The following is a 56,855-nucleotide window of genomic DNA, read 5'->3' on the forward strand; positions in this document are numbered from 1 at the left end:
CGTCACCGACAAGTACAAGCTGGTTATCGTGGTGGAATCGGTGGCCGACGCCTGGCGGCTGGCTACGGCGGTACCGGAGATCACCAGCATCAATCTCGGCGGGATTAAGGCCAAAGAGGGCAGCCGCCAGCCCGTTTCTCAGCCGGCGCGCCACTATTTCTGGCACGCCGGTTGCTCTTATCACGGTGTGGAACCGCTTGATGAGGTCAGGATGAAACGTCACTACATTTTTGCCAGCCACGGCTCGTTTGCCGCCGGGATCCGTCAGTCCGTCGAATTAATTCTGGGCGCGCAGCCGCATCTGCACGCGCTGTGCGCCTACGTAGAAGAAAACGAGGATTTGACCCAACAGGTGGACAGCCTGATGGCGTCGTTTACGCCGCAGGATGAGCTGATTGTCATTACCGATATTTTCGCCGGCAGCGTGAACAACGAGTTTGTTCGCTATCTGCACCGGCCCGATTTTCATCTGCTGGCCGGGTTAAACCTGCCGCTGGTGATTGAAATGCTGATCGCGCCGCCCGACGAGCCGGTGATTCAGCTGATCAACGAGGCGCTGACCAACGCCCGCGAGGGAATGCAGTACTGCAATCAGACCATCAGCAGCGCCAGCTGCGCGGACAAAGATTTCTGAGCGAGGAGGATAACAATGATAAAGCTCTTACGTGTCGATCATCGACTGCTGCACGGCCAGGTGGCCTTTTCCTGGACCCAGTACATTGGCGCGGACTGCATTCTGATCGCCAATGACAGCGTCCCTGACGATGAATTACGCAAAACCACCATCAAGCTTGCCAAGCCTCCGGCGGTCAAGCTGGTGATTAAAAACATCAACGACGCCATCGAGGCAATCAAAAGCGGCGTCACCGACAAGTACAAGCTGTTTATCGTGGTGGAATCGGTGGCCGACGCCTGGCGGCTGGCTACGGCGGTACCGGAGATCACCAGCATCAATCTCGGCGGGATTAAGGCCAAAGAGGGCAGCCGCAATATCTCGAAGGCGATTAACGTGCTGCCGGATGAGATCGCCCAGCTGGAGGAGCTGGTGCAGGCAGGCAAAGAGATCGAAATCCGCCAGGTGCCGGGCGATCGTAAACAGCTGTTCAGTGAAGCGCTGTAGCGCGGGGAGCGATAATGACTGAAGCATTGTTGCTGGGGCTGGTGGCGTTTATCGCCCAGTCTGAATATGCGTTGGGCACCTCGCTGCTCTCCAGGCCGATTGTCACCGGCCTGTTGACCGGCCTGGTGCTGGGCGATGTGCAAACCGGCGTGATTATGGGCGCGACGCTGGAGCTGGCCTTTATCGGCTCCTTCTCGGTCGGCGCCTCGATTCCGCCCGATGTGGTGACCGGCGGTATTCTCGGCGTCGCCTTCGCTATCACCTCCGGCGCGGGAACCGAAACGGCGCTGCTGCTCGGCCTGCCGATCGCCACGCTGACGCTGGTGTTAAAGAATGTTTATCTGGGGCTGTTTATTCCCACGCTCAGCCATAAGGCGGATGTGTACGCGGAGCAGGGCAATACCGGCGGCATTGAACGGATGCACCTGTTGGCCGGGTTTGGCCTGTCGCTGATGCTGGCGACTATTGTCACCGTCTCCTTCCTGGTGGGCAGCGGCGCGGTAAAAAGCCTGCTCGACGCCATCCCGGAATTTATTAAACACGGCCTGAGCGTGGCGACCGGCATGATCCCGGCGCTCGGCTTCGCGATGCTGGCGCGGCTGCTGATTAACAAGAAGGTCGCGCCTTACTTTTTCCTCGGCTTTGTGCTGATGGCCTATCTCAAGGTACCGGTTACCGGCATTGCCATTCTTGGCGCGATTGTCGCCGTGGTGATGGTCAATATGACGCAACAGCCCGTCCAGCGCGCCTCCGCGGCGCAGGGAGTGAATGATGACGAAGATTTCTGATAGCGAGCCGCAGGCGACGCCACAGATTACGCCGCGCGATCTGCGCCGTGTCTTCTGGCGCTCTTTCCAGATGGAGTTTTCCTGGAACTATGAGCGGCAAATGAACCTGGCCTTTGTCTACGCCATGATGCCGGTGCTGAAAAAGCTCTACACGCGCCATGAGGACCTGGTCAGCGCCCTGAAGCGACATCTGGTGTTCTTTAATACCACGCCGCATATCGTCACGCTGATCCTCGGCATTACCGCCGCCATGGAGGAGAAAAACCGCAGCGGCGGCGGCATGGACAGCGCCTCCATCGATAACGTGAAGGCGTCGCTGATGGGGCCGCTGGCGGGTCTGGGCGACTCCTTTTTCTGGGGAACGCTGCGGCTGATCGCCACCGGTATCGGCACCAGCCTGGCACTGAAGGGCAACATTCTTGGGCCGATCCTGTTCGTGCTGATTTTTAACGTGCCGCACATTCTGGTGCGCTGGCTCTTTACCCGCTGGGGATACGTGCTGGGTACCGGCGTGCTTCAGCGCATCCAGAAAAGCGGCATGATGGAGAGCGTTACCTACGGCGCCTCGATAATCGGCCTGATGGTGGTGGGCGCGATGACCGCCTCAATGATCGACATCACCATTCCCATTACCTTCGGCGCGGGCGAGGCGAAAACGCAGGTTCAGGACATTATCAACGACATCATGCCCTGCCTGCTGCCGCTGCTGAGCTTCGGCATTGTCTACTGGCTGCTGGGTAAAAAGGTACAGCCGCTGGCGATTATTGGCGGGATGGCGGTGGTCGGCATCCTGGGTTCATGGATTGGTCTGTTCTGAGGAGAACGCGATGTCAGTCACGATGATGAACTGTATCGAACGCGAACCGGAGGCGCTGGCGCGCATTCTGGATGAGTATCCGCACACGCTGGCGCCGCTGCGTGAACGGCTGGCGCAGGGGCCGGTGCGACGGCTGCTGATTCTGGCGACCGGCTCGTCGATGAACGCCGCCCAGTGTGCTGCCTTCGCCTTTAGTCAGTGGGCGCAGGTGCAGATTGAGATTAAAGAGCCTTATCCCTTTACCCATTACGAACGCGTTGACGAGGCAACCGACTGGATCATCGCCCTGTCGCAGAGCGGCAAAAGCCACTCCACACTGGCGGCGCAGCTCAAAGCGCAGGCGGCAGGCAAAAAGGTCTGTTGCATGACCTCCGATGCCAGCAGCCCGCTGGCACGCGAGGCGGACGCGGTGCTGGATATTAACTGCGGCATTGAGCCGGTCGGCTTCGTCACGCTGGGCTTTAGCGCCACGGTGCTGAACCTGCTGCTGGTGGCGCTGACCATCGGCGAGGCGCAGGGCACGCTGGATGCGGCGACGCGCGACAGTATGCTGCAGTCGCTGCGCCAGTTAACGGAGCAATTACCGGAAGTGATACGCCGCACCGATGCGTTTATTACGCGTCACCAGGCGGTGCTGGCCGCCGCGCCGCGCTACGTCGCCATTGGCTACGGCGCGCTGGCGGGCGTGGCGAAGGAGTTTGAAACCAAATTTACCGAGACGGTGCGCCGCCCGTCGAGCGGCTTCGAGCTGGAAGCCTATATGCACGGGCCTTATCTGGAGGCGAACGGCGAGCATCTGCTGCTGTTTATTGAAGATGCGCCGCATCCACGTCTTGCCGCACTGCGCGACTATATGCGTCCGCACGTTAAAGCTGCTTTTACGCTGAGCGCGCAGGGCGAAAGCAGTGACAACCAGCTGGGACTGAATTTTCCGCTGGATCATTTACTGGCGCCGCTGCTGTTAATCGTGCCGGTGCAAATCATGGCTTATCGGGTCGCCGCGCTCAAAGGCATTAATTTAAGCGTGCGCATATTCGACGATTTCGACCAAGTATTAAAAAGCAAAATTTAATCGCTCAGGAGAAAAAATATGTTGGGTTTTAACCAGGACGAGTACCTGACCAGTGCGCGTGAGATCATCGCTGCGCGCAAAATCGCAGAACAGGTAGCGGAAAATATCCATCAGGCAGGTTACAGCAATCTATTTTTCGCCTCGGTAGGCGGCTCGCTGGCGCCGATGATGGCAATAAATGAATTTGCGAAAGAATGTACCGCATTACCGGTTTATACCGAACAGGCGGCAGAATTAATTAATAAAGGAAATAAAAAATTAAATAAAGATTCGGTGGTCATTACGCTCTCGAAATCGGGCGATACCAAAGAATCGGTAGCCATTGCCGAATGGTGTAAAGCGCAGGGGATTCGCGTGGTCGCCATTACCAAAAATGCGGATTCGCCGCTGGCCAGCAACGCCAGCTGGCATATTCCGATGCGCCACAAAAACGGCGTCGAATATGAATATATGCTGCTTTACTGGCTGTTCTTCCGGCTGGTGGCGCTGAACGGCGAATTTGATGCGTATGAGCGTTTCGCGAATCAGCTGGAGCTGTTGCCGGAAAACCTGCTGCAGGCCAAGCGCGACTTCAACGATCGCGCCGATGAGATTGCCCGCCAGTATCACAGCAGCGATTATATGATGTGGATCGGCGGCGCGGAGATGTGGGGCGAAGTTTACCTGTTCTCAATGTGTATTCTCGAAGAGATGCAGTGGAAGCGCACCAAGTCAGTCAGTTCGGCGGAGTTTTTCCACGGTACGCTGGAGCTGCTGGAAAAAGAGGTGCCGTTGTTCCTGGTGAAAGGCGAAGGGAAATGCCGGGCGCTGGACGACCGCGTGGAAGCGTTCGCCCGTAAGATCAGCGATCATGTGGTGGTGATCGATCCGCGCGACTACCGACTGAACGGCATCGACGACGCTTTCCGCTGGATTATGGCGCCGTGCGTTGCCTCCACGCTGATGGTGGATCGGCTGGCGGCGCACTTCGAAAAATATACCGGCCACGATTTGAATATTCGCCGCTACTACCGGCAGTTTGATTATTAATGCCCGCTGTCCTCTCTCCCACGGGAGAGGACGGCGCTTTGCTTAACTTCACGCAATGAAAGGTGCATAATAAATGCATCTTTTTTGCAGCGTGAGGTGACCATGTCTGACAGTAATAAAGCGGGACATACTTTTCTGGCCAGCCTGGGGAAAACCCGACTGCGCCCCGGCGGTACGGAAGCAACCGAATGGCTGTTTGCGCAGGCCGGGCTGAATGAACAGAGCCAGGTACTGGAAATCGCCTGCAATATGGGCACCACGGCCATTGAAATGGTTTCCCGTTTCGGCTGTCGGGTTCACGCCGTTGATATGGATAAACAGGCGCTGAGCAAGGCGCGGGAAAATGTCGCTGCCGCCGGTTTATCCGACCGTATCCAGCTTAGCGAAGCAAATGCTAACCATCTTCCTTTCCCTGATAACAGCTTTGATGTAGTGATTAATGAAGCGATGCTTACCATGTACGCCGATAAGGCGAAGCAGCGGCTGGCGCACGAATATTATCGCGTGCTGAAGCCCGGCGGCTGCTTATTAACGCACGATATTATGCTGACGCGCGGCGAGCTGGCGGCGAGCGCGGATTCACAGCTGCAACAGGTGGTGAAATCGAACGTCAGTCCGATGAGCAAAGAGAACTGGCAGGCGATGTTTTATGAGGTGGGGTTTAGCCAGGTGCAAACCCACAACGGCGATATGTCGCTGATGTCGCCGCGCGGCATGATTAAAGATGAAGGGTTACTGCGCACGCTAAAAATCGCCTTTAACGGATTAAAAAATCGTGAAAATCGTCAGCGCTTTTTGAGTATGTTTCGTTATTTCCGCGCTCAGCGTCATTATATGAATTATATTGCCTGTTGTTCATGGAAGGCATAATACGCTATTCACGTAAGACGTAATAAAAAGCGGGCGCTAATCTCGCCCGCAGAAATAAATATCATGATTTTCTGTAAATAATACGCGGCGAAAATGTTCACCCATTACGCCGCCATTATTCTGTCGCTGACAGGGAGTGTTATTTACTGTTTTACGCCGCTGTTTATTTTCCGTGCCAGGTGGCATTGTTTATTGCCTGGACCGCTGTTTAATAATGCGTTTTAAAAGTTATGCCGCGTGAAAATTAAAGCTGGCAATCAGCGCGCTGAATTGCGTTTTGTCCGCCTCGGTTATTTCACTGTGTTTCGTCTGGGTAAAAACCAGAATATGAGACGGCTTCAGTTCAAATATCGCCTGCTGCTGGCAAATGCGTTGGCCGTCACGCTGATAAGAGGAGACGATACGCTCTCCGGCAATTAATCCCGCACCCAGCGAGATACTGCCGCGCTCCGGCGTCTGCCAGCCAGGCAGATGTTTCTCCATAATCGCCAGGTGGCTGTTGATGTAATCGCTCAGCGTAACGCCCTGCAGAAGCCGATCGCGTCCGATGGTATAGGCGGGCGCAGCAGGATCGGTCGATCTTAAAACATTGACCGTGTGATCGAAAAAACCGGCGGGCAGTTCAATACTGCCTTCAGTGAACAGGCAACGAGAGAGTGATTGGGTCATTTTTGCAGTTCCTTTTGCTTATAAAAACGGCATCTTCGCATATGACGGCAGCAATGACTACCCGCCCGGCAGCATCCCATTTGTGAATGAACGCCGGTATATGTCGGCTTTTTGGCTAAATAATCGCCAGCGGAATGTGGATGACAACAAAGTTCACAATAAAAGTGGCGACTGTTGGCGCAACCAGGGTTAATTTGTTTTCACTAATAATAAGCGCCTGCGACAGCAAGGCAGGGAAATCAGGAGACACTATGCGTAATACCACGAAGATTCTATTTTCAGGTGCGCTAATCAGCGCGCTGGCATTCACTTCTGTCGCCCGTGCGGAAGGGGAGCAGGCGGCTCCGGCTGATAGCGCGCCGCAAACCCAGCAGAACCCGGCGCAGGGCGTGCCGCAAACGCCTGCTCAGCAGGATCCGAATCAGGTACAAACGCAGGGCACGCCAGAAGCAGCGGTGCCGCAGGATCCGACGCAAACCCGCCCGCAAAGCGCGCAGGATCAACCGGCGCCAACCGCCGCCGCGCCGGACGCCGCACCGCAGCCGAAAGAACCTTACGAGGTGACCGAGTTCTTCAGCGATGCGCAGCGTTACACCATCGGCTCTCAGGTGCCGGAAAAGTATCGCGCCAAAGCCTATGAAATTACTGAATGGCAGAAACGCCATCTGCCCGCGCCGGATGCAGGCAGCCACTGGACCTATATGGGTGGTAACTACGTGCTGATTTCAAATGCGGACGGCAAAATTATCAAAGCCAGGTCGGGCGATATCTTCTTCCATTGATCGTCAGCGACTGTGCCGCAGCGCATGCTGCTCAGGCTGTAAAAAAGCGCGGGCCGCCTCTCTTTCAGGCGGCCCGCGCTTATGTTACGCCTGATTAAAACGTTCGGCGCGGAAGGTGGCGAACATGGGATGCGGCTCGCCGCTGATGATTTCGTCCGCCAGCAGTTCACCGGCGATCAGCGCCAGCGTTGCGCCGGAATGGGTGAAGGCCACAAAGCAACCCGGCACTTTTTTAAGTCCGCCGAAAACCGGATTGCCGTCGCCCGGAATCGGCTTCAGGCCAATCTTCCAGCCGCTGGCGCGCAGCGCAGGCCGCCCGGCAATCAGTTTACTGGCTTCATCCAATAGCTCCTGCACCACCGGTTCCGGGATGCGATATTCTCCCTCCGCGCTGCGGGAAATATGTTCCTCATACCAGTCATGATCCACCGCCAGCGTACCGCCTGGATTCGGACGTACGGCAGCGCGCGGCGTATTCATAACCGCTTCAATAGGAGTATCGATGGGATCGGTGGTGACCAGCATCGAAACCGGCGAGCCGTTGGGAATGGTGACGCCCAGCGGTGCCACCACGTCCGGCGTTTGCGGCCCGCAGGCGACCAGCACCGCGTCCGCCGCCAGCTCGCCGGCACGCGCGGTGACAACGCCGCAGGCGCGCCCGCTGCCGTCGGTTTTTACCGTTGCCTTGCCCGCATGTTCAATCAATTTGCCGCCAAGCTGATGGAACTCCTCCATAAGCCAGCCGATCAGGTGTGGCAGGCTAACCCAGCCTTCACCGGCGTTAAAAATGGCGCTGTCCGCCATCGCCTGCGGCGCAATATTCGGTGTAAATTCGGCGACATTATTCGGCCCGATCAGCGCGGAATCGTAGCCGTGCGCGCTTTCATAGGCGTGGCGCGCCTGGGTGCCGCGATCGTCATCCGCCGCCCAGTAGAGACCGCCGTCAAAGCGCAGCCAGGGCAGATCGGGATGTTGCGCAAACAGTGTGCGATAGCGATCGATTCCCGCCATACGCAGCGCATGATATTCCAGGGCGCGTTCGCCAGCGGAGTTGAGCCAGGAGAGAGAACGCCCCGATGCGCCAGAGCCGAGCGCGGCTTCGGTAATCAGCACCACCTGTGCGCCCTTGCGCAGCAGATGTACCGCGCTGGAGACGCCAATCGCGCCGCCGCCGATAACGGCAACCCGTTTTTCATTGTTTTCCAGTGACATAAATTTGTTCCTTGTACAGGTAAATAGTGGTTGTCCGTCTCAGGCGTTGCGGACGGCGTAACGGGTATGGAGATCTTCAATCAGACGCAGGGACGCCAGCGACTCAGCGGCATCCACCGGCAGCGGGCCGCCTTCCAGCAGCGCGTTCGCCAGCAGGCGATAAAAGGCGGGATAATCGCCGCGCTCGGTTTCAATCACCCGATCTTGCGTATCCTGCGTCAGCGTGCCCCAGTGGCTGGCTTCTTCCACGCCAAAGGCGAGATCGAGCGGCGTCATACCGGCGGCCAGCGACGGTTCCTGATTATCCAGTCCCCATTTGGTAAAGCCCGCCTGGCTACCCAGCAAGTGAAAACGCGGGCCCTGACGGGCGGCGAGGCCGTTCATCCACAGGCGCGTGCGCACGCCATTAACGTGCAGCAATGAAACAAAGCTGTCCTCATCCGCCGCGGAAAGCGCAGGTTGCGTATGGCGCGCCAGCTCGGCGTAGCTGTCGGCAACCGGCCCGAACAGCTGCAACGCCTGATCGATAAGGTGGCTGCCGAGATCGAGCAGCAGGCCGCCGCCGTCGGCAATGGCGGCGCGATCGCGCCAGTTGCCGAAGCCCTGTGGCCGCCACCATTCAAAACGCGATTCAAAGCTGCGAATATCACCCAGCGCGCCCTGACGCAGCAGCTTTTTCACCGTCAGAAAATCGCCGTCCCAGCGGCGGTTTTGAAATACCGTCAGCAGCGTGCCCGCCTGCCGCGCGGCGGCGATCAGCGCTTCGCCGTCGCGGCTGTGCGGAACAAAAGGTTTATCAATCACCAGATGCAGCCCGCGCGCAATCGCCGCCTCCGCCTGGACGCGATGTCCCTGCGGCGGCGTGCCCAGCACCAGCAAATCCAGTCCGATCTCTCCGGCGTCGATCAGCGCCAGCAGCTGCGGCAAACTTTCCACCAGACGCGCCTGCGGATAGCGCTGGCGGGCCAGCACCTGGCGTTCGGCATCGCCGGTGACAATCGCCGTCAGCGCAAAGTGCGGATCGGCGGCGATCAGCGGCGCATGAAAGATCTGCCCGGAAACGCCGAATCCCACCACCGCGGTACGAATTTTCCCCTTCATTAACGGCATCACAGCACCTCCGATAAAAAGCGGCGCAGGCGCGCCGACTGCGGGCGCTCGAAAATTGCTTCCGGCGTGCCGGTTTCTACAATTTCGCCCTCATCCATAAACACCACCTGATCGGCGACCTTGCGCGCAAACCCCATCTCATGCGTCACCACCACCATGGTCATGCCGCGCTGGCAGAGATCCGCCATCAGATTAAGCACGCCTTTCACCAGTTCAGGATCGAGCGCCGACGTCGCTTCGTCGAACAGCATCACTTCCGGGTCCATCGCCAGCGCGCGGGCAATGGCGACGCGCTGCTGCTGGCCACCGGAGAGATCGCGCGGACGATGATCGGCGCGCTGGGTTAATCCCACCTCATCCAGCCGCCGACGGGCGATCTCCAGTGCCTGTTGCTTCGGCAGTTTTTTGATTTTCCACGGTGCCAGCGCCACGTTTTGCAGCGCGCTGTGATCGGGAAACAGATTGAAATGCTGGAACACCATGCCGATGCGCAACCGCAGCGCATCCGGCTTATCCTTCAGCACCGAGCGGCCGGACAGCAGCACGTCGCCCGCTTTCGGCTCATGCAGCCGGTTAATGCCGCGCAGCAGTGTCGATTTCCCGGAGCCGGACGGCCCGATAATACAGGTGGTGGTGCCTGCCGGAATGTGCAGCGAGACATTGCGCAGCACTTCTATATCGCCGTAGGCCAGCGACAGATTGCGTAGTTCCAGACTGGAACCGTGAAACGCCGCGTCCTGTGGCTGTTCTGTGGCTAACGCATTATTCAGCATACTGTTGCTCCCGATGGGCAGAAAGAGGGGCGGGGCGGCCGCTGGCGGACGCGCTGTGCTGTTGCACTTCATCAACTTCTTTCAGGCCGCTCTGCGGCGCGCTGGCGCGGCGACGACCGTTGCGATAGCGTTCGTCGATCACGTTAACCAGATGCGTCATCGGCACGGTGATCACCAGATAGAACATGCCTGCCAGCATTAACGGCGACAGGTTGCCGGTCAGTACGGCGGCATCCTGCCCGACGCGGAACAGCTCGCGTTGGCCGACCATCAGGCCCAGCAGATAGACCAGCGAGGAGTCCTTAATAATCGAAATAAACTGGTTAACCACCGCAGGCAGCACCCGGCGGATACCCTGCGGGATCACAATCAGCGTCATGGCGCGCGCATAGCTCATACCAAGCGCGCGGCACGCTTCCAGCTGGCCTTTTTCCACGCTCTGAATGCCGGAGCGGAAAATTTCGCCCATGTAAGCGCTGGCGATCAGGCTGAGGGCGAAGATACCGAGCGGATAGGGCGTCGGGCCAAACAGCTGATAGCTGAAGCGCGCCAGACCCTGACCGATAAGCAGAATGGTCAGAATTGACGGCAGGCCGCGAAACAGATCGGTATAAATGCGAGCCGGCAGGCGCAGCCAGCGCGCCGGTGAAATCGCCATCAGCGCCAGAATCAGGCCGAAGGTGGTGCCCAGTACCGTAGCGGCGAGGGAGATAATTAATGTGTTAATTAAACCGGTTCCCAGCAGCTGAGGAAAAACGGCCATCATTGACGGGAAATCGAAGAAGGTGCGCGACAGAATCTCGAACAGGTTCATAGTAAGCACTCGCTTTTTTCAGGGGCCGGGACAACAGCTCCCCGGCCCGGTGGATCGGGCTGTTCTCTGCGTTGGGGTATTACTGCGCGTTGGGCAGGTACTGTTTCGGCATCGGGGAACCGGGGAACCACTTCTCATAGAGGCGTTTCCAGGTGCCGTCCTGCATGGCGTCTTTGATGGCTTTATCCAGCGCCGCTTTCAACGCTGGATTCTGTTTGGCGATGGCGAAGCCGGCGGGCGCATCGAACGAGGGAATGTCTGCCGCGTGAATCAGCTTAAAGCGTTCGGCGTAGCTTTTGGCCGCCTCGAAATCGAGGAAAACCGCATCCAGCGTGCCGTTATTCAGGGAGGAGATAGCAGCATTGTTATCCGGGAAACGCACCAGATCGGTCTGCGGGAAATGCTTCACCGCATAGCTTTCCTGCAGCGTGCCCTGCACCACGCCCAGGCGGCGTTTTGCCAGCGCGGCGACATCTTTGATGCTGGTATCGCTGCGGGTCAGCACTGTCAGATAGCCCGCCAGGTAACCGGTAGAAAAATCGACGGTTTTGGCGCGTTCCGGCGTAATGCCGATTGCCGCGACGCCCGCGTCATACTGACCGTTAGCCACCGCAGGCAAAATGCCGGAGAAATCCTGGCCGATAAAATCGACCTGCCTGACGCCCAGGCGATGAGCGACATCAGTAAAGAACTCAATATCAAAGCCGGTAAAATTGCCTGCGGCATCGGTAAAGGTGTAGGGTTTCGCATCGCCTAGGCTGGCGACGCGCATATGGCCAGGTTCAATCAGGCCATAAGGATTGTTATCTGCCGCGACAGCATGGGTAGAGAGCGTGACGATGGAAGCCGAGGCGATAAGCGCAACGGCCATTCTGAACAGGATGTTGTGCGATTTCATAAGCAGTCCGTTTTTGTTGTCTAAACATCAACGACTATTGAAACCGGGGGCGTTTAATTAGTATGAGTCCGGTCTCAATGCAGGTGCTGATTAGGGCGCTATCTCACTTGTGAGACCGGTCTCAAATCAGTTACAGTGATATTAAGCACAGCCTTTCGGAGCCGTCAATGATTGATCCTTCAACCTGTGATTCGAATTAATTATGACAAGTAAAACCAGGCGAATGAAAGCACCGACCGCCGCCGATGTGGCGCGCGAAGCGAAGGTTTCTAAAGCGCAGGCGGCCAGGGCGCTGGGCGGTTACGGATCGGTCAGTGACGAGGTTATGACGCGGGTGCTGGCGGCAGCGGAAAGGCTGGGCTATCGGCCAAACGAGCTGGCGCGCAGCATGAATACTGGCCGCTCCAATACGCTGGGCGTAATCGTCGGCGATATTGAAAACCCGCATTTCGGGCTGGCGCTGCGCGGCATCTCTGATGTAGCGCGCCAGGCGGGCTATCACGTTATTCTCAGCAACAGCGATGAAAAGGTCGATATTGAGCGCGAAGCGGTGCGCGTGATGCTGGAAAAGCGCGTGGACGGCATTATCGTTGCGCCCAGCAGCTCCGCCGCCAGCGACAATGCGCACTTAACGCAGGTGCTGACGGAAGGGCGGGCGCTGACGCTGTTTGACCGGGCAGTTTACGAACTGGATGTGGAGGTTATCGGCGTCGATTTTACCCGTGCGGCGCAGCAGGCGACGCAGGAGCTACTGGAGGCTGGGCATCGCCGTATCGCTTACGTCACCAGCATGAACGCCGCCCAACCTTATCGTCGTTCAGAAGATATGGGGCTGACGCCGGTCGCCCAGCGTATTGCCGGTATGGAGCGCGCCTTTAGTGCGGCGGGCGTGCCCTTTGTGCCGGCGTTGATTAAGCCCAATGCGCTGGATGATGCAGCAGTAGCACGTATTGTGGCGGAACTGTTTGCTGCCACGCCGCCGACGGCCGTTATCGCTTCAGATAGCCTGATCGCGCAGGCGCTGCTGCGTGAGTTTCTCCAGCGTGGCCTGCGTATCCCGCAGGATCTGTCGTTTGTGATGTATGATAATTTTCCCTGGACAGAAATCGTTTCGCCGCCGCTGTCGGTGATAGCTCAGCCGGTTTATGAAATGGGCTGTGAGGCGGCCCGACGTATTATCGCCCAGATCCGCGGCGAAGATCCCGGCCCGATGCCGGTGTTTGAAACGCGCTATATTCGTCGGGCATCGACCGGGCTGCCGTCAACCCGACGGCTTAACTGAGATCAGGATGCGCTGAAGCTGGCATCGCTTGCTAAGACAGGCTAAACAGCTAATAGCTGAAGTGCGCAGGCTCCGGTCATTCAACGATAAATAAAAGGAGCGTTTATACGCTCCCTTTTGCTGTTGCCCCGATCATTCTTTCACTGGCACCACCTTTATTTCGACCAGTCCAATGCCCAGCTTGCGCGGATCCTGGCCGATGATGTTGCCTTCGTTCGACAACTGCGGCTCCGGCGGCGCGATGGTGAGCTGATGACTGCCTTCAGGGTTGGTGAAATGCAGCGTCACGCTGCTGACTTCATGACCCAGCGTCAGCATCTGCTGCTGCGAACCTACGCGCACCGGTATCGGGCGCTGAGCGTTCGGGCCGAAAGCTTTCGCACGGATTATCAGATCAAAACGCGGCGGCAGCGGCTGGGCGTAATCGATAGTCACTTCCGGCGCAAGATTGGCGTTGCTCCAGCGGCCCCAGGCTTCCGGGCGCGAAATGCCGCTAAACTGCTTCACCGCCAGCGGCGCGCCCGGCACGTCAAACTTAAAGCTGTCGGCCTGGTAGCGAATATCGTGATCGGCGATTTTCAGTGCGGCGACATTTTGCTGCCAGCGCTGCTCATCCAGCGGCTGTTGCGTAATGTTGACCTCGCTTTCCCAGTTCGCCTTATCGATCAGCTGAACCTGCGGCTGGGCGCCCAGCTGCCCTTGCGCCACGCACAGGTCGGTGGAGATCGCCAGCGACGGCTGCCATAAACGCGCCATCTTAAAGCAGCGATCGACCCAGACAAACTTATCTTCTGCCGCAAAATCGGCCAGCTGATAGCGCAGCGGCGCGGCATATTCGCCTTCCGGCAGCGGCTCGACTTTATCTTTACCTATTTTCAGCAGCAGCGGCAGGCTGAAATGCGCGCCGGAGAAGCTGATGCTGTTTTTCTGCTTATCGACGCTAAAGCGTTCGATCGACTTTGGAAAGCCCCACAGCTGAATGACGTCCGGCTTCCACTCCAGCACCTTTTTCTTCATATCGAACTGCTCCGACAGCGAGCGATCCGACAACGAACTACGACCCAGGCCTATCGCCTTATCGCCGCCCAGCAGATCCAGCACTGTCGCGCCGTTGTCCAGCGAGCTGCGCTTCATGGTCAGCAGCTGCGGCTGTGCGCTGTCGCCGCGAATAATCATAAACAGGTTGTCGCGCTGACGGGCGTTAAGGTATTTCCAGGCGGTATTGTTCATCGCCAGATGATCGGAAGAGACCACGATCAGCGTATTTTTGGCGTAAGGCGAGGCCAGAATGCGTGAAATCAGCTGCGCCACATGCTCCTGGCTACAGGCGACGGCGCTGAACGACTGGTTAGGTTTGCCTTCGTAGCTGTAGCTTTTATGGGTACAGCTACGGGAGATAAAGCCGTCGGGATGATGGGTATCTACCGTCAGCGTGAACAGGGCAAACGGCTGCGGCTGCTGCGAAAGCTGTTCAAACTTCTGCCAGACCTCATCCATCACCGTATCGTCATAGAAACCCCAGTTGTTGCGATAGGCGGGATCGGTCACCTGATCTTTCAGCTCCTGCAGGCCGTAGAGATGATCGATGCCGTGCGACTTCAGGAAGGTATCTTTGCCGGCAAAGCGCAGATCGGCGCCCTGCATAAAATATGTCTGATAGCCGGAATTTTTCAGGATATCGCCGAGGCAGATATTCTGCGGAAAGAAGCTGGAGAGCGAGGCTGACGCGTTGCCTTCGAAAGGTGCAAACAGCGGAATGCCGCACTGCGAAGCCACCATTCCGGCGATGGTATATTCGGTACCGGGCAGCTGCTCGGTTTGGGCAAAATCAAGCGCCTGCTGCTGCTTCAGGCGGCTCAGCTCCGGCGCCAGACCGGGAAAAGCCTGCTCGTCAAAATAGGTGCGCTCCAGACTTTCGCCATAGATATAGACCAGGTTCAGCGTCGGTTTAGCAATCTGCTTCTGCGGAACGTGATACCAGCGCGCAAAATCGGAATCGCCAGCGGCGGTTTGCGAAACGAGCAGATCGGTCACCTGCTGAAACGCGGGCGTGGTTTTAATCGAAGCGAGCGCCAGTAGCAGCGCCAGCAGGCTGTAGCCGAAATGGTGCGGCCGGTCGCCGCGTCGGCGCAGCAGCCAGGAGAGCAGGCAGAAGACTAAAAACAGCGCCAGCACCAGGCCGATGCCGGGCAGCACATATTTACTGACGCCGGCACCGGTCAGGCTGTTGGTCAGCGTATAAATCACCGCATCGTTAATCCCTTCGCCGGTAAAGTAGTTACTGGCGTAGAGCGTGGCGTTAAGGATGATAAACAGACCAAGAACCAACAGCAGTGAAAGATACCAAAAGGTGTTTCGCCCGGCTTTGTAAGCATAAATAACGATCGATGCAACAAATAAAATGACTGAAAAAAGTTCAGACAACGGAATTTCCTCATGCGAACGCCGACGACGATAAGGCCGTCGTCAGGCTCGTTTTCTTTATCAGGGGGAAGCAGAATTTTTTCAATCTATCCTGACTGTCATATCCCTGCAATACGGCATATCAAAACTGCGGCGTGGCGCGAAGAAATTCAGACCATAAGCGCGCGACAGGTTAACAACCTTCAGGCGCTGGGCGCGACATCGTGCCAGAGATCGTCCATCGCCAGCTCCAGCTTTTTAAACAGCTGATAGCGTCTGGTGTGGAAAGCGTGGCGCGCTTCGTTCGGCAGCAGTACGCCGGGATTAAGCTGTACCGCCTGGGCTACGCCCGCCGCCAGGTTCGGCCACAGTCCGACGCCGACGCCCGCGCAGATGGCCGCGCCCAGCGCGCCGGTCTCCGCACAGGTGGCGACGCGGATGGGAATGCCCAGCACATCGGCAAACATTTGCGGCCAGACTGAACTACGCGCCGCGCCGCCGGAAAGTGTCGCCTGCGTGAAAGGAATGCCAGCGGCGCGCAGGCGATCGATATGGGCGTGGTGGGCAAAAGTCACGCCTTCGAACAGCGCAAACAGCATATCGGCGCGGGTGTGCCAGCCGCCCAGCCCGTAAAAGCCCGCTTTGGCCGGGCCCGCCTTGCGGCCGGAATAGAGATAGGGATGATAAAGCGGCAGCTGCATATCCGGCTGCACCTGCGCCACCAAATCGCTGCTGCGTACCGCGCCCTGGCCGCCGCGCCCGTCGTCAAATTCGCGGATAAACCAGTCAAGATTGGCGGCGGACGTGGCGCTGGCTTCAATTGCCATAAAGCGGTCGCGCTCGATAATCGAATTCATAAAGACCGGACGCCGATATTCCGGTTTATCTACTACCACCTGATTGATGCTCCAGGTACCCGCTACGACAGACGCTTCGCCGCAGTTCACAACGCCGGAGCCCACGGCGCTGGCAACCACGTCAAAAATCCCTGCCACGACCGGAATGCCGACCGGCAGCCCGGTCAGACTGGCGGCCTGCGGTGTAACCTGGCCTACGACCGCACAGGATTCATGCAGCGGCGGCAACAGCGGCAGGGCATCTTCCAGGCCATACAGCACCATCAGCGCCGCGCTGTAGTGGCGCTGCGCATAGTCGATCAGTCCGGCACCGGCGGCGTCGGAGTAATCGGCGGCGATTGATCCGCAGAGAAAGTGATTAATCACATCTTTGGCGCACAGCACATGGCCGATGCGGGCGTAGCGCGCCGCGTCGTGCTGTTTCAGCCAGCGCAGCAGCACCGGCGTGGCCGCAGGCCAGGGTTTTTGCAGTGAACGCTGCCAGATAAGATCGGCATTACCACGCTGTTCCAGCTCGCTGACCAGCGCGGCGGCGCGCATATCGATCGACTGGATGCCCAGCAGCGGCTGCTGCGTTTTATCCAGCGCGTAGAGTCCGTTACCGTGCCCGGCGGCACCTACGGCGATAACCCGCCGCGCCGCATCGCCCGCCTGTTGCAGACAATCGCGCACCGCCTGCTGTACGCCATGCCAGACGTCAGTGATTGGCCGTTCAGCATAGCCAGGCTGCGGCTGACGGGTTTCTCCGGCGCAGCTCGCCACCGACAGCACCTGGCCGTCGCAGTCAAACAGCACCGCTTTAATCATGGTATTGCCGGCATCGATGCCGAGTAAGCAATGGCTCATCAATGACCTCGCATTCAGGGACGGCAGGCGGTCAGGGTCGCTTGCCGTCTGGCGATCCGATGGCGCACTGCTTAAGCGCCGGTATGGCGTCAGGCCTGGTGGTAAATTTCCAGCGCCTCCGCGCCGCTGACGCCCTGATGAATAATCGCCATCAGCGCCTTTACCACGCGCGATGGGTTATCGTGTTGATAAACGTTGCGGCCATACACCATGCCTGATGCGCCCTGGGCCATCAGCGCCACGCTTTTTTCCAGCACGCCGCGCAGTTCGCCTTTACCGCCGCCGCGCACCAGCGTCGGGCAGCGCGCCGCTTCCACTACGCGATGAAAATCTTCGACGTTTTCGGTGGGATCGGCCTTGATAATATCCGCGCCCAGTTCGCGCGCCAGCCGCACCAGCGGCACGATTTGCCGGACATCGCCCAGCGAGCCGTAGGCTGGCCCCTGGCCCGCCGCCGCCATGACCAGCGGTTCAATCATCAGCGGCATGGCGTATTTATCGCAGGCGTGACGCAGGCGGCCGATATTTTCCACGCACTGGCGAAAGATGCCCGGCTCGTCAGGGATTTGATAGAGGTTGACCACTACCGCTGCGGCATCCATTTGCAGCGCTGCCAGAATCGGCTCCTCCGGGTTATGCAGCACCGCCCACATTTCCCGATGGCGCGCGGCGTTATAGGCGTTGCCGACATCGGTACGCAGCACCAGCGCCGGTTTCGGCGCGGCCGCCTGCTGTAACAGATCGGCCTGGCCGTAATTGACCTGAATGGCATCAGGCTGGGCGGCAATTAAATTGCGCATAACGCTTTGGATATCTTCCAGCCCGACGAGGAAATCGGGTTCGTTGGCGATGCCGTGATCGATAGCGACATCCAGACATTTTCCCTGTTTAAACAGGCGATTCAGGCGCACTTTATCGCTGACCGACATGCTTTTCTCCTGCGGGTTGAGTATGGGAGGCCAGGCGTAGCCCGGAAACGCCGTGCAGACGCGCCAGGCGCGCCAGCGTCATTTCCAGCTGCTGCTGGCGGTGCGCATCGCTCCACTGCATCTCCTGCGCCATCAGATGGGCGATCTCCGCCATCAGCGGCGGCGTCAGCTGGCCGGAAATGCCCAGCGCGGTGCGGCGCAGCAGCAGATCTTCCAGCATCACCACCTGTTCTTCGTGGATCAGCCAGCACAGCTCGGTATCGCTGTAGTCGGCATGATGCTGAAGCGGCTGCTCATCCCTTTCGTTAATCAGGCGCAACAGTGGCTCGGCGCGCGTGCCGTAGCGATCCACCAGTAGCGCCACACGCCTTTCCGTTAGCCGATATTTCTCGCTTAATTCCCGGATCCAGACGGGCAGACGCTCCTGACAGGGGAAGTTGCGCCCGCCGCCAATCGCCATATCCACGGTGCTGCGCAGCCGTTTTTCGCCCAGCAGCTTCAGCACGCGATCCGCTGCCTGTTCGCCAAAGCGGCGGAAGGTCGTCCATTTGCCGCCGACCAGGTTCAGCACGGAAAAGTCGCGGGTGGCATCGGGTGGGAAGTAAACCAGCGAGTGGTTGCGCGTAATGCGCCCGCTCACTTCGGTATCGCTGGCGGGCAGCGGACGCACGCCGGAAAAGGTGTACAGCACATCATCGTCGCTAACGTTAATATGCGGGAAAATAAAGTGCAGCGATTCCAGAATGTAGCGCTGCTCTTCCGCGCTACAGGCGATATTCTCTGGATCGTCCACGCGAATATCGGTGGAGCCCACCAGCACTTTGCCGTACCAGGGGAACATGATGCAGACGCGGCCATCCTGGTTTTCGTAATAAACCATCTCATCGCGCAGCTCCGCCAGCAGCGCCGGGCTGTCAATGATCAGGTGCGATCCTTTGGTACCGCCGATCAGTTTCGGCGGATCGGCGGGCAGCGGCTGCTGATTGAGGCGATCGATCCAGGCGCCGGTGGCGTTGACGATCACGTGCGGCTCAAGGGTGAAAAGCGCGTCGGTCAGGTTATCGCGCAGCGTGACCCGTTCGCCGTCGCTCTCCACCAGGCTGACATAATTCAGCGCCAGCGCGTCACGGTTGCTGTTTTCCGTATCCAGCACCAGCTCAACGCCCAACCGCTCCGGTGCTTTAATCCAGGCATCATAATAGGTGGCACTGTATTTCACCCAGACGGCAAAGCCGGGCCAGCGCGCACGCGTTTCGGCCGTGTTGTTCAGACGGTGGCGCGGCATTTTGCCCTGCTGGCGCGTATAGAAATCGTAGAGCGACAGGCCGGTTTTGATCAACAATGCGCCGCGCCGCGTCGGCTTTTCGCCGAGGCGTAAAAAGCGTTTACTGGCGTTCACCAGGCCGCCGCCCCAGCTATCGATGGGCACCGTGGTGCGCAGCGGCGAAACGTAATGGGGCGCGTTCTTCAACAGCCGGTCGCGCTCTTGCACCGACTCCCTGACCAGATCGAACTCGCCGGTTTCCAGATAGCGCAGGCCGCCGTGGATCATGCGCGATAGCGCGCCGCTCGCCGCCTGGCACCAGTCATCTTTCTCTACCAGCACCACCGGAATGCCCTGCAGCGCCAGTTCCCGAAAGGTGCTGATCCCGTTAATCCCGCCGCCGACAATCAGCACCGGCGCACGATTACGCTGACGCAGCGCCGCAAGCTTCTCTTCCCGGCTACGCTTTACCACCACTTCCTGTTTCCGCATGCTTTTCTCCTCTGCCCGCCGCGATATGGGCGGGCTCAGCGTTAACTGCTTGCTCCTGCAATTATTTTCGCCGTAAGAGAAGAGGGCAAAGAAAGCGCGGCTTAAAATGCGTAACTGTGAGCCGGATCGAGAATATGCGCGAAACCGTTTTCCGTTACAGCTCTCCGGTCAGATACTGCGCCACGCCGTTGGCGAAGCTCCAGTCGCCTTTTTCATTGGTGATAAAGCTGATCATCAGATCGCTGCCGCGTACGCCAGCGCTGCTCTCCAGTTCGCGCGCCAGCTCAGCCATAAAATGCTGCTTCTGCTCGCTGCTGCGCGGGCTGGTATAGACGCGCACCATCACCAGATTATCGCTGCGCGTCAGGCCGAGGCCGGTATCTTCAAACACCATCTGGTATCTTTTATTCTCTCGAACAATCTGATAACGGTCGCGTTCCGGCACGCGAAAAGCGGTCAATACTGCGCGGTGCGCCGCATCCAGCAGGGTTTTCAGTTCACGTTCCGAACGGCCTTCAATCAGATCAAATTGCAGTAAGGGCATCTTTTTCTCCAGCATCAGGGGGGTGATCGCTATCCTGACCTGTTGGTTAACAAAGAAAAAGCGCTATAGTTGAACGCATTGTTTACTATTTTGAACAATCCTCATGAAGATAAAAACCGATGCGCTCTGGCTGCATCTGCACTGGCTGACGGTGCTGGCGGAGCAGGGCAATTTCACGCGTGCGGCGGAGCGGCTCGACGTGAGCAAAGCAGCGATGAGCCAGAAGATTAAAGAGCTGGAGACGCTGGCGGGCGTACCGCTGGTGCAGCGCACCACGCGCAGCGTGCGCTTAACCGAGGCCGGGGAAAAACTGGTAAGCGAGTTGCGCGCCCCTTTTGCCGAAATCGAACAGAGCTTTTACGCCGTGCGCGACAGCAGCGGGCCGTTGCGCGGCCTGGTGCGGATCACCGCGCCGGTCGCCTTCGCCCGCCAACAGCTTCAGCCGCATATTGGTGATTTTCTGCGGTTGCATCCCCAGGTGCGTATTCAGCTTGAGGTAACCGACCGGCTGGTTTCGCTCGCCAGCGAAGGGTTCGATCTGGCGATCCGCCACAGCAATGCGCTGCCGGAAACCCATGTCGCGCAGCTGTTATGTGAAACGCGACCGCTGCTGGTGGCCTCGCCCGGCTGGCTGGCGCAGCACGGCGAGCCGCAACATCCAAACGAACTCAGCCAGCACAGCTGTCTTTACTATCCGCGCGGCACCGAGTCGCCGCGCTGGCGCTTCAGCGATCCGGCGCAGCCGCAGCAGGAAACGGTGGTGAACGTCAGCGGCCCCTTCGCCACCAATAACAGCGAATCGATTCGCGATGCGGCGCTGGATGGTTTAGGCATTGCGATGTTGCCTGATTTCAGCGCGCGTCAGGCGCTGGGGGAAGGGCGTTTGCGTCAGCTGTTGCCGCAGTGGCGCATTCAGGGCGCTTTCGCCAGTCATATCTGGATTGTGCGTCCGTGGGCCGCACGTGTGCCGCGCGCGGTCACTGAACTTAGCCAGTGGCTGCGTCAGCGTTTTCAGGTGGAGGCGCCGCGCTGAATCTGTACTTTTGTTAAAGTTTTGTCCGCCTGTTGCCGATGAGTGCTGATGGATTCCCTGCAAAAAATAATCAGACCTTCAACACTCAGGACAAGGCTTGTCATATGACCACCCAACCCTTCGTTACGCAACAGGCTTATCAGCTGGATGATGACACCACGCTGATGACCACCACCGATGCGCAAAGTTACATTACCTACGCTAATCAGGATTTTGTTGACGTCAGCGGCTACGAACGCAGCGAGATCCACGGTCAGCCGCATAATCTGGTGCGTCATCCCGATATGCCTAAAGCGGCTTTCGCCGATATGTGGGCCACGCTGAAAAAGGGCCAGCCCTGGACCGGGCTGGTGAAAAATCGCCGCAAGAATGGCGATCACTATTGGGTGCGGGCGAATGTGGTGCCGGTGATCCGTAACGGAGAAATTACCGGTCATATGTCGGTGCGCATTAAGCCGGACGCGCGCGAAGTGGCGGCGGCGGAAGCGCTTTATCAGCAGATGCGTAACGGAAAACGGCGCGGCTGGCGGCTGCATCAGGGATTGCTGGTGCGTAGCGGCTGGCTAAGCCCGCTTTCGGTACTGAAAACAGTGCCGCTGCGCTGGCGTATCCGCAGCGGCGTCGGTGCCTGCTGGTTAACCGTAGTATTAAGCGCGCTGGCGGTCGGCGTGCAGGGCGGCGCGCTGGCGGCTTTTGCCGGGCTTTCGCTGCTGATGGCGCTGCTGAACTGCGGCTGGCTGGAGTGGCAGATCTCCCGACCGCTGGAAAAGGTCTGTAAGCAGGCGCTGGATGTCGCAACCGGTGCATCTCAGAAAGTCGATCATCTCGATCGCGTAGATGAAATCGGCATGACGTTGCGGGCGGTCGGCCAGCTTGGGCTGATGTTCCGCTGGTTGGTCAATGATGTGCGCGATCAGGTGATGAGCGTGCATCAGGCCAGCGATGAACTGGCGCAGGGCAATGAAAAAATTGCCAGCCATACCGAGCAGACGGCGGCCAGCGTGCAGCAAACCGCCGCCACCATGAATCAGATGACCACTACGGTTAACAGCAACGCGGAAAGTACCGGCCAGGCGAATAATTATGCCATTACCGCCAGTAAAACTGCCGTTCACGGCGGTGAGGTGATGCAGCATGTGGTCGGTACTATGGATGAGATTGCCGCCAGTTCAAAACAAATCGCGTCAATTACCGGCCTGATTGACAGCATCGCTTTCCAGACCAATATTCTGGCGCTGAACGCAGCGGTTGAAGCGGCGCGCGCCGGTGAGCAGGGCAAAGGCTTTGCGGTAGTGGCGGGCGAGGTGCGCAACCTGGCGAAACGCAGCGCCAGCGCCGCCAGCGAAATCCGCCATCTGATTGAAGCCAGCGTGCTGAAAGTGGAGTCCGGCAGCGGGCAGGTTCATCAGGCGGGCCAAACGATTACGGATATTGTGGAAAAGGTGCAGAACGTTACAGAGCTGCTGCAGCAAATCAGCATCGCCACACGCGAACAGGGTACCGGGCTGAGCGAAGTCGGTAAGGCGGTTGAAGAGCTGGATCGCATTACCCATCACAACGCTTCGCTGGTGGAAGAGGGCGCGCAAGCGTCGGCACGTATGAAAAACCAGGCGCGGCGGCTGGTTGAGGCGGTGGATGTGTTCCGCTAAGCCAACGGCGGTACGGGGACGCCGGTAGAAGGCCGCTGTTCAGCAGCCTCGCAATGCGCGGCTTGTGCAGTGGATTCCGGCTTCGTCTTCAGAAGCTGTCCAGCAGGAAGCCCAGCGCCGCGTTGATACAGGACGCTGGTCACTTCTCCGTATCCAGCCTGGAAATTTCATAGTTGAGCGTTTCGCTCAGCGTGGCTGAAAGGTGAATGCCTGCTGCTTTAGCTTGCGGTAAGAGCATGGGTTCCAGTGTGACGCTAACCGTTTTTTTTGGCGATTACCTGAAGCTGGCATAAGAACGCCTGAAATGACACCTGTAATAAGCAGGTGTCAAATATGCAAGAATCGCAACTTAATCGCTATATCTCTATTTCCGGCTGGCTAAATGTCGTTACAAGCGGGGCGTCTGTCACCGTTGCGTTAATAAGTTTTACAAAACTTTTCCTGTCATCAGACTGTCATCGCGCCGAGCCACGCTGGCGATGGCAAGGTTCTCTTATTACAGGAAAAATGATGCGCATTAAACTCACCTTACTTAGCGCTGTGCCGTTCTCTGGCGCCGCAGTCGCCGCCAGCGCCGAACGCATTACCGCTATTGTCGATACCACCACGCCCGCCAGCGACAGCGCGGCTTTTGTACAGCTGGAAGAGAAAAGCCTGCACGATTTACGTCAGGCTATTCAGGGTTCACAGCCAGCGCTGACGCGCGACATACTGGAGAAGGCCAGGCAGGGCGCGCCGCTGGCTGATAATGCCTGGCTGAAATCCAGCGGTTACGATTTTGCCGTTAAACAGCAGCAGCAGGCGGGCATAGCGCTGCTGGAATCCTTTAATTCGCTGCCCGCTGCGGTAAAAGCCGACAGCCTCGCGGTCGTCACGCAGATTAACCGTGACGCTACCCTTGGTGAACGTCATCAGGCGTTGGCCGATGCGGAAGGGATTAACTATCTCTATTTTCTCAGCGATGCGCTGGGGCCGAAGCTGGGTCAGGCTTTTCTGACCGCCTATAACAAAGGCGAACTGGCAAAGGCGGCCGCGCTGATTAAGGCGACGGAAATCAGTACTTCCGCCGCAAAAGCCTATTTCCACTATCCGCGGCCCTTTTTGCAGAGCGGCAACGCGATCCATCTGGTGCCGGATCATGTTGTGGTAAAAGATGACAAACCTTACAGTGCCAGCGGCGGCGCTTTCCCCAGCGGCCATACCAATACTGGCTATACCGATGCGCTACTGCTGGCGGAGATGCTGCCGGAACGCTTTGTGCCGTTGGTCGATCGTGGCGCGCGCTACGGCTATTCACGGGTAATACTGGGCGTTCACTATCCGCTGGATGTGATGGGATCGCGCATGGTTGCCGAACGTAACGTCGCGCATTTTATGAACGATCCAGCGTGGCGCAAGCTGTTCGAAGAGGCAAAAACCGAACTGCGAGCCGCGCTGGCACGTGAATGCGGCACTGATTTATCGGCATGCGCACAAAATCCGGCGCAGGACGACAGCTATCGCGATCCCGCCATGAAGGATTTTTATCGTTTCACCATGACTTATGGTCTGCCGCAGGCGACGCCGCACCGCACAGCCTTAAAGGTACCCGACGGCGCTGAAGTGTTGCTGGAGCCGGTGCTGCCGCAGCTGAGCGCCGCGCAGCGTCGGGCGTTAATGCAGAAAACCGCCCTGGCGGACGGCTATCCGCTGTCCGGCGGCGAAGGCGAACAGAATTTCTGGCAGCGTCTGAATCTGCACGATGCGGTTACTGCCGCGTATCGCACGGCAAATTAAGGGAAAGCGTCGGGCTGGATAGTGAAAGCAGGCTGGCGTTCGGCCAGCCTGTTACAGAAGCGTAGCTCAGGATGACTCAACAGACTGGCAGAACGCCAGGACAGAAACCGGGCCAGCCCGTTGGTGCGGGCTGACACAATATTAATCCGCTACCGCACGCTGCGCCTTCTGCCAGCGCCAGATATCCAGCAGTAAAAACAGCAGCAGGCTGATGCCCATCAGCGGCAGGCTAAAGCCCAGCACTACCAGCACCACCGCCAGCAGGAAGCGCAGGCTCAGGCTCATGCGTTGCCAGGCCCAAATCAGCGTATCCGCCGGATGATGGCGTGGCTGAGCGGGGCGACGCAGCCACCAAAGACGATAGCCCAGCACAATCAGCACGCAGAGCGCCAGGCCGAAAAAAGCCAGCACCAGCTGATTCGCCACGCCAAACAGAATGCCCATATGCGCATCCACGCCCCAGCGTGTGAGCTTAGCCAGCAGACCAAACTGCGCAAACTCCACTTTATCCGTCACGCGGTACGTATGCGGATCCACCGCCACGCTATCCACCTGAGTCGGCCAGCGGCGATCGATTTCACCGACGATCCAAGCTTTATCCGCCTGGTAAGAAGGACGAATCTCCAGCTTTGCCGCATCGATCCCGCTGGCGCGGGCCGCCGCCAGCACGCCGTCAAACTGCGCGGGAGAGAGCGGCGCGTCCGGCGCATGGTGCATCATATGACCGCGATGCTCGGCATGTTCGTCCATCATCATCGGCGGCATACTGCCATCGAGCTGAGTATTAACCGCAGGCGTCAGCCAGCCGTAATGCGTACGCAACGCATTGATGTTATCGCCCGCCCAGCGCGACCAGGTGAGGCCGGTGGTGGAGAAAAACAGCAGACCAGCCAGCAATGCCAGCCCAAGCAGACTATGCCAGGTGCGCATTTTCAGCATGCGCTGCGTGCGCGAGGCGCGATTGGCGCTGCGACGCGGCCTGCGCTGTACCGCCCACAGCAGCAGCCCGCCCAGCGCTGCCACCCACAGCCAGCTGGCGGCCAGCTCGCTGTAATTGCGGCCAATATCGCCCAGCAGCAGGCTGCGATGAAGATAATCGAGCGTGGTGCGTAGCGGCAAAATACCGCTGGTGCCATAGACCGTTAAATCGCCGCGTACCGCCAGCGTTTTCGGATCGATAAACACGGCGCGCGTTTCCGACGGCGCGCTGTCGGCGAAGCGAAACATCACGCGCGTGGTGTCGGTAGTACCTGGCGCGGGGCGCACCGCGGCAATTTGCGCATCGCTACCGACATACTCCAGCGCCGCTTCAATCTGACGCGATAAGGGTTCCGACGGGCCGGGCGCATGGGTGGTGAGCTGTTGCGCGTAGAGCCCGTTTTCAAGCTGCGGCGTCAGCACATAGAGCGTGCCGGTGAGTGCTGCGACAAAAATAAAGGGGCCGATAAACAGGCCGATGGTGAAGTGCAAACGACGCATAAGCTGCAGAAAGGCCTGAGCGCTTTGCGTTTTTTCAACCTGTGCCGATGCCGTCGGCACGATTTTTTCCGACATCATGATTCCTTGGCCCGCGAGAGGCTGTAAAGAGAACGTTGGGTTAAGCAGGGTAAAGCGCGTTAACCGGCGGTCCGCGCGGACGGAACCAGATGGGGATCCAGCAGGCAATCAGCGCTGGAAGCTCGAAGGGAACGGCAGGCATCGCGGCCTGTAGCAGCGTCCAGAGCCGTGGAAGCTGAATGGAATCCAGCGACAGATGAATAAGCAGTACGCAGTAGCCACAGGCACTGTCATCCATCAGCGACATATGGTGATGTTTTAAATGCGAGCTGTGCGGGAAAGGAGGCGACCGAGCGGCGTCGGCGAATTTCGTATCGGCGTTCGTAGCAGCAGGTTGTGGATGTGCGACCGCGGCACGCTGATGCGCGGAGGAGTCTGCAACGAAATGATGATGATTGCCCGCTGTGTGTGCAGAGGGTTCTGCGACAAAGTGGTGATGTTTACCCGTTGCGTGCGTGGAAGATGCTGCAATGACAGGCCGATGCTCACCTGCTGCGTGCTTATGACCAGCGGAAGCGGCGGTGAGAAGCGGATCGCCTGTTGCACAGGCGGAAGGTTCTGCAGCCATGGGCATCATCATGGCGGGTGAATAGCCATGCCGGGCCATCAGCGATTTAGAAATCACCGGCGCGATAAACAGTAGCAATATAGCCAGCAGCGCCAGCCATGCCGGAAAGCGGCTGCGGGCTACGGCAATATGAATCAGCGACACAGAAAGCCCTGTAAAAAATTAACGGTGTAATTGTACGCGAAGCGCAGGAGCAGAAATAACTTTTTTACAGAAAAGAAACCTTAGCGCGCAGCAGCTAACAAGGCGCAAGGGTTGGCGTAGCGCACCTGCAGGAGAGCGGCGCTCGGCTTAGCGTGGAAAAGCATGTTGAAAGCTAAAGCAATGGTGTCGTGCAGGCGTGTGTATTGAAGAGTGCAGCAACGGCCTGCGTTGTCGTAAGCATTTACTGAAGCAACGATTTGCTGCTGGGATGGGTATTTTACTGAAGCAACGGCCTGCTGCTGGCATAAGTATTTTATAACGTCACGGCTTGTTGCTGCACGTGCGTTAAAATAGTACAGCTAACAACATACTGCCGCCAGACGTCTTAAGGCCTGGCGGCAATCTTTTTACTGGCAGACGTCAACCCATTCGGCGTCGGTTAACTCCGCCATTCTCTGCGGCGAAATGCGCACCGCGCTATGGATGGCGCCCGCTGCCGGCAGCACTTCCGTAAAACGCTTTAACGAAATATCGCAGTAAACGGTCAACGGCTGCTCCAGACCAAACGGGCAAACGCCGCCGGGCGGATGGCCGGTCCAGTTCAGTACCTCATCCGTGGTTAACATACGCGCCTTGGCGCCCAGCGTCGCTTTCAGCTTCCGGTTGTCGAGGCGCAGATCGCCGCCGGTGACAATCAGGATGACCCGATCCCTGACCTTGAGCGACAGCGTTTTAGCGATCTGTCCTGGCGCAACGCCGTGCGCTCTGGCGGCGAGATCAACGGTTGCCGTACTCTCATTTAATTCAATGATGGGGATTTCAGGGGCACGCTCGGCAAAATATTGCCGTACAGACTCCAGGCTCATGTTGCTCTGCTCTTTACAATAAAACGGGGGGATAAAGCTGCCACAACCGACGGGATCTGTAAACGGTACGCGGCGCGAAAGCGCCGCCTGGAAGGTCAGACCGGCTTTAACGTACAGTCGCCGCAGCGCTCTACGGCAGGCAGGCGATAACGCTGGCAGCAGCTGCGGCGCTGCATCGCGCCATCACGGGGGATCACCGTGCGGTAAAGGGGATTATCGCTGCCGTCGAGCAGATGACGGGAGAAAAACAGGCTTTGTTCCAGCGTCAGCAGCGTGGCTTCGTCCACCCAGCTTTTCATTTCGCCTAAAAACCAGTGCATCAGGTAGCCGGTGTTATTCCAGATCAGTTTGGCATTAATATCGCCATGCTGTTCAATGCCCTGTACCGCCGGGATCAGATGACGCTGAATCAGGCGATCGATACGCTGTTGCGCGTTCAGATAGCGGGCATCTTCATCTTCATGAACGTCAATCCAGAATTTTGCCGGACGACCGCTTTCGTGGAACTGCAGATGGAAGTACTCCAGCGAGCAGTCCAGCGCCCGTTTTTCCATCACCAGCGCCAGCATCATCGGCGGCACGATCAGACCGAAATACCACTGCGCCCACAGTGATTGCAGCGGTTTCTCCTCACGTGGCATCTCGGCGTGATGACGATAAATCTCGTCGCCATAGCGCGCCAGCAGGCGATTGAAATGGACGCTCTGCGACCATTCGGCCTGAACAAGCGTATCGGACGGGGCCGTTTCGCCAAGCGTCAAAAACTCAAGAAACCATGCGCGGTGTTCGCTGAACAGGCTATGCAACGCCGTGCCAAGCGCGCTATCGCTCTGCATAAAAATGACTGGAGACGAACCGTACTCATAAGCCTGACGCGTAACAATGGCCATAGGGCTTCCTGTGTAATCGACTGCCGAAATGGTGATAAGAAAACAAATGATAATCGTTCTTGATTGTATCCAGGAAGGAATAAGGTAGCAAGCGGGGAGGTTAAGAGGTTTCCTGTTCGGCACGTAAAAGCAAATAACCTGATAAAGAATCAGGTTATTTGCTGAAGACAGCGTATTTATCTGTATTATAAAAAATTGACGCGAGATAAAACGTTATTAAAACGATACGGGCTTTCTTATTTTTCTGATGAGTTATTTTAAAATCCTGACCATAAAAACGTAAAACCATTTGAGCGGGTTAAATTTGAATTAAGTTTGATGATTAACGCGGCTGAATATTTTTAATAAATGAGTACTACATCAAATTAATTCTGAAGGAGCGGATAACAGATTGGCTTCGCAAAGTGCATCCCAGGAAAGAATGGTATTTCTTCCGCGATTTTTTGCCACATATAACGCCCGATCGGCATTGGCCACCGCCTGTTCAAAATCTTCTTCAATTATTGGCGCAATGCCTGCGCTAATGGTGACATGCGTCGAGACCCGATGATTAAAGCGATGGGGAATTTCCAGATCCAGCACATGCTGACGAATGCGTTCCGCCAGCTTCATAGCGATAGAGGCGTTAACGTTAGTCATCAGCACTAAAAACTCTTCGCCGCCGTAACGGGTAACCACATCGCGCGAACGCACAGCGTCACGGATCGCTGCCGAGACGCGCGCCAGCGCCTGATCGCCCATCGCATGGCCGTAGTTGTCGTTATAGGCTTTGAAATTATCAATATCCAGCAGCATCACAAAATGGCTGCCGGCGTGGTTTTCCAGAATGTTTTCCAGCCGGTTTTTCAGGCCGCGCCGGTTATAAAGGCCAGTAAGCGGATCGATCATACTCAGGTCGCTCCAGGTCTGCTTCTCCTCGTAGAGCTGAAACAGCAGTCGGCGGATAAAGTGGTCGCTGCGGCGCTGCATCAGGCTCTGCAGCGTAAAGCCTAACAGCGGCAGCATAATGGTGAACAGCAGCGTCAGCGGATGCTGGCCGCGATCGAGCATCATCACCGTTAGCGAAGGCGGCGTAATGTGCAGGCAGAACGCCAGAAGATGCTCGTTCAGGGAGACGGCGCTAATAAAGAACACGGCCATCAGGCTGACCAGCAGAAAGCTGCCGTCAAAATAAAACACCAGCGCATTTTTATGCAAAATCAGCCAGGACCATAAGCCGCCCATAATTAAAGCCGTAAGGGAGAGTATCGGCAATTTCTTTTTGGGCTTGAGTATACAGACGGATAATAAGAATAAACTGATCAACACGATTAATGTCGCCGGAAGCGAGAAAGATAAATTTTCTCCTTTATTTATCGGTAACATAAAAAAAAGCGATGTTGCCATGTTTAAAAAAAGAAAAAGCATTAATGACAAACGATATTTGCTGTGCAGCAATTTTTCATAAGTTTGTAATTTCATTTTTATACACTCGGGACGGCCCTGAAATATCAAAGCGCCATTGCCAGAGTAAAAATAATTTACTATGGAAATGATGTTGAGCAGTTATTATTGGTTTCGGAATTAAGATTTATCCTGGCAATCTACCACTTTATAACTGGTCTGTCATCTTCGTGTATAAACTTTCGGCAAAGGAAGAGTGCAAAATGATAAAACTTACCATATGATACTGCGAATCATTATCATTTGCTGGTGGCGGATATGTTGATGGCAATTATGGCAGCCTGCGGGCTGTGGGGAATAAGCTAGGTGATGGGCGAACGGATACAGAGCGCATGGAGTGTTCTGCTGCCCGGCGCGCTGATGCCGGTCGTTGCTTCTATGGATCTGTCGTTTAGTCAGTGGCGCTGGTTGCTGCTGGCGGCGCTGCTGTTAACGCTGGTTATGCTGTTCCACCATCAGCTGCGCCGCTTTCTCTTGCTGCCTTCCTGCGTGGCGCTGGCAGGGGCGCTGGCGGCGCTCTCGGTCAAGGCGGGCGGATTTTAAGTGGATGGCATTACATCAGGTCATCGCAAAAAACAGGTATCCAGCAAAACAGCTATATGCGCGATCGAAACCGGCTGAGATTAGCGTGGAAAAATAAACAGAAGTGCGCAATAGCGAACAGGCGAACCGGAAAACATAAAGAGGATTCAGATAGCGTGAATGCGGAACAGAAGAGATGTAAACCGGACAGCAGGAAAAGCAGGAGATGACAATATTGGTGCGAAGAGAGGGACTTGAACCCTCACGTCCGTTAAGACACTAACACCTGAAGCTAGCGCGTCTACCAATTCCGCCACCTTCGCATAACATTGTCTTCATATCACCGCATTGGTGCGAAGAGAGGGACTTGAACCCTCACGTCCGTTAAGACACTAACACCTGAAGCTAGCGCGTCTACCAATTCCGCCACCTTCGCGCAGATACTGTGCGATATGAATTTTTGTGGTCTTTGGTGCGAAGAGAGGGACTTGAACCCTCACGTCCGTTAAGACACTAACACCTGAAGCTAGCGCGTCTACCAATTCCGCCACCTTCGCGTTCCAACAATGCTCTGCAGCACTGTAACCACGGAGGCGGATTTTGGAGATTTTTACCGGGGACGTCAACAGATATTTCTCTGCTCTGTTGCGATCGCTGTAAAAAACAGCAACGCCCCCGGAAAAGGCCGATTAATTGCTGCGGCCGGACTTCAGCGCACGCGCTTCGCGACCCCAAACGGCACGATAAACTTTGAAACGGCCGGTTTGCGCCAGCACTTCATGCTGACCGAAGGTCTCGTCCAGTACCTGTGGGTAGGGCAGGAAGGCGTTAGCCACCAGGCGCAGCTCGCCGCCGCTGTTCAGGTGCTGGGTTGCACCGCGAATCAGCTGGCGCGCCGCGTCAAGGCTGGTCTGCATCCCTTCATGGAACGGCGGGTTAGAGATGATCATGTCAAAGCGGCCGGTTACGTCGGAATAGACGTTGCTGGCAAACACGTCGCCTTCAATCTCATTGGCGGCCAGCGTCGCTTTACTGGCGGCCAGCGCGGCGGCATCGACATCGGCCAGCCACAGACGCACTTTCGGCGAATGACGCGCCAGCAGCGTCGCCAGTACGCCCGCGCCACAGCCAATATCCAATACCTTGCCTTTGGTATGCGGCGTAAAGGTCGAAAGCAGCAGGGCGCTGCCGCCGTCCAGACCGTCACGGCTGAAAACGCCCGGCAGCGTTTTAATCGTGCAGTCATCCAGCTGATATTCATCCCAGAAACTGTCCGCATCGAACGCCGGCTGTTGCGTCAGGCGGCCATGATAAAGGCCGCAGCGACGCGCGCTGTCGATCTTATCCAGCGTCGTCCAGTCGGCCAGCATGCCTTCGGCGCTGCGCACGCCGCTGCGGTTTTCGCCGATGACGAAAATATCGCTGCCCACCGGCAGCAGCGACAGCAGATTTTGCAGCTGGAACTGCGCTTCCGGCTTGTTTTTCGGCCAGTAATAGATCAGGGTATCGCACTCTGCTATCGCGTCCGCCGTCGCGACCAGGCCAAACGTCGCGCGATCGCCCATGCTGCGGCTTAATGATTGCCAGTGATGATAATATTGCGTATGAACGCGGCTCAGCTGGGTTTCCAGTTGGGCGGGCAGGTCATCCTGCAAATCGCCGGCAAACAGCACGCGGCGCGCTTGCCATTCATCACTGTGGCGCAGGATCACTTCACTCGCCGGGGTAAAAGCAGACATCAGATAGCTCCTCAGAAATCAGAGCGCAGAGTATAGTGGTTTGTTGGCGCATGTTCGATGGGTTTGCTAGCATAGCGGCGCATTATAAGGGCGTAACGGGAATTTCTATGTCATCCAGACGTGACTGGCTACTACAGCAAATGGGCATTACGCAGTATAAGCTGCGGCGTCCGCGCGCCTTACAGGGCGAAATTGCCATTACGCTGCCGCCGGATACGCGCCTGCTGATTGTGGCGGATATTCCTCCCTCTACTGATGATCCTTTAATTAGCGACGTGCTGCGCGCGTTGGCGATAACGCCGCAACAGGTGGTCAGCGTGACGCCGGATCAGCTGGCGATGTTACCGCCCGATCGCGCCTGCGCCAGCTGGCGGCTGGGAACCGAGGCGCCGGTCGCCCAGCAGGGCCCAAAACTTTCCACGCCGCCGCTTGAGGCGCTCTATTTTGACGCCGGGGCGAAGCGCGCGCTCTGGCAACAGATTTGTGAATATGACCTCGATCTCTTTACTCACCCCGCATGATCTTCCGCAGGCGTTGGCCATTGAGCAACGCAGCCATGCCTTCCCCTGGTCGGAAGCGACTTTTGCCAGCAATCAGGGCGAACGCTACCTTAACTATCGGCTGGATGTGGATAACCGGATGGCCGCTTTCGCGATTACCCAATGGGTGCTGGATGAAGCCACGCTATTTAATATTGCGGTCGATCCGGCGTATCAGCGTCAGGGGCTGGGCAAAACGCTGCTGAATCACCTGATTGCCGAGCTTCAGCAACGCGATATTTTCACCCTGTGGCTGGAGGTTCGCGCCTCCAACCATGCGGCGATCGCGCTTTATGAACAGACCGGTTTTAATGAAGTTTCGGTGCGCCGAAACTATTATCCGGCAACGCACGGCAGGGAAGACGCGCTGATTATGGCGCTCAGCCTGTAAGGGCCGCTTCCCGGCGTTTTCCTGACGTGCCGTAACAGGAGAGAACGATGCTACAAAACTGGGACTGGATCCTTTTTGATGCTGACGACACGCTGTTTCACTTTGATGCGTTTGCAGGTTTGCAACGGCTGTTTAAAGACTACAACGTGGATTTCACCACTGATGATTACCATGAATATCAGTCGGTGAATAAACCGCTGTGGGTGGAGTATCAAAACGGGGCGATAACCGCGCTTCAGCTCCAGCATCAGCGCTTTAACGGCTGGGCGGAGAAGCTGAACGTGACGCCGGACGCGCTGAACAGCGGTTTTCTGAGCGCGATGGCGGAAGTCTGCGTTCCGCTGGAAGGCGCGGTTAACCTGATTAACGCGCTGAAAGGCAAGGTGAAAATGGGCATTATCACCAACGGCTTTACGGCGCTGCAGCAGGAGCGTTTACAGCGTACCGGCTTCCGCGATGATTTCGATCTGCTGGTGATTTCTGAGCAGGTTGGTCATGCCAAACCGCATCCGGCGATTTTTAACTATGCGCTGGAGAAAATGGGCAACCCGTCACGCGAGCGCGTGCTGATGGTCGGCGACAATCCCGACTCCGATATCCTGGGCGGCATCAACGCGGGCTTAAAAACCTGCTGGCTCAACGCAGATGGCCGGGAAAAACCGGCGGCGATCACCCCGGACTGGCAGGTCAGTTCGCTGCATGAGCTGCAATCCATTCTGTTTGCTTAAGTTTTAAAACCTCTCTTTTTTAGTCTGAAATTCTACCGAGGCGGCTTAACAGCCGCCTTTTTTACTGCCGTTTTTCTTTAATGCGAAATTTAGCTCTATTGGCTGCGGCTGGAACCGGTTCTGAAACGCCGAAAAAGCCAAAATCAGTCCCAGATCAGAAAAAAATTTTGCTGCCAGATTGGTTGTTATTTAAGCAAAAACGCTTTTTTTTGCGAGCTGAGTACAGTTTCTCTGATATTTTGCAGGAATCTTCCTATAGTAAATATTAAGAATATTCAGAATTTGTCTTACCTGCATTAAATAAACTTTACTAATGTTTAACCCTTTGCTACGCGCACGTTGAATTATCGCAAAGAGTCTGTAAACTTGCGCCAAACAGGACCGCATAAACTTAAAAAACACCGTCTCCGGGGCTTGCTTTGCAGCCACGTGCGGTAGCAATGGCAAAGTCCAATCTCAGCTTAAGGCTGAATTTTAAACACTTTTCTTTAATCTGATGCAGGCCGCCGGGGTTAGCGCGCGTAATCGCACGTGGGCAACCTTTAGCAATAGCCGCCAGAACTTTTCACCAGAGAATACCAGGAACGCAATCAGGGAGGAGCCAGAATGGTTGAGGAATATTCATTGAATCCTCATCGCCAGGATACAGCGGCTGCATTTCCGGTAACTCGTCTTTATGTAATGTTGCGCAAGTTAAACATTTGCTGCGATATAACCCGAACACATCGCCTGAATAATTTGTAAATTAAGCTTTTAGTCCGCCGGGCTGCTTTTGCGCTTTTGCTGTGCTTTTGACTGGCACGGCCGGTGATAGCTATGCCTTTAGCCCGCGGATGACGCAACGCGTCGGCTGAACCTGTTTTATTAATTACTTGAGATAACTTCATGAGGATCATGGTGAACATTCGAATCGCATTAGGTCTGCTTTTTGTATTAGTCGTTGCGGGTTGTAAGTCACCGCCGCCGGTCACTGACGACACTCTGGTGTCCAGTACCGTTGACGGCGTCACACTAACCTATCGCCATGCTATTACACCGCCGAAAACCTTCACGCCCGTTAACGAAGAATATCGCGCGCTTTATAACGCTTCGGTGATGAGCCGTCCCGACTTTGGCGGCAAGCTGGTGCGTCAGCTGGAAAACGGCCAGCCCTATACCGTGCTGGGCAGCGTGGAAAATAACTGGTTCGCCATTGCGGAAAAAGATCAGGATCAGCTGATCGGTTATGTGCCGCTGCGCGCGGTGGTGAAAAGCGAACTCTATGACGAAACCATTAAAGCCGATCAGCGTCGTAAGCGCGTGCGCGCCGCCCCAACGAAGAAAAAAACCTGTGTTGCGGTCGATGGCGACAGCAAAGCGTGTCAGAACAGCAACAGCGGCACCTGGATTATTGACTAATACGTTCTAATGGCGAAACCCATTATGAAACAACGCTCTTTTTTGCGCCTGAGTATTCAGGCGCTTTTCCTGACGGCGCTTACCTTGCTGGCAGGCTGTATGTCATCACACAGCGATCCCTCCCGTTACCGTCTGTTATTTCAGGCGCACCCACAGATCAATAACGCGGCACCGCTGAAGTTCAGGGTGCTGTTATTGAAATCGGATGCCGACTTTATGTCTGCGGATTTTTATTCGCTGCAAAACAGCGCGCAAACCGTACTGGGTAGCAACCTGCTCAATAGCGAACAGTTCTTCCTGATGCCAGGCCAGCTAACCAAAACGCTTGCCGGACAGCGCACGCCCGAAGCCCGCTATATCGGCATTATGGCGGAGTATCAGTCGCTTAATGGTAAAAAATGGCGTCTCTCGCTGCCGCTGCCAGGCGCAGATGAAGAGGAGCTGAGCGGCGGCTGGCACAGGGAATCGGATACGTGGCAGATCGGCATCGTTGCCGATAACGGCGGCGTACGCATCGCGAGCAAAGCAGAGTCAATGCCTGAATAACGGAAAGCCATTATGAACAAAGCAGAAAAGGTGGTTTGGAGCGAAGGCATGTTCCTGCGCCCGCATCACTTTCAGCAGTCGGAAAGCTACCTGCAAAGCAACCTGCGCGACTGGGGCGCCGTTCAGCGCCCTTACCTGTGGGGATTTACCGATCTGGAGTTTGACGAGGCGATGCTGCGTCAGGGCAAAATCGCCCTGAGCGCCGCCAGCGGTCTGCTGCCGGACGGTACGCCTTTCTCCTTTCTTGATGCGCGCCAGGCGCCCGCGCCGCTGGAGATTGCCGATAGCCAAAGTAACGTCAAGGTCGTGCTGGCGCTGCCTGCGCGCCGGGACGGACGTGAAGAGGTGATCTTTAGCGAGGCCGCTGATTCGCTGGCGCGCTATCTGAGCTTCGAACGCGAAGTGGATGATTACAATGCCGTGGCCGTCGGCCCGGCGGCGGTGCAGTTTGGCAAACTGCGGCTGCGGCTGATGCTGGAAAGCGAGCTGACCGCCGAGTGGACCGCTATCGGCGTGGCGCGCGTGATTGAAAAGCGCAACGACAGGCAGCTGCGTCTCGATGCGAGCTATATCCCGCCGATGCTCAATGCAATTAACCATCCACAACTCTTTGATTACCTGAATGATATGCACGGTCTGCTGGCGCAGCGCAGCCAGCAGATCGGTCAGCGTTTACAGCAGCCGGGCCGCTTTAACAGCGCAGAAATGCTCGATTTCACGCTGTTGACGCTGATTAACCAGCAGCTGGGGCTGGTCTCGCACCTAAAAAATCTGCCGTTACTGCATCCTGAAGCGCTGTTTGCGCACTGGCTGGCGTTCGCCTGCCAGCTCGCCAGCTGGACACCGCAGCGCTCGCCGGACGCCGCGCTGCCGATCTATGACCACGACGATATTGCCCGCAGCTTTAGCAAACTGATGCTGATGCTGCGCCAGGGGCTGTCGCAGGTGATGGAGGAGAGCGCGATTCAGCTACCGCTGACCGAACGTTCTCACGGCCTGAACGTGGCGACGGTGCCGGAAGCATCGATGGTGCGTGAATTTGGCTTTGTACTCGCGGTACGCGCCAATGTGCCGGGCGAGGCGCTGCAAACCCACTTCCCGGCCCAGATGAAAATTGCGCCGGTTACGAAAATTCGCGATCTGGTGCAGCTTCAGTTGCCGGGCATGATGCTACGCGCGATGCCAACCGCGCCGCCGCAGATCCCCTGGCACGCGGGCTACAGCTATTTCGAACTGGAGAAAGGCGGAGAGCTATGGAAAGAGATGGAAAGATCGGGCGCGTTTGCGCTTCATCTGGCCGGTGAATTTCCCGGTCTTGATATGGAGTTCTGGGCTATTCGCAGCCAGTCCGTCTGAAACGTTAGAATGAGCGCTCACCATGCAGGAACGACAATTCACCGGCAGCGATGCCGCTTTTTCCGGCGCGGGCAGCAATAATCCGCTGGTCGCCGCCGCGAACCCTTTGCTTAATGCGATTCCCCAGATCCGTCACTCCGTGACGCATGACGATCCGGCTGGGCTGCGTCAGCGGCTTATCGATCAGGTGCGGCATTTTGAAAAGAACAGCCAGCGTGCGGGCCTGCCTTATGAGGTGATTGTCGGCGCACGCTACTGTCTCTGTACCGCGCTGGATGAGGCGGCGGCGCTGACGCCGTGGGGAAGCCGTGGTGTCTGGCCCGGCAGCGGCCTGCTGGTGACCTTTCATAACGAAACCTGGGGCGGCGAGAAATTTTTCCAGCTGCTGGCGAAGCTGTCGCAAAACCCGCGCGAGCATATTCTGCTGCTGGAGCTGATTAACTATTGCCTGCTGCTGGGATTCGAAGGGCGCTATCGCGTACTGGACAATGGCCGCTCGCAGCTGGAAACCATTAAGCAGCGCCTGCTGCAGATGATTCGCGGCGTGCGCGGCGGCTATCCGTTGCCGCTGTCGCCGCACCCGGAAGATCAGCCGGTTATCCGCAAAATGTGGCGTCCGATGGTGCCGCTGTGGGCCTGCGCGGCGCTGGCCGGTTTTATCGCCTGTCTGCTCTACATCATTCTTAACTGGCGGCTGGGCGACGTAACCAGTCCGGTGCTGGCCTCGATTTATCAAACACCGTTGCCGGAAGTGACCATTCACAATCCCGCGCTGCGCGCGCCTGCGGTGCTGAACCTGCGCGCTTTCCTGCGACCGGAAATAGAGCAGGGGCTGGTGGCGGTGCGCGATGAAGCGGATCAAAGCGTCGTCACGCTGAAAGGCGACGGCCTGTTTGCATCAGCCTCCACCGACGTGCGCGGCCGCTATGAAGCGGTCATCGATCGCATCGCTCAGGCGATGGATAACGTCAGCGGAAAAATTCTGGTTATCGGCTACAGCGACAACGTGCCGATCCGCAGCGCCCGCTTCGCTTCTAACTATGAGCTATCGCTGGCGCGCGCACGGTCGGTTCAGGAGAGGCTGCAACAACATCTGTCGCAACCTGAACGCGCGAAGGCGGAAGGCCGCGGCGAAAATAATCCGCTGGTACCGAACACCACCGCTGAAAACCGCGCCCGCAACCGCCGGGTGGAAATCATACTGTTAGTTTCGCCGGAGAATACGCGGGCGGAGCTGAATGGACTACAGCAAGGGAACTAACGGATGCTGAACATACTGTTTTCCATTATCACCAGCCGCCTGATGTGGGGATTCGTCGGCATCACCGCGCTCTCTTTTATTATCTGGGTGATTGGCCCGGTTTTTTCTATCGTTGATTCGCGCCCGCTGGAATCCGAGCAGAACCGCCTGATCAGCATCGGCCTGCTCTATCTGGTCTGGGGGCTGAGCAATCTGGTGCCGCGTCTCTATAACGGCTGGATTAACCGCAAGCTGATGGGCAGCCTGAGCAGCGAATCTGCGGCGGACGGCAGCGATCGCAAACGGCTGACCAACGAAGAACAGGTGCTGGCCGAACGTTTTGATGAGGCGTCGCAGTTGTTAAAGAAAGCGCATTTCAATCGCGCAGGGCGGCGTAATCCTTTCTGGGCGCAGCGCTTCAGCCGCCAGTATCTTTATCAGCTGCCGTGGTATGTGATTATCGGCGCGCCGGGCGCAGGCAAAACCACCGCGCTGGTTAACTCCGGCCTGCAATTTCCGCTGGCGGATCGCTTCGGCAAAACCGCGTTGCGCGGTATCGGCGGCACCCGCAACTGCGACTGGTGGTTTACCAACGAAGCGGTGCTGCTGGATACCGCCGGACGCTATACCACGCAGGAAAGCCAGCAGGCGCAGGACGCCAGCGAATGGCAGAAATTTGTCGATCTGCTGCGTAAATATCGTGGCCGCCAGCCGATCAACGGCGTCATCGTCACCGTCAGCGTTTCCGATTTGCTGACGCAGTCGGCGGAAGCGGCCCAGCAGCAGGCGATCAACCTGCGTCAACGTCTGATGGAGCTGCATGAACAGCTCGGCATCCGTTTTCCGGTCTATGTGCTGGTGACCAAGGCGGATCTGCTTAAAGGCTTTCGCGCTTACTTCGCGCAACTGGATAAGACCCAGCGCGAGCAGATTTGGGGCTTTACCTTTCCGTGGGAGCGGGCAAAGCTGGCCGATTTCGACTTAGCCAGCGCCTTTACGCAGGAGTATGCGCTGCTGCAACAGCGGCTGGATGCTGGCCTGGCGGATACGCTGATTATGGAAAGCGACGCGCAGGCGCGGGCGGAAAGTTACCTGTTCCCGCAGGAATTTGCCGCGCTGCGTCCGCTGCTGGCGGACTACCTCAACACCGTTTTCGCCCGTTCTAACTTCGAAACCCAGTTCTCGCCGCGCGGCATCTATTTCGCCAGCGGCACCCAGGAAGGGCTGCCGTTTGACCGCGTAATGGGTGAGCTGAGCCGCGCGCTGCATCTGCCGCAGGCGGGCGAGCAGGGCCACAGCGGCGCCTGGAACAGCGTCGATAAAGACGCGCCGATCCCGGCGGCGAAAGGGCAAAGCTTCTTTCTGAAGGATCTGCTGACCAATGTCATCTTCCAGGAAGCGGGACTGGCGGGCAGCAACCGCTGGTGGGAGCTGCGCAACCGTGCCGCGCTCTGGTCAGGTTATGCCGCGCTGCTGGCGCTGCTGGCCATCGTATCGGCGCTGTGGCTGACCAGCTACGGTAACAACAAAAGCTATTTGCGCGACGTGCAGGCGAAAGTGCCGAACGTCGAGGCGCAGAGTAAAAAACTGCAGGCCAGTGGCGAAAGCGATCTTTTTGCGCTGCTGCCGTTTCTGGATAGCGTGCTGGCGCTGCCGGAAAGCAAAGCATTTGACCTGAACGATCCGCCGGTCACGCGCCGTATGGGACTCTATCGCGGTGAGGAGGTCAGCGACGCCAGCCAGACGCTTTATCAAAAGTCGCTGAAACAGCTGCTGTTGCCGCAGGTCGCTCAGCTGATTACCCGCTGGCTGCGCAACGATAACGGCAGCGATGCGGACTACAGCTACGAAGCGCTGAAAGCCTATCAGATGCTCTATCAGCCGCAGCACTACGACGGCAAATTTCTCCATGCATGGGTGATGCTCAACGTGCGCCGCAACCTGCCGCAGAATATCGCCCGCTCGCAGATTAGCCAGCTGGATCGCCATCTGGCGCAGCTGCTGGAAACGCAGATTCAGGCGTCGCCCTATGCGCGGGATGATGCGCTGGTAAAGCGCGAGCAGGCGCTGATTAATCAGATGCCGCTGTCTGGCCGCGTTTATGGCCGCCTCAGACGCCTGCTGGAACAGGATGAAAATCTGCCCTCGGTTTCGCTTGTTGACCTGGGCGGCCCGCAGAGTGAGTTAGTGTTTACTCGCAAAAGTGGTAAACCACTGAGCGACACCATTTCCGGCCTCTATACGCCGGATGGCTACTGGAACGCCTTCAGTAAAAATATCGAGCCGGTAACGGCGACGCTGCATCAGGATGACGTTTGGGTTCTCGGCGGCGCGGCGGCGGATGAAGATAAGGCGCAAACTGATAACGCGGTGCGCCAGCTCTACGTTAATGACTTTATCCGTCAGTGGGATGCGCTGTTGAGCGATATTCAGCTGAATAACAACGCCGATCTGTCGCAGCGCATCAACAGCGCGCGCCTGCTTTCCGGCAACAGTTCGCCTTTGCGTAAGCTGGTTATCAACCTCAGCCATTATCTGATGCTGGAACGCCTGCCAGCGGAGAAAGATCCGCAGCAAAGAGAGCAGGGCAACAGCGCAACCCGCACGCTGGAAGCGCTGTTCCGCTCGCGCCAGCCTGCGCAGACGGCGGCGGCGCAACAGCAAACGCCGGAGCAGCGCGTTACCGAGCATTACGCACCGGTTCTGGAGCTGGCGCAGCCGCTGGAGCAGGGCGGCAAAACCATTATGTTTGATGATTTTCTCAGGCAGATTGATGAGCTGTATCGCTATCTGACGGCAGTACAGGATGCGGCCAACAGCGGTATGCCGCCGCCGCCGGGCGAGGCGATCGGGCGGCTGCAGGCCAGCGCCGGAAGGTTGCCGGGCTCGCTGCAAAATATGTTTACCAACCGCGGTAGGCGCCAGCAGCGATGCCCAGCGGCGTGATATGGAGAACGTGCGTAAGCGCATTAACGTTGAAGTGGGCAGCTTCTGTCGTCAGGCGATTGCCGGTCGCTATCCGCTAACGCGTTCGGCGCGCAGCGAGGTGACGCCGGATGACCTGGCGCGCATGTTTGCGCCCGGTACCGGCTTAATGGATAGCTTCTTCCGCGATAACCTGGCGACCAAAGTGGATACCACCCATTCGGGCTGGCGCTTTATGCCGGGCATCGATGGCAAAAGTTTGCCGGGCGGCGAAGGGCTGCTGCGTCCGTTCCAGCAGGCACAAAGCATTCGCGACGCCTTCTTCGCCAACGGCGCAACCACGCCGTCGTTCCGCGTCACCATCCGCACGGTGCGCATGGATAACGATATTCTTAACCTGACGTTGGATGTGGATGGGCAGCTGCTGCGTTACAGCCACGGCCCGCAGGCGGTACAGCTGATGAGCTGGCCGGGCAGCGGCGGCACGCGCCAGGTGCGTATGCAACTGGGGCTGGTGGATGGCACCACCTCCACCCTGGTCACCAACGGTGCCTGGGCGCTGAACCGCTTTTTCGATCGCGCACAGCTGACGGCAGGCGGCAACAGCCTCAGCCGTCAGGCCACCTTCAATGTCGATGGTCATCGCGTCACGCTGGAATTTACGCCGAACAGTATTCGGAACCCGTTCCAGCTTCCCGGTTTCGCATGCCCATAACCGCAAGGAAATGATAATGAGCCACTATCCTGCGATTGGCTGGTACGGCAAATTGCCCAGCGCCGGTGACTTCTTACAGCGTCGTTTTCCCGAAGCGTTAACGCGCCAGTGGACGCACTGGTTTCAGGTTGGGCTGCTGAACTGGCAGAAGAATGAAGAACAGCGCGCGGGCGAGCCGCAACGGTTCGCAAAAGCGCCGGTCTGGAACTTTGTTGTACCGCCGATGCTCGGCAGCCAGCTGGTACAGATGGGCTGCCTGCTGCCCGCGCGCGACAGCGTGGGCCGCCAGTATCCGATTTGCGCCCAGTTCAGCTTCACGCCTGCCGAATGGTCAACGGGCCGCCTGGCGATGGCGGGCGAATGGTATCAGCAACTGGGGCGCACGCTATTGCATGCGGTGCAGAACGGGTTTTCCGCCGAGCAGCTTGACCAGGCGCTGCTGGCGATCCCGGCGCCGCAGGCGCCTGGCGCGGTATCGCGCTCCGATATTCTGGATGTGATCGGCTATGGCGACGACACCAGCAACCTGAGCTGGCAGCAGGTTGCCGACTGTTTCGATCCGCAGCGCTATACCAGCTTCTGGTGGACCAACCAGGCGGACGGCTATCCGCTTTATACCCATCTGCACAGCGGCAACTTTACCGGCCAGCTTTTTTCGCTGCTGTTCGATCCGGCTGGCGGCGCGAGGCCGGGCCGACATGGGCTTTATCCGCCGATGTTTGAATAATCTTCGAGGTGAGAATAGCGATGAATATCGATGCGTTACTGGCGCCGGTCAGCGGTGAAAAACCGTGCGGGGAAAACCTGGAGTATGACGCCGATTATATGGCGATGAGCCAGGCGAGCGAAGGAAAGGCGGAGCAGCAGTTTGGCGATACCATTATTCCCGCCGAACCTGCTGACTGGAACAAAGTGGAGAAGCTGGCGACCAGCCTGCTCGGCCGCACCAAAGACCTGCGCGTGATGTTAGCACTTACTCACGCCTGGACGCAGATGAAAGGGCTGCCGGGCTACGCCAGCGGCCTTAAGCTGATTCAGCAGGCATTGCTGCTCTACTGGGAACCGCTCTGGCCGCAGCTGGAAGAAGATGGCGAACGCGATCCCTTTTACCGCATTAACGCGCTGGCGGCGCTGGGCGATAAATCCGCGCTGACCGCCGCGCTGCGTCAGGCTCCGCTGCTGCGCACTGCCGCCGATCAGATCTCGCTGCGTGATGCCTGTGCGCTGCTGGACGGCAGCAAAACCGAAGTTGCCGACTATCCCGGTGGCCGTCCGCGTCTGAATGATGAACTGGCACGCGCAGATCAACCCGGCGTTGAAGCGGTTTTGCAGATAAGTGAGCGTTTGCAAACTATCCGCGAAACCCTGGTCGAGCATCTGGGCGAAAGTGGTGTGCCGGAGATGGTACAGCTGCAAAAAACGATCAATCTGGTGGCGCAAGCTTGCCAGGCAACCGACTTAAGCGCGCTGGTGCCGGAGAGTCAGCATGCCGCTTCATCTGGCGACGAAGCACCGACGCCCGCCACACCGGCGCGTACGCATACCGACTGGCGCAACAGCGAAATTACCTCGCGCGCTGAGGCGCAACTGATGCTGGAGAAGGTGAAAAACTATTTTTCCCGTTACGAACCCAGCCATCCGGCGCCGTTGATGATTGACCGCGTCCAGCGCGTTATCGAACTCGATTTTATGGAAATCATTCGCGACCTGGCGCCCGATGGCGTCCATCAGCTGGAAAACATTTTTGGCCGCCGCGACTAAGCCGCGTCCCTTTCTACGGCAGCGTGCCCGCTGCTGACTTTACCGCGCATATCCGATGGAGAACATCATGGCACCGACAAAATCCAGTGGGCAGAAATTTATCGCCCGTAACCGCGCACCGCGCGTACAGATTGAATACGATGTGGAAATTTATGGCGCAGAACGCAAAATTCAGCTGCCGTTTGTGATGGGCGTCATGGCCGATCTGGTGGGCAAACCAGTCGCTCCGCAGCCGGGCGTCGACGAGCGTAAATTCCTTGAAATCGATATTGATAACTTCGACGAGCGCATGAAAGCGCTGAAGCCGCGCGTCGCTTTCCAGGCGGAAAATACGCTGACCGGCGAAGGCCGTCTGAATGTCGATCTGACTTTTGAAAGCATGGACGATTTCTCGCCGGATGCGGTCGCGCGCAAGGTGGAGCCGCTCAACAAGCTGCTGGAGGCGCGTACTCAACTAGCTAACCTGCTGACCTATATGGATGGCAAAAATGGTGCGGAAGCATTGATCGGCAAAATCCTGCAGGATCCGACGCTGCTGAAATCGCTGGGCCATCTGCCGAAATCTGAAGAAACCGCCAAAGGTGATGAGGAATAACCATGAGCAATCCATCACAGCAACCGTTACAACAGGGACAGCAGGCCTGGGATCAGGATGAGTTCAGCGCGCTGTTGAATAAAGAGTTTCGTCCAAAGAGCGACCAGGCGCGCGCGGCGGTAGAAAGCGCAGTCAAAACGCTGGCGCAACAGGCGCTGGAAAACAGCGTAACCGTCTCTGACGACGCTTATCGCACCATCCAGGCACTGATTGCCGAGATTGATGAGAAGCTGTCGCATCAGGTGAACCAGATTATTCACCACGAAGATTTTCAGAAGCTGGAAGGCGCATGGCGCGGCCTGAGCTACCTGGTGAACAATACTGAAACCGACGAAATGCTGAAAATTCGCTTTATGAGCATTTCCAAACAGGAGCTGGGCCGCACGCTGAAACGCTACAAAGGCGTGGGCTGGGATCAGAGCCCGATTTTCAAGAAAATCTATGAAGAAGAGTATGGGCAGTTCGGCGGCGAGCCGTTTGGCTGCCTGGTCGGCGATTACTATTTTGATCACAGCCCGCAGGATGTCGAACTGCTGAGCGAAATGGCGCGCATCGGCGCGGCGGCGCACTGTCCGTTTATCGCCGGTACCGCGCCGAGCGTGATGCAGATGGAATCCTGGCAGGAGCTGGCCAACCCGCGCGATCTGACCAAAATCTTCCAGAACAGCGAATATGCCGCCTGGCGCAGCCTGCGTGAATCGGAAGATGCGCGCTATCTCGGCCTGGTGATGCCGCGTTTCCTGGCGCGTCTGCCGTATGGCATTCGCACCAATCCGGTCGACAGCTTCGATTTTGAAGAAGAGACCGACGGCGCCAGCCACGGCAATTATACCTGGACCAACGCTGCCTATGCGATGGCCGCCAATATCAACCGCTCGTTTAAAGAGTTCGGCTGGTGTACTTCAATTCGCGGCGTGGAATCGGGCGGCGCGGTAGAAAACCTGCCGTGTCACACCTTCCCAAGCGACGACGGCGGCGTGGATATGAAATGCCCGACCGAAATCGCCATCAGCGATCGTCGTGAAGCCGAGCTGGCGAAGAACGGTTTTATGCCGCTGGTGCATCGCAAAAACTCCGATTTCGCCGCCTTTATCGGCGCGCAGTCTTTGCAAAAACCGGCGGAATATCATGACGCAGACGCCACGGCAAATGCCCGCCTCGCAGCTCGTCTGCCTTATCTGTTCGCCTGCTGCCGCTTTGCCCATTATCTGAAGTGCATCGTGCGCGACAAGATCGGCTCTTTCCGCGAGCGCGAGGAGATGGAGCGCTGGCTGAACGACTGGGTGATGAACTATGTGGATGGCGATCCGGCCAACTCCTCGCAGGAAACCAAATCCCGCAAGCCGCTCGCTTCCGCCGAGGTGCTGGTAGAAGAGATTGAAGATAATCCGGGCTATTACGCCGCCAAGTTCTTCCTGCGACCGCACTACCAGCTGGAAGGCCTGACCGTTTCCCTGCGTCTGGTTTCTAAACTGCCGTCGCTGAAAACGAATGATGCGTAGCTAGCTACTTATCGGCCCCGGCGTATGAAAAATCAGAGCGGTAATGGTTTTTCATACGCCATTACGGTTTTATTACGGTGAATAAATCAATTGTTTATCTGGCCGCTGCTTTGTTTTTTATCAATATCAAAGGTTATGCCAGTGACGTTTGCCATACGGCACAGAATGAAGGCGATATTAATCTTTGCTGGTCTGAAAAAAAGAACAGCGCTGAAGATGAATTGAATAAAGAATATGCCAGCGCTAAAAAGAGGATTGCCGAATCTTACCGAGCGATTAAAAATTTGTCGGCCCAATACGATGCCATATTGGTGGACTCACAGCGCGGCTGGTTAAAATATCGTGATGGGCAATGTAAGCTTGAGGCGTTTCTCGCGGAGGATAGCTCAATTGCTCATGCTACGCTGACAGATAAATGTATTACCCGAATAGATCACGATAGAGTAGGGCAGCTTAAAAACATGCCCTATGAATAAATATGGATAGTTTTATCCGAGATGGGATAACTATTTGTGCTTTTAAATTTTTAAGACTTCAATTCGGCACATTAATATTTTGCATAGTGATTTTATTCCTGTGCAGAAACGAGGCAGAGGTAAAATATGGACTGTTTTATTCAGCCCCATGCTTTCCTGTTTGCCATATCACTGCTTTATCGCAAGCAACTTTAACCAATAAAGAGTAGATAATTATGGCTATTGATATGTTCCTGAAGGTTGACGGTGTGACCGGCGAGTCACAAGATTCTAACCATAAAGGCTGGACTGACATCACTTCGTTCTCCTGGGGTGCATCCCAGCCGGGCAACATGTCCGTTGGCGGCGGCGGCGGCGCGGGCAAAGTAAATTTCAACGATCTGCACGTAAATGCGCTGATTGATAAATCCACCACTGCGATCCTGAAGCACTGCGCCAGCGGTAAGCATCTGACTAAAGTTGAACTGTCCGTATGCAAAGCGGGCGGCCAGCAGGTTGAATATACCAAAATTACGCTGGAAGATGTGCTGGTCACTTCTGTTCAATATACCGGTACCGATAATGGCGATACTGTAGGCGTTACTTATGCCTTCCAGGCAGCCAAAGTTAAACAGCAATACTGGGAACAGACCGCGTCCGGTGGTAAAGGTGCTGAAAGCAGTGCTGGCTGGAATATCAAAGAAAATAAAGAAGTATAATTTAATGACCTCCCTTTTGGGAGGTCATTATAAAACGAAAAGTAACGAAGTGATTTTTCACTGCTGACTATTCGGGCACTATAGGATGAAAATGATAATAATTGGTAGGGTCAGTTAGGCTACATAGTGTAAATGATTCTAAAGACGTTAGAGTTATACAAGAAATTTTAGTGAAAAAGGGCTATAAAATTAGAGTGGATGGCATTTGCGGACCTAATACCATTAAGGCGATACGTAAATTCCAGCAACATTTTATGCATTCACCAGATGCAAAGGTTGATGTGTCTGGAAAAAATATAAGACACCTTCTTTCTGTGCCTGGAAAAAGAAATCAAGCTGAACCTGTACTGCCGCCATTAAATAATGCAAACCAGATAGATGATACAGGTGGCTTAAAATATAATTCTGCCGTGATGAATTTTAGTGCTAAAGGAATAGCATTATTAAAAGATTATTAAAAATTCCGTTCAATGCCTTATGATGACCAAACCGGAAGAGATATAGATCATTACGTTAAAGGGGCTACAATAAGTTATGGATACTTGATAACCAGTCCTGCAATTTTCGAAAAATATAAAAATGGTATTACACGACAAAAAGTTGAATCTTTATTTAAAGAAAAGTTATTTGAGTTTGAAAAAGCAGTAAAGAAAAGCATTAAGGTTAACCTTACTCACAATGAATATGATGCGTTAGTTATCTTATGCTACAACATAGGAAGTCATGCTGAAGGATTTCCAACTTCTAGTGTAGTGAAAATTATTAACGATGCGCTAAATGGTAGCCTTGATGATTCGTGGAAAGCCTGGCGCATAAGTCAAAACAAAATAAATTCAGGGTTGGTAAAGCGAAGACAGAAAGAATTAAATGTTTATCACAGAGATTCATATATACGTGTTGATTAATTTCTTTATAAAAAGAGGATTGTAATGAAATATGTAATCGCTGTGTTAGGTTTTCTTAGCGTATGTTTTTTGTGGCCAATTTCATCTCAGGCTCAAGAAATACATGTTTTTGAAGGCAAGAGATTTACGGCTAAAATTATTAATAATTGCCCGGAAGGTTATGTTACTTGTGAAGATGTTACTTTTTCTTCTCGAAGCAAGAAAACAGGTAAAGGTATTACCTTAAAAGGCCGAACTGTTAATCTAAACTGTCCAGAAGTATGTGATTTTCGCGGGTACGAGTTTAAGAATGGTAATTACACGTACTTACTTTTAACTAATGACTTTAATACCTGGAGCTTAAATGTTTTTGAAAGTGGAAAAGTAATAAGTTCTGATTCTGGTACTCTGGAATAAATTTTGAAGAAAGGTGCAGAAAGCAGCGCTGGCTGGAAAATCAAAGAAAATAAAGAAGTGTGTAATAACGTCCCCACCCACTCCTGTCAGGGAATTGGTGTGCATGTATGAAAGCATTTATATTAATAGTACAAGGAATCGTTCATGGTCCTGTTAAAAGAAGGAAATTCCAGAAAGCTAACATCAGGTGAAATATTGTTAGCAAAAAAAGTGTTCAGTGAAGGAATCAGGTATGAACAAGTCAGAGTGTTTAACGATAGCTATTTACCCTGGGGAATGCAGTCAAGGGAAGTTGCAATGACGCCTAATGGTAATCTCTACTTCAGACAACCTCATTATAGCGACGACTTTTCTAAGGAATATGGCAGAATACAGCACTGGTTTATTCATGAAATGGTTCATGTATTACAGCATCAAATCGGTATGAATGTAAGAATGCGCGGCGCATTTAGCTGGATAGCGTCATATAATTATTCATTGCCGCCATACAAAAAATTATCTGATTTTAATATGGAACAGCAAGCTTCGATTATCTCAGATTATTTTTGTTTAACCCATCTTGGTCTGAGCGAATTTAAAGTAATATCAACCTTTAGGGGGATCATCGGGCCAGATATAAAAGATAAATATAAGAGCGTCCTTGAGATTTTCTTGGCGAAACCTAATGATAAAAAAGCTTTCTTATGAAAATAAAAAAATATCTGTTATCTCTTATCGTATTAGTTTCAGGTTGTCATCTTGAACGACCTTTTTATCAACCGCTTTCGGTAAAGCTTGAAAAAAATCAAGTGTGTTTTATTGTATCTGATGGAAATGGTGCTGATCGGCCTCTTAAGGTTGGCTTACCTTATATTTCATGGCGTAACGGTGATGCATGGAAAACAATGTCGTTACCTGATAAATTAGCTTATGAAGAAGAGGTATTGCCAGGCGAGTGCATCTTTTTCTATGGCATAAAATGGTTACCCGGCGAGTATGACGTGGCTGTTAAAATTGGCAGTAATACCACGGAGGAAATTCGTTACGCCACGCATTTTACTCTAAGCGAGAATAGCGAAAAACGCCTTTCATTGAAAAAATAACATTGTTAATTTCTTAATCCACGCATTGGTAACGTAAAATCGAACTATTTGTTGAAAGAATATATTGGTTATGACTAAACTTTATAGTAAACCAGATAAACAGATTAAAGCTCTAACAGTGCAGAGTTTTGAAGGAATGAATGGGATTCTCATTTTCACGGTAAATAGCTGGAGTGATGCAAGTGGCCATGCAACACTCTGGAATGGTTATACCTGTTCCGATCACTGCTACTTCCCTTTGGCAAATAGGCTTCTATATGGTTGTTAAAATAACTCCGTTTACTTTTCTTATTCTGGCATTATTTTCAATGCAGGCTAAGACAAAAACAGAGTGTTCGCCTGAACAATATATTAAAAATTACGCCTTAAGCGTTTGTCTGGCAAAAGGCTATGATAGCAAAGACGTTAAAGATGATGCATCTGTCGCAGCGCGAGGTTATCTGGAATTTGGTGATTATTCCTTAGAAGCGCATACCGCAGTAAATAATTTGGCGGATAACTTCCTCGCAAAAAATATTCCAGTCAATCTGGCGCATCAATGATCCTGGCGAAACGTATCGACTTTTACCATAGCGAGGAATTAAATAAGCTGGTAAAGGATTTTAAAAATAAATCCGATAGCTAACAAAGATGCACATGAAGTGGCTCGTCACCATAGAAAGTTGATTAAGGCGGGCTTTGTTTTATTGATGCTTACTGGATAAAAAAGTGATGAGTAAATAATTTTACGGGATTATTAAATTTGATGCCTTTCGCATTTCGAGCATCATTCGTCCCCATTTCTCTTTTTAACGTCTTAACGTTGGTATTCAAACCCCGCCGGTTTTACTGAAACCCGCGTGGTTTGCATGCCGAATATCTCAAACGCAGGAAACCGTTATGCGCTTTACGATTATAACGAATAAGCCAGGCCATCAGCCGCCGCAGAGCAGCTGTGACTTTTTACCGCCCGGCGGCACCATCGGCCGCGGCGTCGATAACAATCTGGTGCTGCCTGATAATGACCGCACTATCTCTCGCCTTCAGGCGATCGTACATATTACTGCCGATGGCGAATGCCGCATCACCAATCGGGGCAACGTAACGCGCGTCGAGCTGAACGATATCCCGCTGGAGCGCGGTCGTCAGGTTGAGCTGCAGGACGGCGATATTCTGGGAATTGATGAGTATCGCTTGCTGGTCAACGATCTGAACGTTAGCGCGCAGCCAACAGTACAGAAAGCCGCGCCGGTTACGCGTCCGGTTGCGCCGGTTCAGACTGTGCAAAGCAATGACAGCACGGCGGCCATTCCCAGCGAAATCTGGGATAGCCTGGCGAAAGAGTTTTCGATTTCCGACAGCATCTCCACCAGCCAGATGAAGCCTGCCGCCAGCCATAACCCGTTAACCGCACCAACGACGGAAAACCGCAACCCGGAAGATCCGCTGGCGCAGTTTAAAACCACCGAGCCGCTTAATCTCGATCGCCGCAGCCAGGCGCCGGATGCGCTGTTTAATCATGACGAGCTGTTTAAATCAGAGAGCATTTTTAACGACGGCACGCCAACCACGCTGGTGCAGCCAGCGGCGGATAAAAAGGTTCAGCCGCAAACGCAGCGCGATGAACTCGATCCGCTGGCATTGTTTGGCGGAAAACCAACGCCCGCGCAGCGTAACAGCGACGATCCGCTGGGTCTGATGATGGGCGGGGCAGTGCCGCTGGTGCATCCCGATGATGAGACGAATCAGCAGCGGCCTGAACCCGTAGCGCCTGAACCGCGTTCGTCGGCAGCGGATAAATCGGATCTGTTCGGTAGCGCGGACGATCTGGCTCGATCGCCGCTGTTTAATGACGATCTGCAGCCGCGTACCAGCGAGAAGGCGACAGATGATACGGCCTCGCCGTTTGTTGATGTACGCGCCGGTGCGCAGGCAACGGACGACGCGCTGAAGGCTTCGCCGCTGTTTGCAGATAACGCGCCGCAGGCTGGCGAACAGGATGCTGATTTTAACGATGCGCTAAAAGCTGCTTCACCATCTGGCGCAGAATCCTCGCCTCGTTCTGATACGCACACAGAGGATGCGCTGAAGGCTTCACCGCTGTTTGCCGATCTGTCCGCGGACAAGCCTGGCAGCATCGAAGCCTCGCCGCTGTTTAACCAGACGCCGCCGCGTGCCGAAACGCCAGACTACGGCGGCATTACGCTGCCGACGCCGCAGACGGTACAGCGCAGCGTCACGCCGCCGCCGAAAGGGCGTTTACGCATCGATCCGGTCGCCAGCAGCAGCCAGCAGCAAACGCCTTCATCTGACGGTGAAGCCTTGCAGGGTGAACTGTTGCAGGCGCTGCTGGATGGCATGGGCCTGAACGATATGCAGCCGACGCCGCATTTCGACCGGGAAAATATGCAACAGCTGGGGCAGATGCTCGGCATGTTCTCTCAGGGCACGGTGGCGCTGCTGTCGTCGCGTTCCATCCTGAAGCGCGGCGTCAAAGCGGATATGACGGTGATCCTGGACGATGCTAACAACCCGTTCAAACTGCTGCCCTCCGGCAAAACCGTCCTGATGCAGATGTTCGGCAGCCGTATGCCGGGCTTTATGCCGCCGAAGCAGGCGGTACGCGACGCGCTGGTCGATTTGCAGGCGCACCAGTTGGGCATGATTGCTGGCATCCGCGCCATTATCGCCGCGATGCTGCAGTCGTTTAATCCGCAGCAGCTGGAAGAGGAAGCGCGCCAGGAAGGCGTCACTTCGCGCCTTTCGCTGCCGGGCAGCCGCAAGGCGGCGCTGTGGGAACACTTTAACCGTCGCTATAACGAAACGGCCGGTGAAATTGAAGATGACTTCCATACGCTGTTCGGCGAAGCCTTCCTGCACGCTTACGATATGGAAGTTAACCAGTACAAAGATTCACAGACCGCCTCGGAAGAATAATGAATATCACCATTGCCTCAATGTCGAATCAGGGCGCCCGCGAGAGCAATCAGGATCAGACAGGCGATATCGTGGGAGAGCGTTCCGCCTGCTTTGTGGTCTGTGACGGTATCGCCGGTTTTCCCGGTGGCGATATAGCCGCAACGCTGGCGCGCAACACCATTATTGAGCAGTTCGACGGCGCGGCGCACCTCGATGCGCAGCAGATCCGTCAGTACATCAATAACGCGAACCAGGCGATTCGCCAGCAGCAAAAAAGCACGCCCGATTATCGCCGGATGGGCACCACGCTGGTGAGCCTGTTTATCGATCGCGATTATCAGCTGGCTTACTGGGCGCACGCGGGTGACAGCCGCCTCTATCTGTTCCGGCGCGGCTATCTCTGGCACGTCACCACCGACCACAGCCTGATCCAGCAGATGAAGGATGCCGGTCACCAGACCGAAGGCATCAACAGCAACCTGCTCTGGTTTGCGCTGGGCATGAGCGATGACGAGCGCGACGCCAGCTACAGCGATGTCGTGCCCATTGAAGATGGCGATGCGTTTTTGCTCTGTACCGATGGCTTCTGGCACGGCGTCTCGCAGCAGCAGATGCAGCAGGCGTTGCATATGGTCAATACGCCAGAAGAGTGGCTGACGCTGATGCACCAGGCGCTAAAAAACAACGAACAGCAGTCGGCGAGCGAGCAGGATAACTACAGCGCCATGGCGGTCTGGATCGGCTCGCCGCAGGACACCACGCTGCTGCATTCTCTCTCTGAAGCGGCGCAGTTTATTCCGCTGCGCGATTAAATAAAGCAAAGGAACGTTATGAAATACTGGTTAACCGGCGCGTTAACGCTGCTGATCGCCTCCAGCGCCTGGGCGGAAAATTACAACATCGCCTCTTCCCGCTCGAAAAATCTGGATGTCTGGATCGATAACGTCAAAAGCCAGCAGGCAGAAGACTGGTGTGCGCCTCAGGTGCCGCTGCGTATTGTGCTGAAAGGCCAGCATTCGCCTGCGGTGCTGGAGGATTTCCTGCCGAAGGTCGGCGCGCTGATGGTGCGCGCGTGCGGCAGCAAGCTGACCACGCTGAACTGGCACACCGAAGACGCGGCAGGGAAAAAGCTGGCGCAGGGCAGCGCGGACAAAGCCAGCGGCTGGAAGGTCACGATCGCGCCCGAAGCGCCGCAAAACGTCGCCCCGGCTGAAACGCCCGCGGTAAAGCCGGAAGATCTCTCGCCGCCGGCGGATACCACGCCGTGGCTGCAGTTCAGCCTGCTTGACGGCTGCCATTTCCGTACCTGGTGGAGCGATGACGATCGCGTCGGTGCGCTGTTTGTCCCGGCAAAAGAGGGCATGAAATGCGGTGCCGACGGCTGGTTAAGCGGGCAGGGCCAGCTGACGCGCGTCGAACACGGCGGCGCGAAAAATATCGCCGTGACGTTCCTGCAGGGCTTCCCGGTGCTGGGGCTGGCGGCGAAAAGCGATAAGCGCGGCCTGCAGATGACCACCGTCAATCATGAGCGCATGGTGCTGGCCGACGAACGTTCGCCACAAAGCTGGCTGATTCTGCCGTGGTCGAACGATCTTAACGGCTGGCAGGCGACCGGCACCGTGGCGGTTCAGATAAGCCAGACGGAAGCCAGCGATGAAGCCGCGTTGAAAGCGCGCCTGAATGAAGTGCGCAAAGTGTGGATACCTTATGTTAACCACGCGGCGCTGACCATTCAGCTGGTCGATGAGCTACATCCGCAGCTAAAAGATCCGGCGGCAGGCGCCTGGCGCACCATTAAATAACTCGCAAAAGGAAGCGCTATGCACTCTTTAAACCAACTGCTGGCGGGCGGCTCGCTCAATGAAACCCTGGCGCGCGTCGAGTCGCAGCTCAAAGCGGCTCCGGCCGATGCCGATTTGCGCGCGGCTTTTGTGCAGCTGCTGTGCCTGGCGGGCAACTGGACGCGGGCGCAAACCCAGCTGAAATCCTGGGAGGCGCTTAAGCCTCAGGCGCAGCCGACCGTCACGCTGCTGAATCAGGCGATTCACGGCGAATTACAGCGGGCGGTGGTGTTCGCCGGCGAAGGGCAGCCGCGTCTGCCGGGCGCTGCATACGGCTGGGCAGAATCACTGTTCGCTGCTTTGCAGGCGGATATTCAGGGCGAACGGATGCAGGCGCAGGCGTTACGCCAGGCCGCGCTGGACGCTGCCGCGCTCAATCCCGGTAGCGCGCTTGAGCAGGGCAGCGAGCAGGCACAGCTTTTTGACTGGCTGATCGACGGCGATGCGCGACTTGGCCCGATCTGCGAACTACTGGTAAACGGCAGCTATTTCTGGGTGCCGTTCAGCGCCATCGCCGAAATGCGCTTTCAGGCGCCCGCCAGCGTCACGGATCTGGTCTGGCGGCACACGCTGGTGCGGCTGGTGGACGGATCTGAGCTGGTGTGTCAGGTGCCGGTGCGCTATCCCTTCGCGGCGGACGCCGACGACAACCTGCGGCTGGCGCGCCTGACCGACTGGCAGCCGCTGGACGACGCGCAGCAGCACTATATCGGCCACGGGCAAAAGGTCTGGCTGAACGATAGCCTGGAATTTTCTCTGCTGAGCCTGGAGACGCTGAGCTTTGTCGCCAGCGATCTGGCCGATGCGTAATACACCGATGACCGACGGCGACGATCAGCTACGCGGCGGCTATCGCCTGCGTAAAGATGCCTCGCTTAACGTGCGCGATAAGCTGCAACCTTCGCTGCTGGATCGCCTGACGGACGATGAGCCGGACAAACGTGAGGAGAGCGTCAGCCAGCGGCTCATTTCGCACAGCACGCTGAGGCGGCATGTACTGCGCGACCTGCAATGGCTGTTTAACACCATTAACAGCGAGGCACAGCATGATCTGGCGCCGTTTAGCCAGGTACGGCGTTCGGTGCTGGACTTTGGCGTCGCGCCGCTGGCCGGGCAACGCATGTCCGATATTGAGTGGCACGATATCCAGCGCAAGCTGACCGAAGCGATTATCAACTTCGAGCCGCGCATTCTGCCGCAGGGTTTGCAGGTACGCTGCATCTCCGATACCCGCTCACTCAATCTGCATAACGTGCTGTCGATTGAAATCAAAGGGCGCCTGTGGTGCGTGCCTTATCCGCTGGAGTTTCTGTTCCGCACCGATGTGGATCTGGAAAACGGCAATTTTGAGTTAAAAGATGTAGGTTAAGCATGGACAGTAAACTGCTCGAATACTACAACCGTGAGCTGGCGTACCTGCGTGAAATGGGCGAGGAGTTTGCGGAGCGCTATCCGAAAGTGGCCGGGCGTCTGGGTATGCACGGCATCGATGTCGCCGATCCTTACGTTGAACGCATGATGGAAGGCTTCGCCTTTTTGACCTCACGCGTGCAGCTCAAAATGGACGCGGAGTTTCCGCGCTTTTCGCAGCGTTTACTGGAGATGATTGCACCGGGTTATCTGGCGCCTACGCCGTCAATGGCGATTGCCGAACTCCATCCTGACAGTAAAAAAGGCGATATTAACCGCGGCTTTCTGGTGCCGCGCGGCACCATGATGGACAGCCAGCTGCTGAAGAAAAACGGCGTTACCTGCAGCTACGCTACGGCGCACGACGTTACGCTGCTGCCGCTGACCATTAAACAGGTTGAGCTGGGCGGCATTCCGGCGGATATTCCGCTGGGACAAATGGGGCTGAGCCAGCGCGGCGCAGTCAGTGCGCTGCGTATCCGGCTGAGCTGTGAGCCTTCCACCACGCTGGATCATGTGGATTTCGACCAGTTGGTTTTCTTCCTGAGCGGCCCCGATATTGAAGCCTTAACGCTGCTGGAGTTGCTGATGCAGCATACGGTCGGCATCTTCTGCCAGACGGTCGGCGCAGAGCCGCGTCGCCAGGTACTCAGCGACGATGCCCTGAAACAGGAAGGCTTTGCGCCGGATCAGGC

The 56,855-nt window shown here is 56.2% G+C and carries 55 protein-coding genes, 3 tRNA genes and 4 pseudogenes (1 of these 62 running past the window's edge); 41 read left to right on the forward strand and 21 right to left on the reverse strand.

Features of this window, described 5'->3' with window-relative positions; all coding sequences use genetic code 11:
- The 8 genes and pseudogenes from P3C52_RS16035 to P3C52_RS16070 all read left to right on the forward strand — a co-directional run.
- Positions 1-127: pseudogene (locus tag P3C52_RS16035) on the forward strand (PTS mannose/fructose/sorbose transporter subunit IIB); the annotation flags it as partial.
- Positions 128-211: 84 nt separating this feature from the next.
- Positions 212-634, forward strand: coding sequence for a PTS sugar transporter subunit IIA (locus P3C52_RS16040; protein WP_275556008.1), 423 nt, complete (start codon positions 212-214; stop codon positions 632-634).
- 15 nt (positions 635-649) lie between these two features.
- The gene (locus tag P3C52_RS16045; RefSeq protein WP_275555955.1) at positions 650-1,120 is read left to right on the forward strand and encodes a PTS sugar transporter subunit IIB; all 471 of its coding nucleotides are present in this window, start codon (positions 650-652) and stop codon (positions 1,118-1,120) included.
- 14 nt (positions 1,121-1,134) lie between these two features.
- A complete protein-coding gene (locus P3C52_RS16050; RefSeq protein WP_275555956.1) occupies positions 1,135-1,908 on the forward strand; it encodes a PTS mannose/fructose/sorbose/N-acetylgalactosamine transporter subunit IIC in 774 nt (257 codons plus the stop codon).
- Positions 1,892-2,725 carry a PTS system mannose/fructose/sorbose family transporter subunit IID gene (locus P3C52_RS16055; RefSeq protein WP_343252029.1) on the forward strand — a complete coding sequence of 278 codons (834 nt, stop codon included), beginning with the start codon at positions 1,892-1,894 and terminating at the stop codon, positions 2,723-2,725. The genes P3C52_RS16050 and P3C52_RS16055 overlap by 17 nt, the downstream gene beginning before the upstream one ends.
- Positions 2,726-2,735: 10 nt before the next feature.
- A complete protein-coding gene (locus P3C52_RS16060) occupies positions 2,736-3,797 on the forward strand; it encodes an SIS domain-containing protein (RefSeq protein ID WP_275555958.1) in 1,062 nt (353 codons plus the stop codon).
- A gap of 18 nt (positions 3,798-3,815) precedes the next feature.
- The gene (locus P3C52_RS16065; RefSeq protein ID WP_275555959.1) at positions 3,816-4,826 is read left to right on the forward strand and encodes an SIS domain-containing protein; all 1,011 of its coding nucleotides are present in this window, start codon (positions 3,816-3,818) and stop codon (positions 4,824-4,826) included.
- Between the two features lie 102 nt (positions 4,827-4,928).
- Positions 4,929-5,696, forward strand: a complete 768-nt coding sequence (locus P3C52_RS16070; RefSeq protein WP_275555960.1) for a class I SAM-dependent methyltransferase — start codon at positions 4,929-4,931, stop codon at positions 5,694-5,696.
- A 228-nt stretch (positions 5,697-5,924) separates the two neighbouring features.
- Here the strand turns inward: P3C52_RS16070 and P3C52_RS16075 are convergent, their stop codons facing one another.
- Positions 5,925-6,365, reverse strand: a complete 441-nt coding sequence (locus tag P3C52_RS16075) for a DcrB-related protein (protein WP_275555961.1) — start codon at positions 6,363-6,365, stop codon at positions 5,925-5,927.
- 251 nt (positions 6,366-6,616) lie between these two features.
- Here P3C52_RS16075 and P3C52_RS16080 point away from each other — a divergent pair, with 251 nt between their 5' ends.
- Entirely contained in the window at positions 6,617-7,147 is a 531-nt protein-coding gene (locus tag P3C52_RS16080; RefSeq protein WP_275555962.1) for an RcnB family protein, read from the forward strand.
- 84 nt (positions 7,148-7,231) lie between these two features.
- On the opposite strand, the gene P3C52_RS16085 is transcribed toward P3C52_RS16080, so the two are convergent.
- From P3C52_RS16085 to P3C52_RS16105, 5 genes are all read right to left on the reverse strand, one after another.
- On the reverse strand, positions 7,232-8,359 hold the full coding sequence (locus P3C52_RS16085; RefSeq protein WP_275555963.1) for an FAD-binding oxidoreductase: 1,128 nt from the start codon (positions 8,357-8,359) through the stop codon (positions 7,232-7,234).
- Between the two features lie 39 nt (positions 8,360-8,398).
- On the reverse strand, positions 8,399-9,469 hold the full coding sequence (locus P3C52_RS16090; RefSeq protein WP_275555964.1) for a Gfo/Idh/MocA family oxidoreductase: 1,071 nt from the start codon (positions 9,467-9,469) through the stop codon (positions 8,399-8,401).
- Complete coding sequence (locus P3C52_RS16095; protein ID WP_275555965.1) at positions 9,469-10,242, reverse strand: amino acid ABC transporter ATP-binding protein; 774 nt, start codon at positions 10,240-10,242, stop codon at positions 9,469-9,471. Before P3C52_RS16095 ends, P3C52_RS16090 begins: the two co-directional genes overlap by 1 nt.
- Positions 10,232-11,056, reverse strand: coding sequence for an amino acid ABC transporter permease (locus tag P3C52_RS16100; RefSeq protein ID WP_275555966.1), 825 nt, complete (start codon positions 11,054-11,056; stop codon positions 10,232-10,234). The genes P3C52_RS16095 and P3C52_RS16100 overlap by 11 nt, the downstream gene beginning before the upstream one ends.
- Positions 11,057-11,135: 79 nt before the next feature.
- Positions 11,136-11,954 (reverse strand): ABC transporter substrate-binding protein, encoded by an 819-nt coding sequence (locus tag P3C52_RS16105; RefSeq protein WP_275555967.1) that lies wholly within the window; start codon positions 11,952-11,954, stop codon positions 11,136-11,138.
- 202 nt (positions 11,955-12,156) lie between these two features.
- Between P3C52_RS16105 and P3C52_RS16110 the strand changes: the two genes are divergently transcribed.
- Positions 12,157-13,236, forward strand: a complete 1,080-nt coding sequence (locus tag P3C52_RS16110; RefSeq protein WP_275555968.1) for a LacI family DNA-binding transcriptional regulator — start codon at positions 12,157-12,159, stop codon at positions 13,234-13,236.
- A gap of 132 nt (positions 13,237-13,368) precedes the next feature.
- Here the strand turns inward: P3C52_RS16110 and opgB are convergent, their stop codons facing one another.
- From opgB to P3C52_RS16135, 5 genes are all read right to left on the reverse strand, one after another.
- Complete coding sequence (opgB, locus tag P3C52_RS16115) at positions 13,369-15,660, reverse strand: phosphatidylglycerol--membrane-oligosaccharide glycerophosphotransferase (RefSeq protein ID WP_275555969.1); 2,292 nt, start codon at positions 15,658-15,660, stop codon at positions 13,369-13,371.
- Between the two features lie 182 nt (positions 15,661-15,842).
- Positions 15,843-17,342, reverse strand: coding sequence for an FGGY-family carbohydrate kinase (locus P3C52_RS16120; protein WP_275555970.1), 1,500 nt, complete (start codon positions 17,340-17,342; stop codon positions 15,843-15,845).
- Positions 17,343-17,431: 89 nt separating this feature from the next.
- Positions 17,432-18,271 (reverse strand): aldolase, encoded by an 840-nt coding sequence (locus P3C52_RS16125; protein ID WP_275555971.1) that lies wholly within the window; start codon positions 18,269-18,271, stop codon positions 17,432-17,434.
- The gene (locus P3C52_RS16130; RefSeq protein ID WP_275555972.1) at positions 18,255-20,027 is read right to left on the reverse strand and encodes a glycerol-3-phosphate dehydrogenase/oxidase; all 1,773 of its coding nucleotides are present in this window, start codon (positions 20,025-20,027) and stop codon (positions 18,255-18,257) included. Before P3C52_RS16130 ends, P3C52_RS16125 begins: the two co-directional genes overlap by 17 nt.
- Positions 20,028-20,181: 154 nt before the next feature.
- A complete protein-coding gene (locus P3C52_RS16135; protein ID WP_275555973.1) occupies positions 20,182-20,571 on the reverse strand; it encodes a tautomerase family protein in 390 nt (129 codons plus the stop codon).
- A gap of 103 nt (positions 20,572-20,674) precedes the next feature.
- On the opposite strand from P3C52_RS16135, the gene P3C52_RS16140 reads away from it, so the two are divergent.
- The gene (locus tag P3C52_RS16140) at positions 20,675-21,604 is read left to right on the forward strand and encodes a LysR family transcriptional regulator (protein ID WP_275555974.1); all 930 of its coding nucleotides are present in this window, start codon (positions 20,675-20,677) and stop codon (positions 21,602-21,604) included.
- Between the two features lie 104 nt (positions 21,605-21,708).
- Entirely contained in the window at positions 21,709-23,253 is a 1,545-nt protein-coding gene (locus tag P3C52_RS16145; RefSeq protein ID WP_275555975.1) for a PAS domain-containing methyl-accepting chemotaxis protein, read from the forward strand.
- Between the two features lie 160 nt (positions 23,254-23,413).
- On the opposite strand, the pseudogene P3C52_RS16150 reads toward P3C52_RS16145, so the two are convergent.
- Positions 23,414-23,491 (reverse strand): annotated as a pseudogene (locus P3C52_RS16150) (hypothetical protein); the annotation flags it as partial.
- 272 nt (positions 23,492-23,763) lie between these two features.
- On the opposite strand from P3C52_RS16150, the gene P3C52_RS16155 reads away from it, so the two are divergent.
- Positions 23,764-25,029, forward strand: coding sequence for a phosphatase PAP2 family protein (locus tag P3C52_RS16155; RefSeq protein WP_275555977.1), 1,266 nt, complete (start codon positions 23,764-23,766; stop codon positions 25,027-25,029).
- Positions 25,030-25,170: 141 nt separating this feature from the next.
- Here the strand turns inward: P3C52_RS16155 and P3C52_RS16160 are convergent, their stop codons facing one another.
- The 5 genes from P3C52_RS16160 to P3C52_RS16180 all read right to left on the reverse strand — a co-directional run bounded on the left by P3C52_RS16160 (position 25,171) and on the right by P3C52_RS16180 (position 30,515).
- Positions 25,171-26,583 carry a PepSY-associated TM helix domain-containing protein gene (locus tag P3C52_RS16160; protein WP_275555978.1) on the reverse strand — a complete coding sequence of 471 codons (1,413 nt, stop codon included), beginning with the start codon at positions 26,581-26,583 and terminating at the stop codon, positions 25,171-25,173.
- Positions 26,584-26,626: 43 nt separating this feature from the next.
- Positions 26,627-27,298 carry a hypothetical protein gene (locus P3C52_RS16165; RefSeq protein ID WP_275555979.1) on the reverse strand — a complete coding sequence of 224 codons (672 nt, stop codon included), beginning with the start codon at positions 27,296-27,298 and terminating at the stop codon, positions 26,627-26,629.
- A 407-nt stretch (positions 27,299-27,705) separates the two neighbouring features.
- Positions 27,706-28,164 carry a YbaK/EbsC family protein gene (locus P3C52_RS16170; RefSeq protein ID WP_275555980.1) on the reverse strand — a complete coding sequence of 153 codons (459 nt, stop codon included), beginning with the start codon at positions 28,162-28,164 and terminating at the stop codon, positions 27,706-27,708.
- Between the two features lie 95 nt (positions 28,165-28,259).
- Complete coding sequence (fhuF, locus tag P3C52_RS16175; protein ID WP_275555981.1) at positions 28,260-29,054, reverse strand: siderophore-iron reductase FhuF; 795 nt, start codon at positions 29,052-29,054, stop codon at positions 28,260-28,262.
- Between the two features lie 360 nt (positions 29,055-29,414).
- Positions 29,415-30,515 carry a GGDEF domain-containing protein gene (locus P3C52_RS16180; RefSeq protein WP_275555982.1) on the reverse strand — a complete coding sequence of 367 codons (1,101 nt, stop codon included), beginning with the start codon at positions 30,513-30,515 and terminating at the stop codon, positions 29,415-29,417.
- A 291-nt stretch (positions 30,516-30,806) separates the two neighbouring features.
- On the opposite strand from P3C52_RS16180, the gene P3C52_RS16185 reads away from it, so the two are divergent.
- Complete coding sequence (locus tag P3C52_RS16185) at positions 30,807-31,040, forward strand: DUF1435 family protein (protein ID WP_275556009.1); 234 nt, start codon at positions 30,807-30,809, stop codon at positions 31,038-31,040.
- Positions 31,041-31,255: 215 nt separating this feature from the next.
- Here P3C52_RS16185 and P3C52_RS16190 read toward each other — a convergent pair.
- From P3C52_RS16190 to rsmC, 4 genes are all read right to left on the reverse strand, one after another.
- A tRNA-Leu gene (locus tag P3C52_RS16190) sits at positions 31,256-31,342 on the reverse strand.
- Between the two features lie 26 nt (positions 31,343-31,368).
- Positions 31,369-31,455, reverse strand: a tRNA-Leu gene (locus P3C52_RS16195).
- 34 nt (positions 31,456-31,489) lie between these two features.
- Positions 31,490-31,576 (reverse strand) — tRNA-Leu (locus P3C52_RS16200).
- 132 nt (positions 31,577-31,708) lie between these two features.
- Positions 31,709-32,758 (reverse strand): 16S rRNA (guanine(1207)-N(2))-methyltransferase RsmC, encoded by a 1,050-nt coding sequence (rsmC, locus tag P3C52_RS16205; RefSeq protein ID WP_275555983.1) that lies wholly within the window; start codon positions 32,756-32,758, stop codon positions 31,709-31,711.
- A 107-nt stretch (positions 32,759-32,865) separates the two neighbouring features.
- On the opposite strand from rsmC, the gene P3C52_RS16210 reads away from it, so the two are divergent.
- The 27 genes and pseudogenes from P3C52_RS16210 to tssF all read left to right on the forward strand — a co-directional run.
- A complete protein-coding gene (locus P3C52_RS16210) occupies positions 32,866-33,279 on the forward strand; it encodes a DNA polymerase III subunit psi (RefSeq protein ID WP_275555984.1) in 414 nt (137 codons plus the stop codon).
- A complete protein-coding gene (rimI, locus tag P3C52_RS16215; RefSeq protein WP_275555985.1) occupies positions 33,248-33,688 on the forward strand; it encodes a ribosomal protein S18-alanine N-acetyltransferase in 441 nt (146 codons plus the stop codon). Before P3C52_RS16210 ends, rimI begins: the two co-directional genes overlap by 32 nt.
- Positions 33,689-33,735: 47 nt before the next feature.
- Positions 33,736-34,416, forward strand: a complete 681-nt coding sequence (yjjG, locus tag P3C52_RS16220; protein WP_275555986.1) for a pyrimidine 5'-nucleotidase — start codon at positions 33,736-33,738, stop codon at positions 34,414-34,416.
- Positions 34,417-35,313: 897 nt separating this feature from the next.
- The gene (locus P3C52_RS16225) at positions 35,314-35,814 is read left to right on the forward strand and encodes an SH3 domain-containing protein (protein WP_275556010.1); all 501 of its coding nucleotides are present in this window, start codon (positions 35,314-35,316) and stop codon (positions 35,812-35,814) included.
- A 24-nt stretch (positions 35,815-35,838) separates the two neighbouring features.
- Positions 35,839-36,360 carry a type VI secretion system lipoprotein TssJ gene (tssJ, locus tag P3C52_RS16230; protein WP_275555987.1) on the forward strand — a complete coding sequence of 174 codons (522 nt, stop codon included), beginning with the start codon at positions 35,839-35,841 and terminating at the stop codon, positions 36,358-36,360.
- Between the two features lie 12 nt (positions 36,361-36,372).
- On the forward strand, positions 36,373-37,716 hold the full coding sequence (gene tssK, locus P3C52_RS16235) for a type VI secretion system baseplate subunit TssK (protein WP_275555988.1): 1,344 nt from the start codon (positions 36,373-36,375) through the stop codon (positions 37,714-37,716).
- Positions 37,717-37,738: 22 nt separating this feature from the next.
- Entirely contained in the window at positions 37,739-38,977 is a 1,239-nt protein-coding gene (locus P3C52_RS16240) for a DotU family type VI secretion system protein (RefSeq protein WP_275555989.1), read from the forward strand.
- Between the two features lie 3 nt (positions 38,978-38,980).
- A pseudogene (gene tssM / locus P3C52_RS16245) lies at positions 38,981-42,596 on the forward strand (type VI secretion system membrane subunit TssM).
- A 16-nt stretch (positions 42,597-42,612) separates the two neighbouring features.
- A complete protein-coding gene (tagF, locus tag P3C52_RS16250) occupies positions 42,613-43,323 on the forward strand; it encodes a type VI secretion system-associated protein TagF (protein ID WP_275555990.1) in 711 nt (236 codons plus the stop codon).
- Positions 43,324-43,343: 20 nt separating this feature from the next.
- Positions 43,344-44,357, forward strand: coding sequence for a type VI secretion system protein TssA (gene tssA / locus P3C52_RS16255; protein WP_275555991.1), 1,014 nt, complete (start codon positions 43,344-43,346; stop codon positions 44,355-44,357).
- Positions 44,358-44,424: 67 nt separating this feature from the next.
- The gene (tssB, locus tag P3C52_RS16260; RefSeq protein WP_275555992.1) at positions 44,425-44,952 is read left to right on the forward strand and encodes a type VI secretion system contractile sheath small subunit; all 528 of its coding nucleotides are present in this window, start codon (positions 44,425-44,427) and stop codon (positions 44,950-44,952) included.
- A 2-nt stretch (positions 44,953-44,954) separates the two neighbouring features.
- Positions 44,955-46,454, forward strand: coding sequence for a type VI secretion system contractile sheath large subunit (tssC, locus tag P3C52_RS16265; protein WP_275555993.1), 1,500 nt, complete (start codon positions 44,955-44,957; stop codon positions 46,452-46,454).
- A gap of 77 nt (positions 46,455-46,531) precedes the next feature.
- Positions 46,532-46,930: a lysozyme inhibitor LprI family protein gene (locus P3C52_RS16270; RefSeq protein WP_275555994.1), complete on the forward strand. Its 399-nt coding sequence runs from the start codon at positions 46,532-46,534 to the stop codon at positions 46,928-46,930.
- A 215-nt stretch (positions 46,931-47,145) separates the two neighbouring features.
- Entirely contained in the window at positions 47,146-47,628 is a 483-nt protein-coding gene (locus tag P3C52_RS16275; RefSeq protein ID WP_275555995.1) for a type VI secretion system tube protein Hcp, read from the forward strand.
- Between the two features lie 101 nt (positions 47,629-47,729).
- Positions 47,730-48,086, forward strand: a complete 357-nt coding sequence (locus P3C52_RS16280) for a peptidoglycan-binding domain-containing protein (RefSeq protein ID WP_275555996.1) — start codon at positions 47,730-47,732, stop codon at positions 48,084-48,086.
- A 12-nt stretch (positions 48,087-48,098) separates the two neighbouring features.
- The gene (locus P3C52_RS16285; RefSeq protein WP_275555997.1) at positions 48,099-48,533 is read left to right on the forward strand and encodes a lysozyme; all 435 of its coding nucleotides are present in this window, start codon (positions 48,099-48,101) and stop codon (positions 48,531-48,533) included.
- Positions 48,534-48,557: 24 nt separating this feature from the next.
- A complete protein-coding gene (locus P3C52_RS16290; protein ID WP_275555998.1) occupies positions 48,558-48,929 on the forward strand; it encodes a hypothetical protein in 372 nt (123 codons plus the stop codon).
- 144 nt (positions 48,930-49,073) lie between these two features.
- Positions 49,074-49,616: a hypothetical protein gene (locus P3C52_RS16295; protein WP_275555999.1), complete on the forward strand. Its 543-nt coding sequence runs from the start codon at positions 49,074-49,076 to the stop codon at positions 49,614-49,616.
- Positions 49,613-50,011 (forward strand): putative T6SS immunity periplasmic lipoprotein, encoded by a 399-nt coding sequence (locus tag P3C52_RS16300; protein WP_275556000.1) that lies wholly within the window; start codon positions 49,613-49,615, stop codon positions 50,009-50,011. The genes P3C52_RS16295 and P3C52_RS16300 overlap by 4 nt, the downstream gene beginning before the upstream one ends.
- Positions 50,012-50,147: 136 nt before the next feature.
- Positions 50,148-50,279: a T6SS effector amidase Tae4 family protein gene (locus P3C52_RS16305; RefSeq protein WP_275556011.1), complete on the forward strand. Its 132-nt coding sequence runs from the start codon at positions 50,148-50,150 to the stop codon at positions 50,277-50,279.
- Positions 50,280-50,319: 40 nt separating this feature from the next.
- Positions 50,320-50,636: pseudogene (locus tag P3C52_RS16310) on the forward strand (T6SS amidase immunity protein Tai4 family protein).
- A 254-nt stretch (positions 50,637-50,890) separates the two neighbouring features.
- Positions 50,891-52,927, forward strand: a complete 2,037-nt coding sequence (gene tagH / locus P3C52_RS16315) for a type VI secretion system-associated FHA domain protein TagH (RefSeq protein ID WP_275556001.1) — start codon at positions 50,891-50,893, stop codon at positions 52,925-52,927.
- Positions 52,927-53,721: a protein phosphatase 2C domain-containing protein gene (locus P3C52_RS16320; RefSeq protein ID WP_275556002.1), complete on the forward strand. Its 795-nt coding sequence runs from the start codon at positions 52,927-52,929 to the stop codon at positions 53,719-53,721. The genes tagH and P3C52_RS16320 overlap by 1 nt, the downstream gene beginning before the upstream one ends.
- Positions 53,722-53,739: 18 nt before the next feature.
- On the forward strand, positions 53,740-54,711 hold the full coding sequence (locus P3C52_RS16325) for a hypothetical protein (RefSeq protein WP_275556003.1): 972 nt from the start codon (positions 53,740-53,742) through the stop codon (positions 54,709-54,711).
- A gap of 18 nt (positions 54,712-54,729) precedes the next feature.
- Entirely contained in the window at positions 54,730-55,560 is an 831-nt protein-coding gene (locus P3C52_RS16330; protein WP_275556004.1) for a type VI secretion system accessory protein TagJ, read from the forward strand.
- A complete protein-coding gene (tssE, locus tag P3C52_RS16335; protein ID WP_275556012.1) occupies positions 55,553-56,119 on the forward strand; it encodes a type VI secretion system baseplate subunit TssE in 567 nt (188 codons plus the stop codon). The genes P3C52_RS16330 and tssE overlap by 8 nt, the downstream gene beginning before the upstream one ends.
- Before the next feature lie 2 nt (positions 56,120-56,121).
- Positions 56,122-56,855, forward strand: partial view of a type VI secretion system baseplate subunit TssF gene (gene tssF / locus P3C52_RS16340; protein ID WP_275556005.1) — the beginning only. It continues 1,141 nt past the right edge of the window; the window shows 734 of its 1,875 coding nt (coding positions 1-734); its start codon is at positions 56,122-56,124; its stop codon lies beyond the right edge, outside the window.

The sequence above is a fragment of the Mixta sp. Marseille-Q2659 genome, assembly GCF_940807255.1.
Taxonomy (GTDB): domain Bacteria; phylum Pseudomonadota; class Gammaproteobacteria; order Enterobacterales; family Enterobacteriaceae; genus Mixta.

Coding starts and splice junctions, on each gene's coding strand:
- P3C52_RS16240 (WP_275555989.1), top strand. CDS start 37,739: ATGCAGGAACGACAATTCACCGGCAGCGATGCCGCTTTTTCCGGCGCG.
- P3C52_RS16085 (WP_275555963.1), bottom strand. CDS start 8,359: ATGTCACTGGAAAACAATGAAAAACGGGTTGCCGTTATCGGCGGCGGC.
- P3C52_RS16100 (WP_275555966.1), bottom strand. CDS start 11,056: ATGAACCTGTTCGAGATTCTGTCGCGCACCTTCTTCGATTTCCCGTCA.
- tssA (WP_275555991.1), top strand. CDS start 43,344: ATGAATATCGATGCGTTACTGGCGCCGGTCAGCGGTGAAAAACCGTGC.
- P3C52_RS16105 (WP_275555967.1), bottom strand. CDS start 11,954: ATGAAATCGCACAACATCCTGTTCAGAATGGCCGTTGCGCTTATCGCC.
- tssB (WP_275555992.1), top strand. CDS start 44,425: ATGGCACCGACAAAATCCAGTGGGCAGAAATTTATCGCCCGTAACCGC.
- P3C52_RS16145 (WP_275555975.1), top strand. CDS start 21,709: ATGACCACCCAACCCTTCGTTACGCAACAGGCTTATCAGCTGGATGAT.
- P3C52_RS16055 (WP_343252029.1), top strand. CDS start 1,892: ATGACGAAGATTTCTGATAGCGAGCCGCAGGCGACGCCACAGATTACG.
- P3C52_RS16275 (WP_275555995.1), top strand. CDS start 47,146: ATGGCTATTGATATGTTCCTGAAGGTTGACGGTGTGACCGGCGAGTCA.
- P3C52_RS16130 (WP_275555972.1), bottom strand. CDS start 20,027: ATGCGGAAACAGGAAGTGGTGGTAAAGCGTAGCCGGGAAGAGAAGCTT.
- P3C52_RS16070 (WP_275555960.1), top strand. CDS start 4,929: ATGTCTGACAGTAATAAAGCGGGACATACTTTTCTGGCCAGCCTGGGG.
- P3C52_RS16075 (WP_275555961.1), bottom strand. CDS start 6,365: ATGACCCAATCACTCTCTCGTTGCCTGTTCACTGAAGGCAGTATTGAA.
- P3C52_RS16060 (WP_275555958.1), top strand. CDS start 2,736: ATGTCAGTCACGATGATGAACTGTATCGAACGCGAACCGGAGGCGCTG.
- P3C52_RS16320 (WP_275556002.1), top strand. CDS start 52,927: ATGAATATCACCATTGCCTCAATGTCGAATCAGGGCGCCCGCGAGAGC.
- P3C52_RS16180 (WP_275555982.1), bottom strand. CDS start 30,515: ATGAAATTACAAACTTATGAAAAATTGCTGCACAGCAAATATCGTTTG.
- P3C52_RS16170 (WP_275555980.1), bottom strand. CDS start 28,164: ATGAGCCTGGAGTCTGTACGGCAATATTTTGCCGAGCGTGCCCCTGAA.
- tssE (WP_275556012.1), top strand. CDS start 55,553: ATGCGTAATACACCGATGACCGACGGCGACGATCAGCTACGCGGCGGC.
- tagF (WP_275555990.1), top strand. CDS start 42,613: ATGAGCCACTATCCTGCGATTGGCTGGTACGGCAAATTGCCCAGCGCC.
- P3C52_RS16185 (WP_275556009.1), top strand. CDS start 30,807: ATGGGCGAACGGATACAGAGCGCATGGAGTGTTCTGCTGCCCGGCGCG.
- yjjG (WP_275555986.1), top strand. CDS start 33,736: ATGCTACAAAACTGGGACTGGATCCTTTTTGATGCTGACGACACGCTG.
- P3C52_RS16080 (WP_275555962.1), top strand. CDS start 6,617: ATGCGTAATACCACGAAGATTCTATTTTCAGGTGCGCTAATCAGCGCG.
- rsmC (WP_275555983.1), bottom strand. CDS start 32,758: ATGTCTGCTTTTACCCCGGCGAGTGAAGTGATCCTGCGCCACAGTGAT.
- fhuF (WP_275555981.1), bottom strand. CDS start 29,054: ATGGCCATTGTTACGCGTCAGGCTTATGAGTACGGTTCGTCTCCAGTC.
- P3C52_RS16325 (WP_275556003.1), top strand. CDS start 53,740: ATGAAATACTGGTTAACCGGCGCGTTAACGCTGCTGATCGCCTCCAGC.
- rimI (WP_275555985.1), top strand. CDS start 33,248: ATGACCTCGATCTCTTTACTCACCCCGCATGATCTTCCGCAGGCGTTG.
- P3C52_RS16110 (WP_275555968.1), top strand. CDS start 12,157: ATGACAAGTAAAACCAGGCGAATGAAAGCACCGACCGCCGCCGATGTG.
- P3C52_RS16285 (WP_275555997.1), top strand. CDS start 48,099: ATGCCTTATGATGACCAAACCGGAAGAGATATAGATCATTACGTTAAA.
- P3C52_RS16040 (WP_275556008.1), top strand. CDS start 212: ATGAAACGTCACTACATTTTTGCCAGCCACGGCTCGTTTGCCGCCGGG.
- P3C52_RS16330 (WP_275556004.1), top strand. CDS start 54,730: ATGCACTCTTTAAACCAACTGCTGGCGGGCGGCTCGCTCAATGAAACC.
- P3C52_RS16135 (WP_275555973.1), bottom strand. CDS start 20,571: ATGCCCTTACTGCAATTTGATCTGATTGAAGGCCGTTCGGAACGTGAA.
- tssC (WP_275555993.1), top strand. CDS start 44,955: ATGAGCAATCCATCACAGCAACCGTTACAACAGGGACAGCAGGCCTGG.
- P3C52_RS16140 (WP_275555974.1), top strand. CDS start 20,675: ATGAAGATAAAAACCGATGCGCTCTGGCTGCATCTGCACTGGCTGACG.
- P3C52_RS16305 (WP_275556011.1), top strand. CDS start 50,148: ATGAATGGGATTCTCATTTTCACGGTAAATAGCTGGAGTGATGCAAGT.
- P3C52_RS16290 (WP_275555998.1), top strand. CDS start 48,558: ATGAAATATGTAATCGCTGTGTTAGGTTTTCTTAGCGTATGTTTTTTG.
- P3C52_RS16210 (WP_275555984.1), top strand. CDS start 32,866: ATGTCATCCAGACGTGACTGGCTACTACAGCAAATGGGCATTACGCAG.
- P3C52_RS16155 (WP_275555977.1), top strand. CDS start 23,764: ATGCGCATTAAACTCACCTTACTTAGCGCTGTGCCGTTCTCTGGCGCC.
- P3C52_RS16120 (WP_275555970.1), bottom strand. CDS start 17,342: ATGAGCCATTGCTTACTCGGCATCGATGCCGGCAATACCATGATTAAA.
- tagH (WP_275556001.1), top strand. CDS start 50,891: ATGCGCTTTACGATTATAACGAATAAGCCAGGCCATCAGCCGCCGCAG.
- P3C52_RS16095 (WP_275555965.1), bottom strand. CDS start 10,242: ATGCTGAATAATGCGTTAGCCACAGAACAGCCACAGGACGCGGCGTTT.
- P3C52_RS16295 (WP_275555999.1), top strand. CDS start 49,074: ATGGTCCTGTTAAAAGAAGGAAATTCCAGAAAGCTAACATCAGGTGAA.
- P3C52_RS16125 (WP_275555971.1), bottom strand. CDS start 18,271: ATGTCGGTCAGCGATAAAGTGCGCCTGAATCGCCTGTTTAAACAGGGA.
- P3C52_RS16045 (WP_275555955.1), top strand. CDS start 650: ATGATAAAGCTCTTACGTGTCGATCATCGACTGCTGCACGGCCAGGTG.
- P3C52_RS16050 (WP_275555956.1), top strand. CDS start 1,135: ATGACTGAAGCATTGTTGCTGGGGCTGGTGGCGTTTATCGCCCAGTCT.
- P3C52_RS16160 (WP_275555978.1), bottom strand. CDS start 26,583: ATGTCGGAAAAAATCGTGCCGACGGCATCGGCACAGGTTGAAAAAACG.
- P3C52_RS16300 (WP_275556000.1), top strand. CDS start 49,613: ATGAAAATAAAAAAATATCTGTTATCTCTTATCGTATTAGTTTCAGGT.
- tssK (WP_275555988.1), top strand. CDS start 36,373: ATGAACAAAGCAGAAAAGGTGGTTTGGAGCGAAGGCATGTTCCTGCGC.
- P3C52_RS16065 (WP_275555959.1), top strand. CDS start 3,816: ATGTTGGGTTTTAACCAGGACGAGTACCTGACCAGTGCGCGTGAGATC.
- tssJ (WP_275555987.1), top strand. CDS start 35,839: ATGAAACAACGCTCTTTTTTGCGCCTGAGTATTCAGGCGCTTTTCCTG.
- P3C52_RS16090 (WP_275555964.1), bottom strand. CDS start 9,469: ATGCCGTTAATGAAGGGGAAAATTCGTACCGCGGTGGTGGGATTCGGC.